Below are 54,636 nucleotides of genomic sequence, written 5' to 3' on the forward strand. Positions count from 1 at the left end.
AATCGTGCTGTTTTCGAAGCCCCGCCCGGTCCGGTCCATGGTGAAAACCGAAGGCTGGACCGCGCAGGCGATCGCGGACGAGCTGGTCCCGGCCTTCAAGTCCGACTTTGCGCGCGGCGACGAGGTCAGCGCCCACGTCTTCCCCTACGACCCCGTTTGAGGACCCAGCCATGAGCGACACGACCAATCCCGGCCCCAATCCCGGAATGGATGACGAAACCTTCGAACAGTTCCACGAACAGCTCGAACGCTATGTCCGCGAACGGCTGCTCCCGGCGGAAAAGGACGTCATCGAAAACGACGCCGTGCCGGAAGACATCCTTGCCGAGATGAAGGACATGGGCCTGTTCGGCCTCACCGTGCCGGAGGAATTCGGCGGCGCGGGCCTCAACGTCACCCAGTATGCGAAGACGGTAAAGACGATGGCCTATGCCGCGCCCGCCTTCCGCAGCATCTTTTCGATCAACGTCGGCATGTTCAACTCTGCCATCAAGAACGGCGGCACGGATGCACAGAAGGCCGAATGGTGGCCGCGCATCGCGGGCGGCGAGATCGCCTGCTTCGGCCTCACCGAACCCGGCAGCGGCAGCGACAGCGCCGCGATGCAGACCACCGCACGGCCCGACCCGGACGGGAACGGCTGGATCCTGAACGGTACGAAGCGCTACATCACCAACGCCCCGCACGCCGACGTCGGCCTGATCATGGCGCGCACCGAAAAGGATGCGCTGCCCAAGAACGCCCACGTCTCCGCCTTCATCGTGCCAATGGATACGCCCGGCGTTTCGACCGGCTCCCCCGACCACAAGATGGGCCAGGCGGGCAGCCATATCTCCGACGTGATGCTCGACGATGTGCACGTGCCGGGCGACGCGCTGCTGGGCGGGGAAACCGGACAGGGCTTCCGCTTCGCCATGATGAGCCTCGACAACGGGCGCATTTCGGTGGGTGCGGCCAGCACCGGCTACGCCCGCCGCGCGCTCGACAGCGCGACGAAGTACGCGACCGAGCGGCAGGCCTTCGGCGAACCCATCGCCAACTTCCAGCTGATCCAGCAGATGCTCGCCGAAAGCTGGACCGAAATCTACGCCGCCGAAAGCATGATGGCGGACGTCACTGCACGCGTCGACCGGGGCGAGGATACGGTGAAGCACGCCGCCGCCTTCAAGGTCTTCGCATCGGAGATGTGCGGCCGCGTGGTGGACCGGGTGGTGCAAATCTACGGCGGCGCGGGATACCTTGCCGAATACGACGCCGAACGCTTCTTCCGCGATGCGCGCATCTATCGCATCTACGAAGGCACGACGCAGATCCTGCAGCTACAGATCGCCAAGCGGATGCTGCGCGAACACGCGGCGGGGCTCTGACACGGCGCCCATGCACGACCTGCTTTCCGGCCTGTCGCTCGTCGAGGTTTCCAGCTTCGTCGCTTCGCCCACGGTGGGGCTGTATTGCGGGCAGATGGGCGCGGAGGTCATCCGCGTGGACCACGTCGCGGGCGGGCTGGATTACGACCGCTACCTGCTGACCGGCGAAGGCCGCAGCCTGGCGTGGGAAAACCTCAACCGCACGAAGAAATCGGTCGCGCTCGACTTGCGCAGCGGCGAAGGGCGCGAGCTGTGCGTGGCGCTTGCCGCAAAGGTCGGCCAGTGCGTGACCAACGTGCCGGAAACTAGCTTCCTGTCCCACTCTGCCATGGCAGCGAAGCGCGGTGACATGATCTCCTTGCGCATCATGGGCTGGCACGACGGGCGGCAGGCGATGGATTTCACCGTAAACGCCGCCAGCGGCTATCCGCTGATGACCGGGCCGGCGGACTGGGACCCCGGCCCCGATGGGCTTGGGGCCCCGCCGGTCAACCAGCTTATGCCCGCCTGGGATTTCCTGACCGGCGCCTATTCCGCCTTCGCGCTGCTCGCCGCCTTGCGTCGCCGCGATGCGAGCGGCGAAGGCGCGGAAATCCGCATCCCGCTGGGCGATGTCGCCATCGGCACTCTCGCCAATTCGGGCACGATGGCCGAAATGCTCTATCGCGGCGCCGATCGGGAACGGCTGGGCAATGCCATCTGGGGCGCGTTCGGCACCGATTTCCGCAGCCGGGACGGAACGCGCTTCATGGTCGCCGCCCTCACGGCGAAGCAGTGGGCGGGACTGGTCGAGGCATTCGACGTCGAAAGCGAGATCGCGACACTGGAAGCCGAGCTCGGCGTCCGCTTCACCGACGGCGATACGCCGCGCTTCGAGAACCGCGAGCGGCTGGCCGCGCTCTTCCAGTCCGTCGCCGGGAAGCTCGATTGGCCGGAACTGGAACGGCGCATGGGCGCGGCGGGCACTACCTTCGAACGCTATCGCACCCCGTACGAAGCCTCCACCGACCCGGTACTGGTGGGCGAAAACCCGCTGTTCGGCCCTTCCCCCAATAACCCCAGCGGCTTCGACTATCCCGCCGCCCGCAGCTTCGCCCATCTCGGCGGCGAGGAGCGCGGCGATCCGCTGCCCGCGCCGTACCTGGGGCAGCACAGCGAGGAAGTGCTGGCGGACAAGCTCGGCCTGTCGTCGGGTGCGATTGCCAGACTGATCGATGCGGGCACGGTCCGCACCAGCGACAAGGAAACCCAATGAGCACCATGCGCCGCGTAGCCATCGTCGACCCAGTCCGCACGCCGGTGGGCAAGTTCCTCGGCAGCCTCGCCCCGCTGGAGGCAGGGGCGCTCGGCGCGGTCATCATCAAGGCGCTGGTCGAGCGCACCGGCATCGATCCCTCGCGCGTCGACGACGTGGTCTTCAGCCAGGGCTACGGCAGCGGCGAGGCCCCGGCGATCGGGCGCTGGAGCTGGCTTGCGGCAGGCTATCCCATCGAGGTGCCCGGCTTCCAGCTGGACCGCCGCTGCGGCAGCGGACTGCAGGCGGTCGCGACCGCCGCGATGATGGTCCAGACGGGCGTTGCCGACTGCGTGCTGGCGGGCGGCGTCGAAAGCATGTCGAACGTGGAGCACTACACCACCAAGGCCCGGCACGGCGCGCGGATGGGCGACATGGTGCTGTGGGACCGGTTGACCCGCGGCCGGTTGATGAGCCAGCCGATCGAACGCTTCGGCATCATCACCGGCATGATCGAGACCGCGGAGAACCTTGCGAAGGATTACGCCATTTCGCGCGAGGCGTCGGACGAATTCGCCGTTCGCAGCCACCAAAACGCCGCTGCCGCCTGGGAGGCAGGCAAGTTCGACGCGCAGCTCGTCCCTGTCCCGATCCCGCAGCGCAAGGGCGACCCGGTGGTGTTCGCCAAGGACGAGGGGTTCCGCGAGGATGCGGACATGGCATCGCTTGGCGCGCTGCGCCCCATCGACGGCAAGCGCGATCCCGAAGCCATCGTCACCGCAGGCAACGCCAGCCAGCAGAACGATGCCGCTGCCGCTTGCCTCGTGGTGGCGGAGGACAGGCTGGAAGAGCTGGGCCTCACGCCCATGCTGTGGTTCGACGGGTGGAGTGCAGCGGGCTGCGACCCCAGCCGCATGGGCATCGGCCCGGTGCCTGCGGTCGAGAAGCTGTTCGCGCGCACCGGCAGGGGCTGGGACGACATCGGCCTGATCGAGCTCAACGAAGCCTTCGCGCCGCAAGCGCTCGCGGTGCTGAAGGGCTGGGGCTTTGCCGAGGACGACAGCCGCCGCGACATCGTCAACGTCAACGGATCGGGCATTTCGCTCGGCCACCCCATCGGCGCGACCGGTATCCGCATCCTCGCCGACATGGCGCATGAAATGCACCGGCGCGACGTGCGCTATGGCCTCGAAACCATGTGCATCGGCGGCGGCCAGGGCATGGCAGCGATTTTCGAGCGCGCCGTGTGAGCAACACCGACGAGAGGGACTGGAGCGACTGGATCGGGCGCGAACAGCGCCAGACCGACCGGCTGGACGAAGCGCTCGCCGCGCGCTGGTGCGCGACTTTCGACCGCGCGGTGCCCGCAGATGGCGTGATGCCGCAGGGCATCCACTTCTGCCTCTGCACACCCGAAGCGCCGACTGCGATGCTGGGCGAGGACGGCCATCCGCTACGCAGCGACGCGCCGGACAGCTTCCTGCCGCCCGTCCCCCTGCCCCGCCGCATGTGGGCCGGCAGCAGCATCGCCTTCCACGCCCCGCTTCCCATCGGCGCGCAAATCGAGCGGACGAGCCGCATCGAGAGCGTGACGCCCAAGAGCGGCAGCCGCGGGGAGATGGTGTTCGTCGAAGTGAGCCACGAGACCCGCGCCGATGGCGACCTCGCGGTGCGCGAAGTGCAATCGCTCGTCTATCTCGAGGCGCTCGCGCCGGATGCGCCGCTATCCCCGCCCCCGACCGGCGAAGCGCGCTTCGATTACCGCGCATGGGACACGGTCGAGGTGGCCGCGCCGTCCGAGGCACTGCTGTTCCGCTATTCCGCGCTGACGTTCAACACGCACCGGATTCACTACGACGCACCCTATGCGCGGGAGGTCGAGCGGTATCGCGGCCTCGTCGTCCATGGCCCGCTCACCGCCTCGCTGCTCCTGCAGATGCTGCCGCAGCCGGAAAGCCGGTTTATTTTTCGCGGGCTCAGCCCCGCCATCGCGGGCGAAACGCTCCACCTCGCGATGCGCGAAGGCGAAAGCGGGATCGAGCTGGGCGCATTCGCCGCAGACGGGCGGCACGTGACGAAGGCCGAAGCTAGCCTGCCGGATAATCCGCAATCGGCCTGAGCACCGAGTAGGTTTCGGCCGCAGGCTCCCGACCCAGCGGTTCCATCGCGATCGGCTCGGGCTCGCAATCGGTGTCCGGCAGCCGGTCCAGCAAGTCGCGCACCAGCGTCAGCCGCCCGCGCTTCTGGTCGTTGAAATCGACCAGCGTCCACGGCGCATATTCCGTATGCGTCGCCTCCAGCATCGCCCGACGCGCATCGGTATAGGCATCGTATTGCTCGCGCGCGGCCAAATCGATTGGCGACAGCTTCCAGCGCTTGAGCGGATCCTCCAGCCGCTCGCGCAGCCTTTCCTCCTGCTGTGCCTGGTCGGTAGTCAGCCAGTACTTGAACAGCAGGATGCCGTCATCGACCAGCATCTTCTCGAACGTCGGTGCCTGCCGCAGGAACTGCGCGACCTGATCGTCCGACGCGAAGCCCATCACCTTTTCCACCCCCGCGCGGTTGTACCAGCTGCGGTCGAACAGCACGATCTCGCCGGCGGTCGGCAGGTGCTTGACGTAGCGCTGGAAATACCATTGGCCGCGCTCTTCCTCGGTCGGCTTGCCGAGCGCGACGATGCGGCACTGGCGCGGGTTCAGCCGCTCGCTCACCGCACGGATCGCGCCGCCCTTGCCCGCCGTGTCGCGCCCTTCGAAGATCACCACGATCCGCTGCCCGGTCACGCGCGCCCAGCGGGCCATGCCGACCAGTTCCTCTTCCATCGGCTCGATCAGTTTCTCGTAGTCCCGGCGCTTCAGCTTGCCCATCGCGGCGCGTCTCCCCACATTTGTTCGGTAACCGTTGCAATGCTAAGGCAAATCCATGGCGACTGCACCCGAATTGAGCCGCGACTACAGCGCGATCCCCGAAATGCCGGACGACGTCTTCACCGCGCCGCTGAAGCGGCCGGAACATGTGGGCGAAGACTGGCTGGAGCCGAAGCAGACCGAGTACGACAGCGAGGACGACGCGATCTGGAACGACCTGTTCGCGCGCCAGATGGACATATTGCCGGGCCGCGCGGCGACCGCATTCCTCGAAGGCCTCGAAAAGCTCGATCTCGGCAAGGGGGGCGTGCCCGAATTCGGTGCGATGTCTGAAGAACTGGGCAAGCTGACGGGCTGGAGCGTGGTGCCCGTGCCGATGCTGATCCCGGACCACATCTTCTTCTGGCACCTTGCCAACCGGCGCTTCCCGGCGGGCAACTTCATCCGTACGCGCGAGACGTTCGACTACATCCAGGAACCTGACGTCTTCCATGACGTGTTCGGCCACGTGCCGATGCTGACCGACCCGACCTTTGCCGATTACATGCAGGAATACGGCAAGGCCGGCTGGCGGGCGATGGAATACAACCGGCTGAAGGCGCTCGGCTCGCTCTACTGGTACACGGTCGAATTCGGGCTGGTGCTGGAAGGCGGCAAGGATTTGCGCGCCTACGGGGCGGGCATCCTCTCCGGCCCGACCGAGGCGGTCTATGCGGTGGAGGCGGAAAGCCCGAACCGGATCATGCTGAATGTCGACCGCGTGATGCGCACGGATTACGTCATCAGCGACCTGCAGCCGACCTATTTCGTGATCGAGAATTTCGAGGACCTGTTCCGCCAGACGGTGGAGCGCGATTTCGACCGGCTCTATCGCAATCTCGGCCCCGGTTTCACCTATGCCAACACGGCGGTGATCGACGTGGACAACGTGCACACGCGCGGGACGCTGGAATATTCGCTGCGCGGCGGGCGCGGATCGGGCGCGAAGCCGGTCTGACGCCGGGCGCGCGGCGTCCTAGCGCACGCTGGCGCGTTCGATCAGCCGTACCGGCACCCGGGCGCTGAGCGCATCTTCCTGCGGATCGAGCCCCGCGTCGATCAGCAGCTTGGCCGCCGCGCCGAAATCGGGCTCGATCGTGGTGAGCGGCGGCTCGCACAAGGCGCCGCCGCCCAGCCCGTCGAAACCGATGATCCCGAAATCCTGCGGCAATGCCACCCCGCGCGCACGCAATTCCGCCACCGCGCCGAATGCCATCGCGTCGCAGGCCGCGAACACCGCATCGGGCGGATCGCCGCCGTCCAGCAGGTTCGCGATCGCCGCCCGCCCCTGGTCCTGCCGCGTCTCGCCCGACCCCGCGGCAGCGGCCAGCGGTTCGAGGCCGTTTTCACGCAAGGCCGCGCAATAACCGTCATAGCGTTCGGCGAACTGGCGCTGGGTGGACGTCGTGTCGCCGATAAAGGCGATGCGCCGGTATCCTGCGCCCAACAGCACATCGACCGCCAACCGGCCGCCGGCCATGTTGTCGGACCGGATCGCGGCGTGGTCGTCGAAGGGAGAGCCCCAGAACGCCATGTGCGGCTGGCCGTCGTTGGCGGCGCGGAAATAGTCCCACGCGGGCTGGTTGGTGGTGGTGCCGATCACGATGACCGCGTCGGCCTGTCCGCGTTCCACGAATTGGGAGAAGAAGCGCTCTTCTTCCGACTGGAACGAGACGAGCGAATGCAGGCCCCGGTCGGCTGCTTCCGCGCAGACGCTACCGAGAAGGGCGAAGTTGAACGGGTTGACCGAGCTCGGCGGCGCCCCCGCCTGGCCAATTACGACCACGGCGATGGTTTCGGTCCGCCCGCTGCGCAACCGTGCGGCGCGGTCGTCGACCTGGTAGCCGAGCTTGCGGGCGGCCTCCACCACGCGGGTGCGGGTCGCCTCGGTAATGGCGGCAGACCCGGCAAGCGCGCGCGAGACGGTGGACTGGCTGACCCCGGCAAGCTCCGCGACATCGTAGGAGCGGACGCGCAGCGGCGTCTTGCGCTGCGAAGTGGCCTGTGTCTCGTCGCTCATCGCCGTCTCCCCTCGCGCGGTCGATAGCACAACGCGGCAAGGGGAAAAGGGCCTTCGGGCCGCTTATTCCGCAGCGATGGGCGGCGCCGACGTGGCCGGCTCTGCCGTGGGTGGCGCGGGCACTGGGGACGGGTCCTCGTCCAGCCGGTCGGACGCCTGCTGCAAGGCATCGAGTTCGGCCTCGCTCTGACCGGTCGCCACGTCGAGCGCCTCGCTGGAAGGGGTGATATCGCCGATCGCTTCCGCCTCGGCTGCCGCTTTCGTGTCGGTCACTTCCGCACCGATCTCGGCGTCGCCGCTATCGCTGCATGCGGCCAGCGCCAGCACAAGGGCGGCTGCCGGAATGAAATTGCGTGTCACGTGCGATCCTCCCGTCGAAATACGGATGGCGTTGTGAACGCGATTTCGCGGAATGTGAAGTGGGCCCTGCGGCTCAGGCGAGCGTGCGGTTCTTCGCAAAGCGCAAGGCGAATACAGCGAGGACCGAGCCTATGGTCGCCGCGGCGAGTGCCCCCAGACCGACGATGCCGGCAAAGACATTGCTGGTGCCGAAAACGGCGTGCGTCAGGATCGGAAAGACCAGCGCGCCCGCGGCGGCCGCCCCGGCGTACAAGCCGATGCCTTCGGTCCGGTCGACCGCAAACCCGATGGACATCGCCCACCCGATCGCGGCACCCAGCAATATGAGGACGGCTATGCCCATGACACCTTTCTTGCGTTACGTGATTCCATAACGTCGAATGGTGACAATGGGTTCCGCGCGGCGGTGTTCCCGGACGGGCTTGTTAACGAAGCGCCAGCCACGCGACGGCGGCGGCGCCGATCACGATCCGGTACCACGCAAACGGCGCGAAACCGTGCTTGGAGACATAGGCGACGAAGGCCCGGATCACGACCAGCGCGACCACGAAACTGACCGCGAAACCGATGGCGATTTCGTACCAGCCTACGGTCATCGTGCCGGCAGTCAGCTCGTCGCCCTTCTGGATCAGTTCCAGGGTGGTTGCCCCGATCATCGTCGGCACCGCGAGGAAGAAGGAAAACTCCGCCGCAGTCTTGCGATTGATGCCCATCGCAAGCGCGCCCATAATCGTCGCGCCGCTGCGGCTGACGCCCGGCACCATGGCAAGGCACTGGGCAAGGCCCACGCCGATCACCTGCTTCATGGGGAGGTCGGCCACCTTGGTGTCGCCGCGCGGGTTGGCGACTTTCTCGATGCCCAGGATGGCGATGCCGCCGATGATCAACGCCCACGCCACGATCGACGGGCTGCCGAGCATGATGTCGATATAATCCTTCAGCGCAAGGCCGAGGATGGCCGACGGCACGAAGGCGAGGATGATGTTACGGGCGAAGCGCAGCCCTTCGCTTTCCAGCTTCAGCACCCCCATCCCGGCGTTCCAGAAGGTGGGCCAGTACTGGTAGACCACCGCCAGGATCGCGCCCAGCTGGATGACCACGTTGAACATGGCCCACTGCGCGGCGTCGTAGCCGAACAGTTCGGAGGCCAGGATCAGGTGCCCGGTCGAGGAAACGGGCACGAATTCGGTCAGGCCCTCGACAATGCCGAGGAGGATTGCGGTCAGCGTGGTGTTCATGGGCGCACCCCCTCAAAGCGAAGCGGGCCCGAGTCAAGCGACCCGGGCCCGCAAACGGCGATTAATCGGAAAAGCGAAGGCTTACCAGATCTTCACGCGCTCTTCCGGCGGCAAGTACAGTTCATCGTCCGGGGTGACACCGAAGGCATCGTACCAGGCGTCGATGTTCCGGACCACGCCGTTCACGCGGTACTCTTCCGGGCTGTGCGGATCGACCTGCAGGCGCTGCCGGCCGATTTCCTCGCGCTGCATGGAACGCCACACCTGCGCCCAGGCGAGGAAGAAGCGCTGGTCGCCGGTCAGGCCGTCGATCACCGGTGCCTCTTCCCCGTTCAGCGACAGCTTGTAGGCGCGGTAGGCAAGGCTGAGCCCGCCGACGTCGCCGATGTTCTCGCCCAGCGTGAAGCGGCCGTTCACGCAGGTCTCGCCGTCGTCATAGGGGCAATAGGCATCGTACTGGGCGGCCAGCGCATCGCCGAGCTCGGTGAAGCGGGCCTTGTCTTCCGGCTGCCACCAGTCGCGCAGCGTGCCGGTGGCATCGTATTTCGCGCCCTGGTCGTCGAAACCGTGGCCGATTTCGTGGCCGATCACGCCGCCGATGGCGCCATAGTTCACGGCCGGGTCGGCGCTGGCGCCGAAGAACGGCTGCTGCAGGATGGCGGCCGGGAACACGATCTCGTTGAAGACCGGGTTGTAATAGGCGTTCACCGTCTGCGGCAGCATGAACCATTCGGTCTTGTCGACTTCGGTGCCGAGCTTGGAAAGGTTGTCCTTCATGCCCCATTCGGCCGCCGCCATGCGGTTGGCCAGCGGGTCGGACGTGATCGTCAGCCCGTCATAGGTTTCGAAGCTGTCGGGGTAGCCGATCTTGGGATTGAACGAATTCAGCTTGGCGAGGGCCTGCGCCTTCGTTTCCGCCGTCATCCAGTCGTTTTCCTCGATGCTGTCCGCCATGGCGAGCCGCAGGTTGGCGACCAGTTCGTCCATCGCTTCCTTGCTGGCAGCGGGGAAGTACCGCTCGACATAGACCTTGCCCAGCTGTTCGCCGAGCATGCCCTGCGTCGCCGCGATCGCACGCTTCCAGCGCGGCTGCTGTTCCTGCGCGCCCGACAGCGTCTTGCCGAAGAAGGCGAAGTTCGCCTCGTCGATGTCGCTCGGCAGGACCGAGGCGTTGTTGCTGATGAAGGTCTTGGCGAGATAGGCCTGCAGCACCGGCAGGTCGGTGCTTGCGATCAGCTTCGCCATTGCCGGCAGGCCGCCGCCCATCTTGGCGAGGTCTTCTGCCGTGAGTCCGAGCGTCTCGATCTCTTCGGCGGTCGGCGGCATCTGGCTGACGTCGAAGGCATCGACGTCGCCCAGGTCCATCGCATTGAGCATGGTGGCGAGCGGGAAGCCTTCCGTCGCCGCGTCCAGTTCCGCGCGGGTCAGCTTGTTATAGGTGAGATCCGCGTTGCGCAGCATGGTGCGGTCCCATTCCAGCACGGCGACCTGCTTTTCGAAGGCATAAACTGCCTGCGCAGTGGTCGCCGCATCGGCGTAACCGGCCTTGTCCAGCAGGAAGGTGAGGTAATCCATGTAGGCGGTACGGATCGCGGTGTTACGCTCGTTATCGACGAGGTAGTAGTCGCGGTCCGGCAGGCCCATGCCGTCGAAGCCGACGCCCACGATGTAGGTGTCCGGGTCCTTGCTATCCACGGTCACGCCGCCGCCGATGAGGGAAGGCATGCCGGGCTTCGCCATCACGGCAGCCAGCTCGGTCAGGTTCGAAGCGCCGTAGATTTCGCCGAGATACGGATAGGCCGGTGCCATGCCGGCGGCATCGATCGCGTCGGTGTCGAGGTAGGACTTGTAGGCGGTGGCGATGCGGGCCTCGGTGCTGCCGGCGGCGAAATCGCCGTCTTCCAGCTCGTCGACCAGCGCCTTCACATCGTCGCGCGACTTCTCGCCGAGCAGGGTGAAGGCACCGAAGCGCGAATATTCGGACGGGATCGGGTTCGCGTCGATCCACTTGCCGTTGACGTAGTCGAAGAAGTCGTCGCCCGGATCGACCGACTGGTCGAGCAGTTCGGGCTGCACGCCCCAGCTACCGAAATCCATTTCCGGCGTGGTGCTTTCGCCGTCCTGGGCGAGCGCGGGTGCGGCCATGGCCAGCGCGGCGAGCGAGGCGCCCGCGGCGAGCATTGTACGAAGCATAGAAATATCCTTGTCCCTAAAGATTCTCGCGCCGGACCCCCGCCGGCGCGCATGCGCGCGAGAATAGCGGCAAACTGCCGTATTCTCTAACGCTTCGTCGATGAACCGGTGCTGTTCGTCGAAGCGGCTCGAACTCGGGGGCTCAGGCGGCGTCCTGGAATTGCAGCGAGGCGAGGCGCGCATAGAGACCGCCTGCCGCATTGAGCTCCGCATGGGTGCCCTGCTCCACGATCCGGCCTTCGTCCATCACCACGATCCGGTCGGCGGCGCGAACTGTGGCGAGGCGGTGGGCGATGACCAGCGTGGTGCGGTCCAGCATCAGCGTGTCGAGCGCCGCCTGCACCGCGCGTTCGCTTTCCGCATCGAGCGCGCTGGTCGCCTCGTCCAGCAGCAGGATCGGCGCATCGCGCAGCAACGCCCGAGCGATGGCGATGCGCTGGCGCTGCCCGCCGGAGAGGCGCGCGCCGCCTTCGCCCAGCTGCGAATCCAGCCCTTCCGGCAGGTCGCGCAGGAAGCGGCTGGCATGCGCTGCCTCCGACGCTTCCCAGATCATCGCGTCGCTCGCGTCCCAGTTGCCATAGCGCAAGTTGTCGCGCGCGCTGGCCGCGAACAGGCGGCCATCCTGCGGCACCAATGCGAAACGGCGACGGATGTCGGCGGGATCTGCGGCGGTGAGCGGAATTCCGTCGAGCCTGACGGTGCCCGCCTGCGGATCGTAGAACCGCTCGGCCAGCTGGAACACGGTCGACTTGCCCGCCCCCGACGGGCCCACCAGCGCCACGGTTTCGCCAGGCTCCACCGTCAGGCTGAAATCGGCCAGCGCGGGCGTGTCGGGCCGCGTGGGATAGCGGAAAGTAACGTTGCGGAAGGACAATGACCCGCGCGGCGGCTGCGGCAGGGCCTGCGGGCGCGCAGGCGCCTTGATCGCCGGTTCTTCCTTCATCAGTTCGTTGAGGCGGCTGGCCGCGCCGGCCCCGCGCAGCAGCTCGCCATAGACCTCGGTCAGCGCGCCGAATGCCCCCGCCACCAGCCCGCCGGTCAGCACGAAGGCGGCGATGGTGCCGCCGCTGATCGTGCCTTCGGCCACGCCGATCGCGCCGCGCCACATCAACAGGGTGATCGCCCCGAAAATGAACAGGATGATGATCGCGGTCATCGCGCTGCGTAGCAGGATACGCCGCCGGGCCGTGTCGAAGGTGCGCTCCACCGCGCCGGCGAAGCGGGCCTGTTCGCGCGCTTCCTGGTTGAAGCCCTGGACGATCTTCATCGCGCCGAGCGTTTCCGCCACCATCGAGCCGACATCGGCGATCCGGTCCTGGCTCGACCGCGAGACGGAGCGGATGCGCCGCCCGAACCACGCGATGGGCAGCACGATCAGCGGGATACCGATGACGAGGCCGAGGGTGAGCTGCGGCGCCAGCGTGAACAGGTAGATCGTCCCGCCGATGCCCATGATGATGTTGCGCAGCGCGACCGACACGGTGGTGCCCACGACCTGCTCGATCAGCGCGGTATCGGCGGTCAGGCGGCTGGCGATCTCGCTCGGCGAATTTTCCTCGAAGAAGCCGGGCGATAGGCGCAGCAGGTTCTTCTGCACGTCGGTGCGGATGTCGGCGACCACGCGCTCGCCCAGCCAGCTCACGAAATAGAAGCGCAATGCCGTGCCGATGGCCAGCACCACCACGATCAGCAGCAAATATTCGAACCAGCGCCCGATATCGGCGGGATCGCCGCCCTCGGCAAAGCCGCGGTCGATAATCAGCTTGAAGCCCGCCGGTATCGCCAGCGTGGCAGAGGCCGTCACCAGCAGCGCCGCGCCCGCCAGCGCCAGCTTGGAGGGATAGGCCAGCGCCGCCTTCCATACCATCGCCAGCGGCCCGATCGAGCGCGCAGGCTTGGCCGCAGCGGCATCGATGGCGCCGGCGTCCGGCTCTGGCTGGTCTTGGGTTTCGGGCATTACGGGCGCCTTACATCAGCGGTTGGCCGCTGCAAAGCTGGGGCCTTGCGCCGCCGATACAAGCCACATTCGCCGGAGCAAATCGGGCGCTGCTGCATTGCACAATGAAACGCAAAGCGCCACATAGCGGGTACGAACCGCCCGCGAGCGCCAGTTCGCGCGGCCAGCAGGGGATTACAGTGCTTTACAACGCTTACGAGATGCAGCGGCAGTTCCTGTCCGGCGCCAGCGCCTGGGCGGCTGTCAGCGCGCAGTGGCTGACTAATCCGCGCAACCCGCTCGGGTACCTCGGTTTCACGCCGATGATGGCGAGCGCGCTCGACGTGTTTTCCCATGCATCGGCAAGCTACGGCAAGCCCGCCTTCGGTATCGAGACCGTCCCCGTGGACGGGAAGGATATGGCAGTGACCGAAACCGTGGTCGAGCGCCGCGCGTTCGGCGACCTCAGGCATTTCAAGCGCGACGGCCTGCCCGAAGATGCGCCCCGCTTGCTGATCGTCGCCCCGATGAGCGGGCATTACGCCACGCTGCTGCGCGGCACGGTCGCGCGGATGGTGGAAAGCGCGGAAGTCTGGGTCACCGACTGGGCCGATGCGCGCAGCGTCAATATCGACAAGGGCAGTTTCGACCTCGACGATTACATCGATTACCTGATCGACTTCCTCGGCGTGATCGGGCCGGATGCGCACATGCTCGCCGTGTGCCAGCCCAGCGTCCCCGCGCTGGCGGCAACGGCGGTGATGGCCAAGGCGGGCGATCCCAACCGCCCCGCGACGCTGACCATGATGGGCGGGCCCATCGACACGCGCCAGTCGCCCACCACCGTCAACGACCTTGCCATGCAGCGCCCGCTCGCGTGGTTTCGCACGCAGGTGATCGCCACAGTGCCGCTGCAATACGAAGGCGCGGGACGGCGCGTCTATCCGGGCTTCCTGCAGCTGGCCGGGTTCATGACCATGAACCTGGGCGAGCACATGATGAGCCATTACGAGATGTTCAAACACCTGCGCGCCGGCGACGACGAGAGCGCGGAGAAGACCAAGGATTTCTACGAGGAATACCGCAGCGTCTGCGACATGACGGCGGAATTCTACCTCCAGACGGTGGAGGAGGTGTTCCAGAAGCACTCGCTGCCGAAGGGCGAATTTATGCACCGCGGCGAACTGGTGGACCTCGGCGCCATCACCGACACCGCGATCCTGGCTATCGAGGGCGAGCGTGACGATATTTCCGGCATCGGCCAGACGCGCGCCGCGCTCGACATCACGCCCGGCCTGTCGATCAAGCAGAAGAAATACCACCTCGCCCTCGGCGCGGGCCATTACGGCATTTTCAACGGCAGCAAGTGGCGCGAACAGATCGCGCCCGTGGTTGAGGAATGGATGGCGGCGAACAGCCGGGACTAGGCGTCCGCCGCCATCGGGCTACCCTCAGTCGAGCTGAGCTTCTTCGCTCAGTTGGGATACGCCCAGGTAGGATTGTACAGCGTGTAGTTCATTTCGGTGCCATCACGGAGATTAGCGGAATATTCGTCCATTCGGCTTCGTGCGAAATCGAAATACTCCTCGTCATAGGTCGAGCAAAGCAGGTAATCCGGCGTGACCCCCTTGGCTTCACGCAGATATTCGCGCCATTTGACTTCGGCACCTTCCTGGAAATGGAGACCGGTTTCGCGCATGTCGCGGTAAGACACTTCGACCAGTCCGATACTGGACACCCAGCTCTGACCGGCACGTTGCACCGTCACTCCACCCCGCGCCTGACACCACACCCATTTCTTGATCGTTCGATCCAGCCCATCATCCGATGTCGACGGCGAACTGAGGCGCGCCGTTCCGCCCGACCTGCTGGCACTGCTTGTCGAGCTCGACGAAGAAGTGGACGTATCGCTGGAATCGCTATCGCTATAGCCGCCAGGCGGCAGGTAGCGGGCCGCTTCCTCCGCTTCCATGTTGCGCTGGGCATCGGCCATGCCTTGGGCCAGCTCGCCGGGCGTCAATGCGCCGTTACCCATGGCAGCGCCGAGCGACATGCCGGCAACCGCCCACACTAGCGTCATCAGCCCATCGCCGGAGTCCATCGAATCGCCCAGCGCTGCACCGCCGGCAAGCGCGCCAAGATATCCGCCTGCCCCCATGTTGGCGCAGCCCGAAACGGCCAGCGCCGCGCTTGCCGTGCACGCCACCATGGCGTGCCTCGCACGTGTCTTGAATGTCATCGTCGAAACCCCCTGTTATCGAGGGCCGCCAAGTAATAGGCACGATTGCGCCCGCACAATCACCCTCAAGGGGGATGCGGACGAAAAAATTTGACCGTTCAGCCTGTTGGCGGAGGCTGCTGCGGCTTGCCGAAGCCGAAGATGTGGCGGATGACGCGGCGCGCGGCGATCAGTAGCCAGATTACCAGCGCGAGGAGGATCAGTGCGATGACCCCGGCCGCGACCGGGTATTCGTAGGCGAGGTACAGCAGGCCCGCCGTCGCCACGTCCTCCATGGCCGAGACCGCGACATTGCTGACCGGCTCAGGGCTGGTGTTGACGACTGCCCGCGCGCTCGCCTTGCCGCCGTGGGCCAGCAAGGCGCCGCCTCCGCCGAGCAGAAAGGCGATAACCTGCATCGCGGGGTCTGCGGGATCGACGATGGCCAGCGCCAGCAGCGCGCCGCCCACCGGCCGCACCAGCGTGTGGACCGTGTCCCACACGCTGTCGAGCCACATGACCTTATCGGCGAAGAACTCCGCCAGCGCGCCGATGGCAACGATGCCCATCACCCACGGATTGGCCAGCACGTCGAGCGAGGCGAGATGGTCGGGCAGCGGGATCGCCCCCAGCCGCATGGCGAGGCCGGTGGCGAACACGCAAAGGTAGAGCCGCCACCCGGCGAGCAGGCTGACGCTTCCGGCCAGCCCGATGATTTCCATGATGCCCATGGCGCGGCACGATGCGCCGCCGCCGCGGTGCTGACAAGCCCGATGCGCGTGCCTAGAGTGCGTCCTCGCCGACAAGCTGCGGTTCGGCGCCGGTGCAATCGAAACCGGCAGCGATCCTATCGGCCAGTTCGCGCGCCCGGCGATTGGCCTTTTCCGCGCTGCCCGCGACCTGTCCGATCGTGCAGCCGGCCTGCTCCACCGTCCCGATGCGTTCGACCATCAGCACCGTGCGGCCCTGCCCCTGTTCGGTAGCATCCGCGAGGCGGTAGATAATGGCGAACGGCGCGCCGTCTTCCAGCCGCCATTCGATCGTTTCAGGTGGATTGTTGAAGGCCCCGATGGTCTGGAAGCCTTCTCCGCGCACGCCGGCATCGATGTCGAACCGACCGTCGCCGTCATCGACGAAAATTGGGATCCCGCGATAGCCGGGGCAGGTCCGCTCGGCCCATTGGCCCTCTTCGCTTTCGGAAGCCGTCACATTGCACGCGTCGAGATCCAAGATGGTGTAGGCGGACGAATTGCGGCCCATCGGCGCCGAAGCGGGCACGCGCCCGGAAATCGGCGCACCGGTCGCATTCGCCTGTTCCGTATCGGCATCCGGAACGTTTCTCGTGTCGCACCCCGCCGCCGCCATCAGGGCGAGCGAGGCTGCCACGGAAATCATCCGAGCGCGCGGGTTCGTTTTTGCCATATGTTATATACGAACCGGGCGGCATCCGGTTTCCCGGATGCCGCCCGATTATGTAGAAATACTGGCGCCTTAGAGGACTTCGAACAGTCCCGCTGCGCCCATGCCGCCGCCGACGCACATGGTCACGACGACGTATTTCGCGCCGCGACGCTTGCCTTCGATCAGCGCGTGGCCGGTGCAGCGCGCCCCGGTCATGCCGTAGGGGTGGCCGATGGAGATCGAGCCGCCGTTGACGTTGAGCAGGTCGTTGTCGATGCCCAGTTTGTCGCGGCAGTAAAGCACCTGCACCGCGAAGGCTTCGTTCAGCTCCCACAGGCCGATGTCGTCGACCTTGAGGTCGAAGCGTTCGAGCAGCTTGGGAATGGCGAAGATCGGGCCGATGCCCATTTCGTCCGGCTCCGTCCCGGCGACCGCCATGCCGACGTAGCGGCCGAGCGGCGTCAGGCCGCGCTTTTCGGCAACCTTGGCTTCCATCAGCACGCTGGCGCTGGAGCCGTCGGACAGCTGGCTTGCGTTGCCCGCAGTGATGGTCATGCCTTCGCCCATGACGGGCTTCAGGTTCGACAGGCCTTCCAGCGTGGTTTCGGGACGGTTGCCCTCGTCCTTGTCGATGGTGACTTCGACATCGCTGACTTCGCCGGTTTCGCGGTCCTTAACTTTGTGCGTGGTGGTGACGGGGACGATCTCGTCATCGAACTTGCCCGCGGCCTGCGCGGCGGCGGTGCGCTGCTGGCTCTGCAGCGCGTATTCGTCCTGCGCCTCGCGGCTGATGCCATAGCGCTTGGCCACGGTTTCCGCGGTGTTGAGCATCGGCATGTAGATCGCGCCGTGCATCGCCATCAGTTCGGGGTCGGGCATGACGCGCATTTCCGGCGTCTGCACCAGACTGATCGATTCCTGGCCGCCGGCGGCGACGATGTCCATCCGGTCGGTAATGATCTGCTTGGCCGCGGTAGCGATGCTCATCAGGCCGCTGGAGCACTGGCGGTCGATGGTCATGCCGGACACGCCGATGGGGCAGCCCGCCCGCAGCGCGACCTGGCGGCCGAGATTGCCGGCCTGCGCGCCCTGCTGCAACGCGGCGCCCCACAGCACGTCGTCCACCTCGCCCGGATCGATCCCGGCGCGTTCCATCGCGGGTTTCAGCGAATAGGCGCCGAGCGTGGCGCCCTTCGTGTCGTTGAAGCCGCCCTTGTAGGCGCGGCCGATGGCGGTGCGGGCGGTGGAGACGATGACTGCGTCACGTGACATGGGGGTATTCCTTTATGGTTCTGGGATGTTCGCGGCTCGCGGCGATCAAACGAAGTACATCGTCATCCATTCGGTGATCAGGGCGGGCTTTTCCTCGCCTTCGATCTCGATGGTGATCTCGCATGCCTGCTGCCACTGGCCGGGGCGCTTCTCGGTCATTTCGGTCAGCTTCCAGTGGCCGCGGATCTTCTTGCCGCTGCGCACTGGGTTGATGAAGCGCGTCTTGTTGCCGCCGTAGTTGACGGCCATCTTGATGCCGTCTGGCCGGGGAACGTCGCTTTCCGCGGTCAGGTACGGGATCATCGACAGGGTCAGGAAGCCATGGGCGATGGTGCCGCCGAAAGGCGTCATCTTGGCCGCTTCCTCGTTCACGTGGATGAACTGGTGGTCGCCGGTCGCCTCCGCAAACTGGTTGATGCGTTCCTGGCTCATTTCGACCCATTCGCTGGTGCCGATGTTTTCGCCGAGCTTGGCTGCGATGTCCTGGGGGCTCATGCCTCTCTCCTTTTCCTGCCGATCTTGCGCTGAGTCGCGCGGGATTGCGCGCTTCATGGCCCAGCACGCCCGCCCACGCAAATGCGTTTGCGGCGACGTTACGGCATGCTGGCGCGCCCCATCGGGCGTCTGGCGGCGCTTCTATCGATGAATCAATTCGGCAGGCGGGCGGGCGTTCCGCCGAACAGGCGCGGGCGGCGCGCGTTCATCCAGCGCTGGGCGGGCTTCTCGAACAGGTGGAAGGCCGCCGCCGACACCGCCAGCACCAGCACGAGGAACAGCGCGAGCGCGCTCGCGGTCAGCTGGCCGCCATCATCGACAAAGGCGATCTTGAACAGGATGAACAGGAAGAAATGCGTGAGGTAGGTCGCGTACGATACGTCGCCCAGCCAGCGCAGCGGCGCGCTGCCGAGCAGCCGGCTGGCGGTGCCGCGATCCATTGCCAGCGCCAGCAGGACGCACGCGAAGGCGGCAGGGGCGAAGGCGGTCTCCGGCAAGCCGAGACCGAACCCAGCCGCCAGTGCCGCAATTGCGGCCAGGGCGGGGATCAAGGGACCGCTGCCGCGCGCCGACAAGGCCTGCCAGACAAGCGCCAAGACCATCCCGGCGGCGAAGCCCAGCAGGCAGCGCCACAGGCCGAGCCCGGCGATGTCCTGCCCCAGCCGGTCGTGGCCATTCGCCGCGAACACGGCCCATAGAGCAGCGAGCAGCAGGGCCAGCAACGCACTCAGCGCGCCGGGTCGCAGCCGCTCCCACCGCGCGGCGAGCACGAGTGCGGGGAATACGATGTAGGCAGCGAGTTCCGTGCTGATCGACCATGCCGGGTGGTTCCAGCTGAGTTCGTGCGTGAAACCCCAGTTCTGCAGCAATAGGATGTGCAGCGGCAGTTCCGCGATCGGGTATCCTTCTGTCGGCCTGCCGGTTGCAACCAGCACCGCGACGAAGGCTATCATCCCGGCGAGAACCGCCATGTGCAGCGGCCAGATGCGCGCGATCCGTTTCCACCAGAAGGCCGGCGCGCCGCCCCAGCCCTCGCTGCGCAGCCTCGCGCCGTAATTGAGCCACATGACGAAGCCCGACAGCATGAAGAAAAGGTCCACGGCGAGGTAGCCGCGGGCGAACACCGCGATAACGTCGCCCGGAAACAGGTCCAGGCTTGCCAGCCGGATGTGGTAGAACACCACGAACCACGCCGCGATACCGCGCAGCCCCGTCAGCTGGTGCAACTGCGGGATCGCGGTCCGCCCGCCCTGCGGCAGGGGCGGCGCGATCACGCGGGCGCTCCGCCGGGAACCTGCCCGGGCATTTTGCGCGCCCGGTGCTGCGCCAGCCGTGCCTTGCGCTCCTCCTCAGCCAGCCGGGCATCGTCGCTGCGGATCGTATGTGCCAGCGCGATCTGCATCGACAGGACGATCAGGATGAAGGGCTGGTAGGCGATGCCCACGAACAGCGAACCGAACAGGAAGACGATCTGCACCTGTTGCAGCGCATTTGCGAGCGCGGCCCAGCGCGCCATCGCCGGATCGCCCGACTTGCGCAGCCTGCGCCTCAATCGCTCCATGCCGACAAGCCCGGTCAGGTGGAGCAGCGCCCACAGGCCGAAGCCGACGAAGCCCTGCTCGCCCAGGACCTCGAAATAGGCGGAATGGAAGGCGCGGCCTTCGTCGGTCACTTCCTGCCGCTGCATCTCGACCACGCCGCCGCCGACGTCGACTTTCTCCACCGTCTCGTAAGTGAAGCTGTTGCCGAGGAAGGCGTCGAACCCGCCGCCGAGTGGCTTATCGCTCACGAAATCGAGCGTCCATTTCCACACCTGCACGCGGGTGGAGGCGCTTTCGTCGGCTTGGTAGCTCGTAATCGTGCCCATCCGCTCCTGGAAGCTGCTCGGCAGGAAGGGCAGCGACACCAGCCCCAGCGCCGCCGCCGCGCCGATATAGAGGAAGCGGTGCTTGACCGTGCGCAGCAGCAGCAGGCCGAGAACCGCGATGCACAGCAGGCCCGTGCGGGTGGAGGTGCCCACCGGGATCAGCAGGCAGGCAAAGGTCATGCCCGCGGCATAGAGCATGGTGAGCCGGTGGCGGGCGGGCAGCAGGGTGGTGTGGCGCGCCACCCACCAGATCAGCGGGATCACCGCGATGGCCGCCGTCGACAGCGTACTGCCTTCGTAAATGCCCGAATTGTCCTGCGTCAGCGTAACGAGGACGCCGTAACCGCCGCCGCCGAAGATCGTCTTGATGCCGCCGGAAATCACGATCGCGCTCATCGACAGGACGAGCACGGTCACCGCCGCCTCCAGCCGCAGCTTGGTCCGGAGAGCCAAGGGCAGGAACAGCGCGAACAGCATCGACTTCCACACCCACGACCATTTTTCCGCCGCCGCTTCAGGGAAATCCGCAAAGCTCGTCGTAAAAGCGCACCACGCCAGCAGCGCGAACATCAGCCCCATGCGCACCGACAGGCGGCTGCCGTGCTTGTTGTCGAACAACAGCCAGCCGCCGAACGCCAGCACGAAGGTGACCAGCGAGATTTTGAGCGAGGGCATCAGCGTCCAGCCGATCTTCTGCGGCGCGACGATGTCGACGTAGAGATAGGCGAGCACCCAGATGAAGGGGCGCCGCAAGCCCAGCGCTATCAGGCCGAGCACGAAGAGGACGAGAGCGAGGTCAAGCATCGCCGCCGTCCTTCCCGTCCGCCGTATCGCGTTCCGCCATCGCCGCCCTGTGGCGGGCCCCGGCGCTCATCCTCGCAGACATTTCCCCCGCGGCTTCGGGCGGCACGACGGTGCCATCGTCCAGGTCGTCGCGCAGCAGCAGCCGCCAGCAGACGTAAAGAATGAGCGCATGGCTCACACCGATGGCGAGATAGTCGATCACCCGGGCGGCCTACCACCGGGCGGTTGACGGCGCGTTAAGCAAACTGTGGCAGATCGCATCGGGTCATGACCCGCATCCTCCCTCGCATCCTCCATGTCCTCGACCACTCGCTGCCCGTCCATTCGGGCTACACGTTCCGCACGCGGGCGATCATGCACGCGCAGGCGGCGAGCGGACTGGACGTGGCGGGGATCACCGGCCTGCGCCATCCGGAGCCCGGCCCGCGCGAGGAGGAGGTCGACGGCCTCGCCTTCCATCGCACGAACGGCGTCGCCAAGGGCCCGCCGGGCTTGCGCGAATGGCGCGAGATCGGCGCGCTTGCCCGCGCGATCGAGCGCGTCGCCCGCGACTTGAAGCCCGACGTGCTGCACGCCCATTCCCCGGCGCTCAACGGTCTCGCCGCGATCCGCGCCGGCCGGTCGCTGGGGATCCCGGTCGTCTACGAAATCCGCGCCTTCTGGGAAGACGCCGCGGTGGAGAACGGGACGGGGCGCGACCAATCGCTCAAGTATCGCCTTACGCGGGAGCTGGAGAACCGCGCCGTCGCCGGGGTCGATGCGGTCTTCACCATCTGCAAGGGCCTGCGCGAAGACCTCGTCGCGCGCGGGCACAACGGCGGCAAGATCGGCATCATGCCCAACGGGGTCGACCTTGCGCTGTTCGGCGAAGCGGCGCCGCGTGACGATGCGCTGGCACAGGAGCTGGGCCTTGGCGAAGGTCCGGTCATCGCTTTCATCGGCAGTTTCTATCCCTACGAAGGGATAGACGACCTGATCGCTGCCATGCCCGCGCTGGTGAATGCCCATCCCGAAGCGAAGCTGCTGCTGGTCGGCGGGGGGCAGGAAGAGGCGGCGCTGAAGGCGCAGGCCGCCGCCTCCACCGCCTCGGACAGCATCGTCTTCACCGGCCGCGTGCCGCATGGGGAAGTTCCGCGCTATTACGCGCTCGCCGACATCATGGCCTATCCGCGCAAGGCCAGCCGCCTGACGGAACTGGTCACGCCGCTGAAGCCGCTGGAGGCGATGGCGCAGGACAAGCTGGTCGCAGCCTCTGACATCGGCGGGCACCGCGAATTGATGACGGACGGCGAGACCGGCGTGCTGTTCGCGCCCGACGATCCCGCCGCACTCGCCGCAAGCCTTGCCGCCCTGATCGACCGCAAGGACAGCTGGCCCGCCATTCGCGCCGCGGCAAAACGCCATGTCGCCGAACGCCACGATTGGGCCCGCAACAGTCAGCGTTATCAGGATGTTTACCAAGCCTTGCTAGCTCCAGGGCCGAATTCCGGGGTCGCAAGCGCTGCCGCATAGGCCGCGCACCTGGACGAAAGGCTGATTTGGTGGGCAAGACTGCGAAGAACGGAGCGGAGCGCAAGGCGGCAAGGCCGTCGGTTGCCACGCATCCCGCATTTCCTGCGATCGTTGCACTGTGGTTCGCCGCCCTGCTCGGCATCGGGTTCCTCGTGCTTCCCGCAGCGTTGCTCGAACGAGTAATCGCCGCGACCGGCCTGCCGGCCATCGTGCCCGCAGCCGCGCCGCCGCTGGGGCTGACGGCCCGGATGCTGCTGGGCGGGACCGCCGCACTGCTCGGCGCGATCCTCGGCTTCCTGCTGGCCCGCAAGGTCGCCGGCATGCAGTCCGCGCCGAAAGCGCCCAAGGTCCGCCGCGTGGCCGAGACCCGCGGCCTCGCAGTGCCGCAGCCGCTCAATGTCGACGAGATCGAGGCGGACCGCATCGAATCGCCCGCGCCGGCCGACGACGAACCCGCCGAACGCACCGATCCCAAGGAATTCGGCCGTGCGACCCTGCCCGGTCGCCGCCGGGCCCTAGCGGTAACAGACGAGAGCAGCACGCCGAGCGAATTCCTCTACACCGTCCCCGTCCCCGGCGGCGAATTCGACGAGAGCGCGGAAGCGCAGGTCGATTTCGGCGAGGATGCGACCGGTCCTGTCGGACCGCAGTACATCCTCGAAGCCACGGTATCTTCCGACCCGGAACCTGTCGCGCCGGTCGCTATCGCCGACCCGGTCGGCGCCTTCGCCCGCTCCCAGCCGGCACCCGCACTTCCCGTCGGCATGAGCGCTGCGGCGGACGAGCCTTTCGAACTCGAAGTGCACGAGGACGATTACGAGGACGATGCGCTGGAACTCGGCGCCTTCGCGCCCCCGCAGGAATTCGAAAGCGAGCCCCAGGCCATGACCGAACCCACGCCCGAACCTACGCCTGAACAGACTCACGACGAGGACCCGATGGCCGCTTTCCGCAACGAGACACCGGCGGCAGCAGCGCCTGCCGAACCCATCCAGGACTTCGCCGTCATGTCCGCGCAAGAAGACCCCGCCGAGGAAGCCGTGCAAGACACCCGGCAGGTTTTCGGCGCAGCGGACAGCGAGCCGCCGTCCGATTTCGCCGCGCCGGCATCCGCGCCCTTCACACCGCCCGCCGATGATGCAAGCGCCCCCTTCGCCGAGCCGCCTGCGCAGGATTTTGCCGCGCCGCCCCCCTCGATGCTCGCCGATCCTCTGTCCGCAGTGATCGATCAGGGTGACGAGGGCGACGACGAGGACCACGCCGAAGACGCACCCCTCGCCTTTGCCGCCCCGTCGCTCGCCGCGCAGCGCGAAGCCGCTGCGGCGGAGGCCCGTGCGCGCGAGGAGGCCGAAGCCGCCGCTCGCGAGGAGGCCGAACGCCTCGCCCGTGAAGAACGCGAGGCCGAGGAGGCCGCTCGCGCAGAAGAAGCACAGGCGGCGGCCGAAGAACGGTTGGACGAAACCCGCGAGACACTCGCCGACGCGCCGCTGGGCGACCTGGTCGAGCGTCTCGGCGCCGCCCTGCGCGACCGGCCCTCGCCCCGTGCCGAGGTGGCAAGCGAGCCTGCCACTACCGCGCCGGTGCCGGACAGCATGAATGCCGATAATTTCGAGGAGGAGGGCGATATCGACCTCTCCGCACTCGATTTCTCGCTGCCGCTGCACGCCGTTGAAGCCGCGCATCTTTCCCCGCGTCTCGACTTCAAGACCGACGAGCCGCAGCCCGCCGAAGCAACCGCAGGCGAGCGACCGCAAGCAGGCGTCACCAAATTGCCCGCCGCCATGATCCCGGTGAACTTCGGGGATGCGTTCGACGCCGAGGATTTCGACGACGAGGAATATGCCGAGGACGAGGAAGACGGTGGCTACAGCTCGCTGCTGGCGATGCGCAATCCGTTCGCGGACGCCAAGGCCGAGCCGATCCGTATCGACCTGCCGGAAGAAGATGAAGACGATCAGCCGATGGTCGTATTCCCGGGACAGGGCGATTTCGCTGCGGCCCCGGCTCCTATCGCGGAAGAAACGTTCGAGCCGCAGGACGAGACGCCCGACAACACGGTGCCCTTCGCCCGCCAGCCCACCGAAACGGCGCAGCCGGCACGTCCGAAAATGGACTTCGAGGAAAGCGAACGCGCCCTGCGTGAAGCCCTCGCCAACCTGCAGCGCAATCAGGGCGGTCGCGGCTGAACGGCCATTCGGGCTGCTGCCATCGGCGGTTAAGCACGTTTCGGGCCAATCAGCGCCGGCAAGGCTTTTCAGCGCCGCCGAGCATGCTAAGGCGCTTCGCATGAGTGCTCTCGACGACGCCCCGTCCGCCGGTGCCAGCCCGGCCATGGCCGACATCCCGGCCAGCGCCGCCCCGCCCATTCCGCAGGGCGGGCTGGAAGTCGTCTCCATCGCCAAGAGCTACGACAAGAAGCAGGTCCTTACCGATATCTCGCTCACCGTGGGCAAGGGCGAGGTGCTCGGCCTGCTCGGCCCCAACGGCGCGGGCAAGACGACCTGTTTCTATTCCATCATGGGCCTGGTGCGCCCCGATGCCGGACGCATCCTGATGGACGGCGTCGATGTGACGAAGTTGCCGATGTATCGCCGCGCGATCCTGGGCCTCGGCTACCTGCCGCAGGAAACCAGCATCTTTCGCGGCATGACGGTGGAACAGAACATCGCCAGCGTCCTTGAAATGGTCGAGCCCGACCGCGAATTCCGCGAGAAGGAGCTGGAGCGCCTGCTCGACGAATTCGGCCTCACACGCCTGCGCGAGAGTGCCGCGATGGCGCTTTCGGGCGGCGAGCGGCGGCGCTGCGAAATCGCGCGCGCGCTGGCGGCCAAGCCTTCGATCATGCTGCTGGACGAACCTTTCGCCGGGATCGACCCGCTGTCGATCAGCGACATCCGCGACCTGGTGGTTGACCTCAAGACGCGCGGGATCGGCGTGCTTATCACCGACCACAACGTGCGCGAAACGCTCGAGATCGTCGACCGCGCCTGCATCATCTATGGCGGCGAAGTTCTGTTTGCAGGCACGCCGCACGAGCTTGTCGCCGACGAGAACGTGCGCCGCCTCTACCTCGGCGAAGAGTTCACGCTGTGAGCCTGCCAACGGGGCGCTGATCATGGCACTGGGCCCACGGCTCGACCTGCGCCAGTCGCAATCGCTGGTGATGACGCCGCAGCTGCAGCAGGCGATCAAGCTGCTGGCGCTGTCGAACCTCGAAATCGAGAGCTTCATTTCGGACGCGCTGGAAAGCAATCCGCTGCTCGAAGCGGGCGAAGTCCGGCGCGAAGATGGGGTCGACGACGCGCCTCCGGCAGAAGAGACCGCCGCCGACAATTCGATGGAGGGCGACAGCGCGCTCGACATCGATCCCGACAGTCTCGACCGCGACCGCGATACGGGCGACTTCGGCGCAGCGAGTGCATCCTATGGCGAGGAAGGGCCCGACATCGCCGAACAGGGCGACGGCGGGCCGACGCTGGCCGAACACTTGCACGCGCAAGTGGGCGCGGCGTCGCCTGATGCGCGCACCGCCTTCATCGCCGCGCACATGATCGGGCTGCTCGACGAGGCGGGCTATCTTGCCACCCCGCTGCGGCACATCGTCGGCGAACTGGGCGCGCAGGAGCACGAGGTGGAGGCGGCGCTGGAAGTGCTGCAATCGCTCGATCCCACGGGCGTCGGCGCGCGCAGCCTTGCCGAATGCCTCGCCCTGCAAGCGAAGGAGGCCGACCGCTTCGACCCGTGCATGGAAGCGCTGCTCGAAAACCTCGACCTGATCGCCCGGGGCGATATCGCCAGGCTGAAGCGCTTCTGCGGCGTCGACGACGAGGATTTCGCCGACATGATCGCCGAAATCCGCGGATACGACCCGAAACCGGGCCTGAAGTTCGGCGACAACACCGCAGGCGCGGTGGTGCCCGACGTGCTGATTTCCGCGCAGGATGCGGGCTGGCGTATTCGCCTGAACGCCGCGACGCTGCCCCGGCTGGTGGTCAACCGCGACTATTATCTCGACCTCAAGAACGGCGCGAGCGACAAGGAAAGCCGCGCCTGGCTGGGCGAGAAGCTGGCCGATGCGAACTGGCTCATCAAGGCGCTCGACCAGCGGCAGAAGACCATCCTGAAAGTGAGTGAGGAAATCGTGAAGCTGCAGGAAGGCTTCTTCCGCAAGGGCGTGTCGCAGCTGCGCCCCCTCACCTTGCGCGAAGTGGCCGAGGCGATCGACATGCACGAAAGCACGGTCAGCCGCGTGACCAGCAACAAGTACCTGCATTGCGACCGCGGCACGTTCGAGCTGAAGTATTTCTTCAGCAGCGGCGTCTCCAGCTCGGACGGCGAAGGTGCCAGTGCGGAAGCGGTGAAGGCGCGCATCCAGGCGCTGACCGATGCGGAAGATCCGAAAAAGATCCTGTCGGACGACAAGCTGGTCGAACTGCTCAAGGCCGAAGGCTTCGACATCGCCAGGCGCACAGTGGCCAAGTATCGTGAGGCGGCCGGCATCGGCAGCAGCGTGCAACGCCGCCGCGCCAAGAAGCTGGGTTAAGGAAGCACGTCGCTACCCCTAGCGGCGCAAAGGCGCCACCAAAGGCCAAGCGGCCGCCCGCAGGTGCCCCGCAGCCGGAACGAAGTCCCGGCGAAGGGAACTGCGCCGAGGAAATCCGAAACAAGGGTGTGACCCGAAAGACTCAGCATAAAAACTCAGCCTCCGGTTACCCGTTGTTAACCTTTTTCTTTCACACCTTGTGTGGTTAACAAGCGGCAAGACTGTTTGCCATGGGGTTACCGGCACGGTTGCCGGGGAGAATTAGGGGACCGGATATGAGGGTGCTGCTGATCGAGGACGAGCCGACGACCGCGAAAGCGATCGAGCTCATGCTCACGACGGAAGGCTTCAATGTCTACACCACCGATCTTGGCGAGGAAGGCCTCGATCTGGGCAAGCTGTATGATTACGATATCATCCTGCTCGACCTGAACCTGCCCGACATGCACGGCTATGACGTGCTGAAGAAACTGCGCGTCGCCAAGGTGCAGACGCCGGTCCTGATCCTGTCGGGCATTTCCGAGATGGATTCCAAGATCCGCAGCTTCGGCTTCGGTGCCGACGATTACGTGACCAAGCCCTTCCACCGCGAAGAACTGGTCGCCCGTATCCACGCCGTGGTGCGCCGTTCGAAGGGCCACAGCCAGTCGGTCATCCGCACCGGCAAGCTCGCCGTGAACCTCGATGCGAAAACCGTCGAAGTCGACGGCGCCCGCGTCCACCTGACCGGCAAGGAATATGCGATGCTGGAGCTGCTCTCGCTTCGCAAGGGCACCACGCTGACCAAGGAAATGTTCCTCAACCACCTGTACGGCGGCATGGACGAACCCGAACTCAAGATCATCGACGTCTTCATCTGCAAGCTGCGCAAGAAATTGAGCCACGCGTGCGGCGGCGACAATTACATCGAAACCGTGTGGGGCCGCGGCTACGTGCTGCGCGACCCGGACGAGCAGGCCGAAGCGGCTTGATTTCGTTCGCGGCAGTGGCCGCGGCGAGCGGTCGCTCGCTGGGATCGCAAGCGATCCGGGAGATGGAATTTTCTGACGGGAGTGCGCCCGGGGCTTTGTGCCTCGGGCGCTTTTCGTTGCGGTTGGTCGGGTGCAGACGATTCCGCTTTGAGCTTACGCGAATCGGGCGTAAATCATTCATATGAAAACCCATCTTGCGCGATGGGCACGCCAACGTGCCGCTGCCGCGCTCGCCGTCCTGCTGCTGGCCTTCGCAAGCCACGCCTCCGCGCAGGATCCCGTCATCGCACCAGAGCACGAGGCGGATCTCGCCTTCGTCCTCGACGTTCTCGAAAAAGACTATGCGGGCTGGCCGACCAAGATCGAGGGTCGCGAAGAAGAGTTCGCCCGCGAAGTCGATCTGGCACGAGAGCGGATCGCCGAGAACCCTGCGGCTCGCCTGTGGGCGATCGGCATGATGCTCGAATGGTTCGAAGACGATCACCTCGGCACCCGGTCGAAAATCGTCTCCCCTGCCAATCCGTGGGCCGATCAGGCACGGCCTGGCCGCACCTTCACCTACACGCCCGCTCTCAGCAATGAATTCGCCGTCACACGCCTTTCGCCCGATACGATCATGGTGCGGATGCCGAACTTCTACAACGAGAACACCGATGCGATCGCCGCGCTGCTGGCCGAGCACCACGATGCGATCACCAGCACGCCCAATCTGCTGATCGACCTGCGCGGCAACAATGGCGGCCGGGATGGCGCATACGAGCCGTTGATGGCGTATCTCTACACCCGCCCGATATACTCCATCGCCCCTGCCATCCGCGCGACGCCGCGCAACATGGCGACGCTGCAGGCCAATGTCGATGCAGGCGAGTATCCGGCGGAAGTCCATGCATGGGTGAAATCCATCCTCGACCGGGCGGCAGCGAGCGGGGAGGAATGGGTTCCCATGCTGGAAGAGGGTTTCCAGATCGAAACCTTCCCGCAGGTCTACGGATTTCCCAAGCGCGTCGGCATCCTGACCGAAGGTGCCGCTTCCTCCGGCGACCAGTTCGTGATGGATGCGCGCTTCAGCCGCAAGGTGACGCTGCTCGGCGCGCCCACCGCCGGCGTCATCGATTATTCCAACATGATCGAAAAACTCGCGCCCTCGGGCGATTTCGAGCTTTACTGGCCGATGACCCGCTCCATGCGATTGCCGGAAGAGCCTTTCGACAATGTCGGCGTGCCGGTCGACGTGGCTTATCCCGAAGGCGTGACCGACCAGATCGAATGGGCGAAAGCCTGGCTGGAAAGCCGCCCCGACTGACTGGACATAGCCGGGCCGCGGGCCTAGCGCGCAGCGCCATGAGCGCACACAAGGAAGGCGATCCGACGACCATCGGCAGGCTGTACGGCCGCAGCCAGGGCAAGCCGCTGCGCAAGGCCCAGCAGGAGCTCGTCGACCGACTGCTCCCGCAGATCGCGGTGCCCGACGATGGCGAGATTACCGCGCGCCGCCTGTTCGGGGAGGATTGCCCGCTCCATTTCGAGATCGGCTTCGGCGCCGGCGAGCACTTGGCCTATCGCGCGGACTTGCTCCCCAATCACGGCTTCATCGGCGCCGAGCCGTTCCTTAACGGCGTGGCAGGCGCACTCGGCCATGTCCGCGACATGGGGCTCGCCAACGTACGGCTGCAGCACGGCGACGCGCTGGAAGTGCTGGAGCGCATCCCCGACGGATCGCTCAGCTTCGTCTACCTCCTCCATCCCGATCCCTGGCCCAAGGCGCGCCATGCCAAGCGCCGGATGATGAACGACGGGCCGGTGCGGATGATCGCCGACAAGCTGAGGCCCGGTGGCGAATTCCGCTTCGGCACCGATCACGACATCTACCTGCGCCACGCGCTGATGGTGATGCAGCGCTTCACCGGTGAATTCGAATGGCTGGCGGAGGACCGCGCGAGCTGGGAAAACCGGCCCGGCGGCTGGTGCGAAACGCGCTACGAACACAAGGCGCGCACCGTGTTCGGGCACGAGGTCTGGTACTTCCGCTACCGCCGCCGCTGACAGGCGCCGGATGGGCCGGAACCGCAGCGCGCGCCATCCGCTGTTCCTTTGCAAGAAAGGATCACGCCATGGGTCGCACCGCCAAGGACTATTATCTCGACCAGCTCGAAGAGCTGTTGTCAGCCGACCGCGCGTCGCGCGATGCGACAGCCCGGATGGCAGAGCTCACCGACGGCGAACTGAAGACCGCGCTCGATAACGGCGTATGCGGCATTCGCGAAGGCATCGGGATCGTCGAGGACGTGCTATCGGACCATCACCGCCCACTGGACGGCCGACGCAATGCCGGAATGGACGGCCTGGTCGCCGATACCGAGCGTGACGTGATTTCCGGCCGGTTCGAGACGGACGATGCGCGCGACGATGCCATCGTGATGCAGTTCCAGCGCTTCACCCACTTCGGCCTCGCCAGCTATGCCGCGTTGGTGGCGCAGGCCACGCGGATGGGCCTCGGCAAGGATGCCGGGCGCCTGCAGACCTGCCTCGACAACGCGCGCGATGGCAGGGACGAAATGCAAAAGCTGCTGGACAAGCGCGCCGGCTGACAATTCCTGGAGACTTTAATGGCAGACAAATCGGTATTCATCCTCGGCGCCTCGCGCGGCATCGGGCTCGGCCTAGTGCGCGAATTCATGGAGCGCGGCTGGCACGTCACCGCGAGCGAGCGCGACCGCAGCGACGAGCTGCACGCGCTGGAGGGCGAGAGCCTGCGCATCGTGACGGCGGACGTGACGGATACAGGGAGCTACGCCGACCTCGGCTTCGATGACGCCAGCCTCGATGCCATCATCATCAACGCCGGGATTACCGGGGCCCAGCACCAGTCTGCCGAGCAGGCGACGCGTGACGAGGTGGCCGACGTGATGATGACCAACGCCTACGGTCCGGCCGCCGCCGCCAAGGCGCTGCTGCCCGCGATGAAGGACGGCGGCACGCTGTCGGTCATGTCTTCGCTGATGGGGTCGATCGCCGACAGTTCCGGCGGGTACGAGCTTTACCGCACCAGCAAGACCGCGCTCAACATGCTGGCAAAGGGCATCGCCGAACAGGACGCGGGACCCCGCAATATCGAGGTACTCGCGCTCCATCCCGGCTGGGTGCAGACCGACATGGGCGGACCAAACGCCAAGCTGACCGTGGAAGAAAGCGTCAGCGGCCTTGTCGACGTGGTCGAACAGGCCGGCGGCGGGGGCTTCCGCTTCGTCGAATACAGCGGGAAGGAATTGCCCTTCTAGCCCTCAGCCGACCACCCCGGCACTCGCGAGCACGGCCAGCGTCAGCAGGTCGGGCGCGATGGCGGTCATCGGCGCGATCTGGACCGGCTTTTCCATGCCGACCAGCATCGGCCCGATCGTGGCGTTGCCGCCCAACTCGCGCAGGATCTTGGCCGACAAATTGGCCGATTGCAGCCCCGGCATGATCAGGACGTTGGCCGGCGCAGACAGGCGGCTGAATGGGTAGAGCTCCATCACTTTCTGATTGAGCGCGGCGTCGGGCGCCATTTCGCCTTCGTATTCGAAATCCACCCCGTCGCGGTCGAGGATGTGGACCGCCTCGCGGATATTCTCCAGCCACTTGCCGCTGGGATTGCCGAAGGTGGAGTAGGACAGGAAAGCGACGCGCGGTTCGTGCCCCAGCCGCCGGGCCACGGCAGCGGTTTCCCGCGCGATATAGGCCAGCTCCTCGCTCGACGGGCGTTCGTTGATTGTCGTGTCGGCCATGAAGGTCGTGTGGCTCTTGCCGATCATCAGGTGGATGCCGAAAGGCAGCGCGTCGGGCTTCGGATCGAGCACCAGGTTCACCTCGCGCGCGGTTTGCGCAAAGGTGCGGGTGAGGCCGGAAATCAGCCCGTCGCCCTCGCCCAGCGCGACCAGCAGGGCGGCAAAGACATTGCGTTCCTGGTTGACCATCCGGCGCACGTCACGCTCGGTATAGCCGCGCCGCTGCAGCCGCTTGTAGAGGAAGTCGACCATCTGCGGCACGCTGTCGTGCACGGCGGAATTGGCGATTTCGAAACTGTCGATGTCGTCCACCGCCAGTTCCTTCAGCTTGGCCTGCACCTTTTCCGTCCGGCCGACGAGGATGGGCGTGCCGTAACCGAAATCGCGGAACTGGATCGCGGCGCGCAGCACCACGTCTTCCTCGGCTTCCGCAAACACCATCCGCTTGGGGTTTGCCTTCGCATTCTCGTAAACCCGGGTGAGGACCGACGTCGTCGGGTTGAGCCGCGACCGGAGCGCAAGGCGATAGGCGTCGAAATCCTCGATCGCGCTTTGCGCCACGCCCGAATCCATCGCCGCCTTGGCCACCGCGCTGGAGACGACCTCCATCAGCCGCGGATCGAACGGTGCGGGAATGATGTAGTCGGTGCCGAACTGGTGGTCGATGCCATAGGCCGCGGCAACCTCTTCCGGCACGCGCTGGCGGGCCAGCTCCGCAATCGCCTGCGCCGCGGCGATCTTCATTTCCTCGTTGATCGCGGTCGCCCGCACGTCGAGCGCGCCGCGGAAGATGAAGGGGAAGCCCAGCACGTTGTTGACCTGGTTGGGATAGTCGCTGCGCCCGGTGGCGATAATCGCATCGGGGCGCACGCGCTTCGCCTCGTCCGGCATGATTTCGGGCACGGGATTGGCCATCGCGAAGATGATCGGACGGTCGGCCATCTCTTCGACCCAATCGGGCTTCAGGGCACCCGCCGCGCTGAGGCCGAGGAAGATGTCCGCACCCTTCAATGCCTCGTGCAGGTCCTTCGCCTCGGTCTCCACCGCATGCGCGCTTTTCCACTGGTCCACGTTGTCGCGGCCCGGCGTGATCGGCCCGCTGCGGTCGCACACGATCACGTTTTCGTGCTGGATGCCCATCGCCTTCAGCAGCGCGGTGCAAGCCAGCGCGGAGGCGCCGGCACCGTTTACCACCATCTTCACGTCTTCCAGCTTGCGGTCCGTCAGGTGGCAGGCGTTGATCAGGCCCGCCGCCGCGATGATCGCGGTGCCGTGCTGGTCGTCATGCATGATCGGGATATTCATCCGCTCGCGCAGGGCCTGCTCGATGATGAAGCATTCGGGCGCGGCGATGTCTTCCAGGTTGATGCCGCCGAAACTCGGCTCCATCAGCGCCACTGCTTCGATGAACTTGTCCGGGTCTTCGGTGTCGAGTTCGATATCGATGGAATCGACATCGGCGAACCGCTTGAACAGCACCGCCTTGCCTTCCATCACCGGCTTGGAAGCCAGCGCGCCCAAATTGCCGAGGCCAAGGATCGCGGTGCCGTTGGAAATCACCGCCACCAGGTTGGAGCGCGCGGTATAGCGCGCGGCATTCGCCGGGTCTTCCGCGATCGCTTCCACCGGGGCGGCCACGCCGGGCGAATAGGCCAGGCTGAGGTCGCGCTGCGTCGCCATCGGCTTCGATGCCACGATCTCGATCTTACCGGGGCGGATCGTCTCGTGGTAGAACAGCGCCTCGCGCGTGGTGAACCGGTTGGTATCGTCTTCGGACAAGGGGGCGCCTTTCTCAGTCTGCACCTTCGCCCTAACAGCGGGGCAGCGCGGGGGAAAGCCGCAAGGGGCCGCTTCCCAAATCGCCTCGCGCCCCGCTACGCATCCCGCCATGGCCGGATCCGCCACCCCGATGATGCAGCAATACCAGGCGCTGAAACGCGAGGCCGGGGAATGCCTGCTGTTCTACCGGATGGGCGATTTCTTCGAGCTGTTCTTCGATGACGCGCGCGACGCGGCGCAGGTTCTCGACATCGCTCTCACCACCCGCGGGGAACACGGCGGGGAGCCGGTGCCGATGTGCGGCGTGCCGGTGCATTCGGCGGAAAGCTATCTCGCCCGCCTGATCCGCGCCGGACGCCGGGTCGCGATTGCCGAACAGGTCGAAACCCCGGCCGAGGCGAAGGAACGCGCCAAGCGCGAAGGCACGCCTGTGTCGAAGGCACTGGTGGCGCGCGACATCGTGCGTTTCGTGACCGCAGGCACGCTGACCGAAGAGGCCTTGCTGGAACCGCGCCGCGCCAACGTGCTCGCCGCGGTTTGCGAAGTGCGCGATCGGATCGGGCTGGCAAGCGTCGACATCTCCACCGGACGCATGGTGCTGGAAGATGGCGAGCCTGCCGCCCTTTCCGCCATGCTCGCGCGGATCGGGGCGAGCGAGGTCGTGGTTCCCGAAGGCTGGGGCGCGGCTCCCGACGACGCGATCGAACGCGGCAAGTCCGACTTCGGCAGCGACGGTGGGGCGGAGCGGCTGCGCAAGGTCCACGGCGTCGCGACGCTCGACGGATTCGGCGATTTCAGCCGCGCGATGCTGGCGGCCGCCGGCGGCCTGATCGCCTATCTCGACCATGTCGGGCGCGGCACGCTGCCCCTGTTGCTGCCGCCGGTCGCCGCGAGCGGGTCCGCGCGCCTCGCCATGGACGAAGCAACGCTGGCCAGTCTCGAAGTGTTGCAATCGCAGCAGGGAACGCGGGCCGGGAGCCTGCTGGCCGCCGTCGATCGCTGCACGACCGGTGCCGGGGCGCGCCAACTGGCGGAAGACCTCGCCGCGCCGCTGACGGACCGCGAGGCTATCCTGGCGCGGCAGGGCCTCGTGAGCTTCTTCCACGACGACCCGATCCTGCGCGCGGACGTGCGCAGCGTGCTGAAGGCGCTGCCGGACATCGGCCGTGCGCTGGGCCGCGTGGTCGCAGGTCGCGGCAGCCCGCGCGATCTTGGCCAGGTGCGCGACGGGCTGAACGAAGCGCGGCGCCTGCGTGATCACCTTGCGGGCGCACCCGACCGACCCGGATTGCTCGAAAGCCTGCTGCCGAACCTTGGCGGGCACGGCGCGCTGACCGACCCGCTCGACCGCGCATTGGTGCCCGCCCCGCCCACCGAGCGGGCCAAGGGTGGCTTCATCGCAGAAGGCTACGACGCCTCTCTAGACGGATTACGCGCGACCTCCGGCAACGCGCGCCGCGCGATCGCCGCGATGGAAGCCCGCTACCGGCAGGAAACCGGTATCGACCGGCTGAAGATCAAGCACAACGGCGTGCTCGGCTATTTCATCGAGGTTCCGGCGAAGCACGCCGATGCATTGATGGCTCCGGACAGCGGTTTCACCCACCGCCAGACCATGGCCGGCGCGGTGCGCTTCAACTCAGTCAGCCTGCACGAGGAAGCGACCCGCATTGCCGAGGCGGGCGGCCATGCGCTGGCCGCGGAGGAAGCGCATTTCGAGGAGCTGTGCGAAGCCGTGGCCGCGCGGCGCGAAGCCATCGCCGCGACCGCGGCGGCGCTGGCGCGGATCGATGTCGCGGCGGGCCAGGCGGAGCGGGCGGCGGAAGGCGGCTGGTCCCGGCCGGAGCTGCTCGACGAACCGTGCCTCGAAATCACCGCCGGTCGCCATCCGGTGGTCGAGGCCGCACTCGAAGCGGCGGGCGAGCGCTTCGTCGCCAACGATTGCACGCTGTCGCGGCAGGACCGGCTGTGGCTGATCGGCGGGCCGAACATGGGCGGCAAGTCGACGTTCCTGCGCCAGAACGCGCTGATCGTCCTGCTCGCGCAGGCAGGCGGCTACGTGCCTGCCGACGCTGCGCGGATCGGACTGGTCGACCGGCTGTTCAGCCGCGTCGGCGCGGCGGACAACCTGGCGCGCGGGCGCTCCACCTTCATGGTCGAGATGGTCGAGACTGCCGCCATCCTCGCCCAGGCGACGCAGCGGAGTTTCGTGATCCTCGACGAGGTCGGGCGCGGCACATCGACTTATGACGGCCTCGCGCTGGCATGGGCGGTGGCCGAGGCGATCCATGAGACCAATCGCAGCCGCTGCCTGTTCGCGACCCATTACCACGAGCTTTCCCGCCTTGCCGACAGCTGCGACGCGCTGAGCCTGCACCATGTCCGCGCGAAAGAGTGGAAAGGCGATCTCGTGCTGCTGCACGAGCTGGCGGAAGGCGCGGCGGACCGCAGCTACGGGCTCGCCGTCGCCAAGCTGGCCGGCGTGCCGCCCAAAGTCGTCGCGCGGGCGAAATCGGTGCTCGGCAAGCTGGAGAAAGGCCGCGCGGAAACCGGCGGGCTTGCCGCGGGCCTCGGCGACCTGCCGCTGTTCAGTGCCGCGATGGAAGCGCAGGAAGAGGAATGCGACCAGCTGCGCGAAACGCTCGCAGCGCTCGACATCGATGCGCTCTCCCCGCGTGAGGCGCTGGAGAAGCTCTATGAATTGAAGCGCGAGGCCGGCGAAGGCTGATTTGCCTTTTCGCCGCGAGGCTTTAGCGTCGCCGCATGGCTATTGATGGACCCGGCGACGACGAAGAGGTCGATCGCAGCACGAAATGGGCGGAGAACCGGACCGACTGGGCCGAGGACCGCACGCTGATGGCGCTCGAGCGCACCTTTGCCGGCTGGATGCGCACCGCCTTTGCCGCCATCGCCATCGGGATCGGTTTCCGCGCGCTGTTCGGCGAATTCGACCCGCCGTGGCTGGCGAAGGCGATCGCGACGATGTTCATCGCGCTCGCCATCGTCTTCGCGCTGGGGGCGGAACGGCGCGCCTGCCGCGCGTTCGACCGCCTGTCATCACATTCGGTGGACGCGCCGAAACTGCCCAACATCAAGCTGATCGCCTATTCGATCTCCGCCGGGGCCGCGTTGCTGATCGTCGCCCTATGGGTGCTCAGCAACGATACGCTGGCACCGGGTTAGGTGCCGTCGCCGCGCAGGTCGTCCACCTTGGACGGCTTGCCGTATTTGTCGACATTGTCGTCGTGGTTCGGCTCGCCCTTGTAGGCGGACATGTCGATTTCGCCCGAGCGGTCCATCTGCTTCATGTGGTCGACCGTGTCCTGCGCATCCGGCTCCCCGGCGGCGCTCTTCACGTGGTCGCTGTCGGCGCCCAGCACGCTGGTCGCGCGGTCCATCGCCTGGTCGGCGACGTTGTGCGCCTGCGCATAGGCGTCGACCTGTTCCGCGTTCTCGTTTTCGGGCGCGAGCTCGTCGGTCTGCTTGCGCTCGCCGTCGAAATCGCTGGGGCGTTTATCGTTGTTGTTATCGCTCATGGGAAACTCCTTTCCCCATGAACGACACAGGCACCGCGCGCGTTCCCTAGCGCGTGGCGACAGGCTCCTCGCCCGAATAATCGTAGAAGCCCTTGCCGGTCTTGCGGCCCAGCCATCCCGCCTCGACATATTTCACCAGAAGCGGCGCGGGCCGGTACTTGGTGTCGCGCGTGGTCTTGTAGAGCACGTTGATGATGTCGAGACAGGTGTCGAGCCCGACGAAATCGGCGAGCTCGAGCGGGCCCATCGGGTGGTTGAGGCCGAGGCGGCAGCCCTTGTCGATATCGACGATGTTTGCCGTACCCTGCCCCAGCACGAAGACCGCTTCGTTGATCATCGGCAGCAGGATGCGATTGACGACGAAGCCGGGCTCGTCCTCCGCCATCACCACCTGCTTGCCGAGGTGCTCGGCAAAGGCGCGGGTCCGCTTCACCGTGTCCTTCGCGGTGGCGAGGCCGGGGATGACTTCGATCAGGCCCATGATCGGCACCGGATTGAAGAAGTGCAGGCCGATGAAGCGCGCCGGATCGGGCGAATGGTTCGCCATGCGGGTGATGGGGATGGAGCTGGTGTTGCTGGCGAGGATGGCATCGGGGCCGAGCACCTTGCCGGCGCTTTCGAAGATGCGGTTCTTGATTTCCTCCCGCTCGGTCGCGGCTTCGATGATGAGGTCGGCCTCGGCCATCGGCGCATAGTCGGCGACCGGGGTGATCCGGGCGAGCGCGGCCTCGGCTGCATCGGGATCGATCTTGCCGCGCCCGACCAGCTTGCCGAGCGACTTTTCGATGCCCTGCTTGGCCTTTTCGGCCACGGCGAGGTCGATATCGGAAAGCAGCACGTCGATGCCGTGCTGGCCTACCACCTGCGCGATGCCCGAACCCATCTGGCCCGCGCCGATTACCGCCACTTTTTTCATGTGTCTCTGCCCTGAAAGACCGGAATGTCCGGCGGCGGACTAGCCGCTCTTCGCAGTTGCAGCAATACAGCCTAGCGATTGGCCCCCGGCGTCCACAGCGGGTCGTCGCCCCCGTTCACCGCTCGCGCGAGCGTGAACAGATAATCCGACAGGCGGTTGATATAGGCGAGCGCCGCGGGGTTGACCGCTTCCGCACCGGCCAGCGCCGCAACGTCACGCTCCGCCCGGCGGACGGTTGCGCGCGCGACATGGAGCCGGGCCGCCGCCTCGCTCCCGCCAGGCAGGATGAAGCTGGTGAGCGGCTCGAGCGTTTCGTTGAGCGTGTCGATAGCATCTTCGAGCCAGGTCACTTGCGCCGGCACGATGCGTAGCACCATCTCGGACGGCGCGAAGTCCTCGCCTTCGCCCGCGGGCGTCGCAAGGTCGGCACCGAGATCGAACAAATCGTTCTGGATACGGGTCAGCGCGCCGGAATGGTCGCTCGCGGCGATCAGCGCATGGCCGATCGCGGAATTCGCCTCGTCTACCGAGCCGATGGCGGCGATGCGCGCGCCGTGCTTCTCGGTGCGGCTGCCGTCGACCAGTCCGGTCGAACCGTCGTCGCCGGTGCGGGTATAGATCTTGTTGAGCTTGACCATCGCCGCCCCCTGTCGGCCCGACCGGGCCGGAGTCTTCAGCTGTTGAGCATCAGCAGGACGGCGACGACCGCAACGGCGGCGGCCTGCCACTTGATGCGGCTGAACATCGCCTGGTTCTGGCGCATCTGCATCATCTTGACCCGGCTGTCGTCGTTCGCCTCCAGGTCCAGCTTGGTCGTCTGCAGGAAGGCGATGATGCCTTTCACCAGCGAGAAGACGACAAACCCGCAGGCAATGACGAGGAGGATGATGAGGATCGTGTTCATGCTTCACCAGATAGGAACGGCGACAGGGTAATTCCAGCGGGAAAGCGCGCTTGCCGCAAGTCGTCGGCCAGTGCGCGCCCGTCCTCCCCCGCCAGCCGGCGGTCGGCGAGCGAGGGGGAGCCGCGCCGCTTGGCCAGCTTGCGCCCATCATCGCCCAGCAACAGCGGATGGTGGTGCCACCGCGGCACCGGCAGGCCGAACACCCCCTGCAGCAGCCGGTGGACATGGGTTGCATTGAACAGGTCGGCCCCCCGCGTGACGAGGGTTACCCCGTCCGCCGCATCGTCGAGCGTGGCGGCAAGGTGGTAGCTCGCCGGCAGGTCCTTGCGCACCAGCATCACGTCGCCGAGCAGCTGCGGGCGCGCCGGCTGGTCGCCGTGGAGCGTGTCGGTCCATTCGAGCGGTCCGGTTTCGGCGAGCGCCCCGGCCACGTCCAGCCGCCACGCGGCAGGTTCCGTTTCCGGGATTGCTGCGGCCTTGCAGGTGCCGGGATAGAACGGTCCGTCGGGGCCGGTTTCGGTGGCATTCGCGGCGATATCCGCGCGGGTGCAGCGGCAGCGGTAGAGAAGCCCGCGATCCTGCAAGGCCTGTGCCGCCTCCGCATAACGGCCAAGCCGCGCGGACTGCGGCGCGACCTCGGTCCACTCCAACCCCAGCCATTCGAGATCGCGGCGGAATTCATCCGCCAGTTCGGGCCGGGAGCGCGGCCCGTCGATATCCTCGATCCGCAGCAGGAACCGCCCGCCGTCGGCCTTCGCGAGGTCGTGCGCGACGATGGCGGAAAAGGCGTGGCCCAGGTGCAGCGGGCCATTGGGGCTCGGGGCGAAGCGGGTGACAGTCACGCGCCTGTTCCTAGCCGCGCCCCGCCATAATGCGAAGCGTCGCTCTCCCTCCCTAGGGCCCAATCGGTCACCCTGTGGACGACACTGTGGAAACCCGCGTCATAAACTTGACGCTTAACCATGCTCATGATCCCATGTGTCAATCGGGGAGAACGGGATTGTTCAAGGCCGAATTGCTGGAGCGCGCGGCGAATTTCCGCAGCGCCACGGAGGATCCGGACCGGCGGCTGGAAAGCTGCCCTGCGCTGGTGCTGAACGCGGATTATACGCCGCTGTCCTATTACCCCCTCAGCCTGTGGCCGTGGCAGACGGCGATCAAGGCGGTGTTCCTGGAGCGGGTCGATATCGTCGAAACCTACGACCGGGCGGTGCATTCGCAATCGCTCGACATGCAGGTGCCGTCCGTGATCGCGCTGCGGCAATATGTGAAACCGAGCCAGTTTCCCGCCTTCACGCGCTTCAACGTGTTCCTGCGCGATCGCTTCGCCTGCCAGTATTGCGGCAGCCCGCAGAACCTGACCTTCGACCACGTCGTACCGCGCCGGCTGGGCGGCAAAACGACGTGGGAGAACATCGTTGCCGCCTGCGCGCCGTGCAACATGAAGAAGGGCGGGCGCACGCCGAAACAGGCGGCAATGCCGGTGCTGAACGAACCGATCCGCCCGACCAGCTGGCAATTGCAGAAGCAAGGCCGCGGCTTCCCGCCCGGCTACCTCCACGAAACCTGGCGCGACTGGCTCTACTGGGACATCGAGCTGGAGGAGTAGCTTATTCGCAACTTCCCTGCGTCATGACGAAGGGAATCAGGTCACCGCCGCGCGCTGCCTGAACTCGTCGCGGTCCCATGCGCCGGTGTCGAGGATTTCGCGCAGGGCGGCGGCGGCTCGGGCGATGTCTTCGAAAGTCAGGTACGCTGGCGCAAAACCGAGGCGTAGGATGTCGGGCGCGCGGAAATCGCCGATGATGCCGCGGGCAATGAGCGTTTGGCTGAGCGCATAGGCCTCTTCGTGCCGGTAGCTCAGCTGGCTGCCCCGCGCGTCCGCGTCCGTGGGAGAAACAAGCTCCAACTCGGTCTTTCCCAGGCATTCGCGGAAGAATTCCGACAGCGCGCGCGACTTTGCCCACAGACGCTCGACGCCCATTTCGGCGACGAGGTCCACGCCCACTTCCAGCGCGGTCATCTGGATCACCGGGGGCGTGCCGCAGAGCAGGCGGTCCACCCCGGGCGCAGGCCGATACGCGTCGTCGAAAGCGAAGGGTTGCGCATGGCCCATCCACCCGCTCAGCGGCTGGCGCAGCGCGTCGTGATGCCGCTCCGCCACGAACGCATAGGCCGGCGCGCCCGGCCCGCCGTTCAAATACTTGTAGCCGCACCCGACCGCGAAATCGGCTCCGCAGCTGCGCAGGTCGACCGGCAGCGCGCCGCCCGAATGCGACAGGTCCCACAGCACCAGCGCACCCGCATCGTGCGCCGCTTTCGTCAGCGCGGCCATGTCGAACACCGCGCCGGTCTTGTAATGGGCGTGGGTGAGCAGGAGCAGCGCCACGCAGTCGTCCAATGCGCCCGCCAGCGATTCCCTGTCCGCCAGCCGCTGCTCGGCCCGGCTGCCTTCGATCATGTAGAGATCGGTCGGGAAATTGCCGGGCTCGCTCAGCACCACATTGCGCCCCGGACGCAATTCAAGGGCAGCGGAAATCAGCTTGAACAGGTTCACGCTCACGCTGTCGCAGGCGATGACTTCGTGCGGGGCGGCGCCGATCAGCGGGGCGATCTTGCCGCCCACGCGCTGCGGCAGGCCGATCCAGTCGGCGGAGTTCCAGCTGCGGATCAGGCCGTGGCCCCACTCGGTGCCGACAACCTCGGCAATCCGCTTCGGCGTGGCCCTGGGCAGCGCGCCGAGTGAATTTCCGTCGAGATAGATCACCTCGTCGGGCAGCAGGAAACGGTCGCGATAATCGGCGAGCGGATCCGCCTCGTCCAATTCGCGAGCCCGGAGGAGCATGGCGTCAGGCATCGGGCAGGTCCCTCAGGATGGCGCGGCACAGGCCGGCATCGCCGCCCGCGATCTTCAGCGGCAGGGCAATCAGTTCATAGCGGCCTTCCTCGACCCCATCGAGGACCAGCCCTTCGAGGATGCGCATGTCGTGTTTCAGCACGGCCTTGTGCGCGTCCATCGTCTTGGAATCCTGCGGGTCGACGCTGGGCGCATCGGTGCCGATAAGCCGCACACCCTGCAGGGCGAGCCACTCGATGGCGTCCGCCGCGATGGCGGTGAACCCTTCGTCCCACGCATCGTGCGGGAAGCTGTCGAAAGTGCGGAAGAGCACCCGGTCCGCGCTTTCGAGATGCGGCAGGTCGCCGACATCGATCTGGCGCCCCTTCACCTCGCGCGCATCGACCACCAGGCATTCGCCAATATAGGGGTCGAGCGAAACGCTCGCGATATCCGCACCGTCGGCGGCGTAGTGGAGCGGCGCATCGCCGTGGGTACCCGAATGGGTGCTCATTGTCATCCGGCCGACGTTGACGGGGCTGCCGTCCTCCATCTTCCAGCTGCGCTCGAACGCGAAGGCCGTGTCGCCCGGCCAGACGGGCAGACCGGGTCGTAGCGTCTGGCTGATATCGCGGATGGTTGCGCGTCTGGTCATAGGGCGGTTCTCACGGACAGAAGCTCCGGGAAGAAACCCTGTTCCAGAACCTTGGCGAGATAGGGCACGCCGGGCGTGCCGCCGGTGCCGGTCTTGAAGCCGATGATCCGCTCCACCGTCTTGAGGTGGCCGAACCGCCAGCGCTGGAAATGGTATTCGAGATCGACCAGCTTTTCGGCGAGCTCGTAGAGGTCCCAGTGCTCCTCCGAGTTGCGGTAGATTTCCGCCCATGCCGCCTCGACCGCCGGGTCGTGCGCATAGGCCCCGTCGAGCTTGCGGTTCAGCACCGCGTCGGGGATGTCGAACCCGCGCCGCCGCAGCAAGGCGAGCGAGACGTCGTAAAGGCTCGGCCGGGTCAGTTCCTCGCGCAACTTCGCCGCCACCTGCGGCGTCGCCTCGTGCATCGTGACATGGTCCGGATTGCGCCCGCCCAGCATGAATTCCATCAAGCGGTACTGCGCCGACTGGAAGCCGGAGGAGCTGCCGAGATGCGGGCGCAGCTTGGTGTAATCGGCGGGCGTCATCGTGGCGAGCACGTCCCAGCTGGAAATCAGCTGGCCCTGCGCGCGGGCCACGCGGCTCAGCATCTTGAACGCGGGCCGCAACCGGTCCTTGCCGATCTCCTCGCGCGCGCCGCCGATTTCGGCAAGGCACAGCTTCAGCCACAATTCGCTGACCTGGTGGATGAGGATGAACAACAGCTCGTCATGCGCGTCCGATGCGGGATGCTGCGCATTCAGGATCCGCTCGAGATCGAGATAGCTGGAATAGGTTACATCGTCTGCGGGTTCTGCCATGGGCGCGCTATAGGCGCGGACACGGTCAGCCGTCTATCGTGCGGTCCGCCGGATGGTGCCGGTCGAGGTGCTTCTTGACGATCTTGAGGTTCTTTGTGTTCGACCGGTAGAAGAAGTCGAACGCGTCCCCCACGACGGGCACGGCGCCGAGCAGGCTGTCGAAGCCGACATTGCCCGCCATGCGGAGCAGCTTCCACTTCGGCATGCCGAGGTTCTTCGCTTCCCACACGATATAGGCGCCCATCGCCATCGTCACGAAGTCGCCGACCACCGGGATCAGGCCCGCGACCGCGTCGAGGCCGACCGGGCGGTTCCAGCCGGGGAAGACGAAGCTGCGCTCCAGCAAGGCTTCCATCGCCTCGATCCGGCGACGGATGGAGGCCGGGTCGCTGCCGACCGGCAGGTCGAGGCCCATCGGGCGCGCACGGCCGCTTTCGAAGCCGTCGCGGCGATCGTCGTCGGGGATCGGGGTCAGCGGGTTGCTCATGTGTATCAGTTGGGGACGACACCCAGCGGTGGCAAGGGATGGAAGCCCGCGGCGTTGGGCGCGAAACCCGTCACGGCGGCGCGCGCCAGCGACCAGCGCAGCGGCTGGCCGAGGTTGATGAACACCTCCGCTGCGGTCAGCTCGGCTTCCGCCTCCCGCAGCAGGCGCTCGTATTCCGCGTCGGTTTCGGCGGCCAGCGCCTCGTCCACCAGCGAATCGGCATAGCCGGAGCACGCCCCCTGCCCCGCGCCGCACGCCAGCTGGTTGAGGTACCACCGCGCCGCCGGATAGCGTGCCACCCGGTCGACCAGCACAAGGTCGGCGGTCTGCCCTTCCGCCGCACGGCGCAGCGGCACGCCGATGGCAGCGAAATCGCCCGCCAGCGCGTTGAAGATCTGCTCCGCCCCCGGCCCGCGCGGCATGGCAATGGTGAAGGCGATCGTGCTTTCCCCGTTGGCAGAGCGCCACTGGGCCAGGCGCCGCCAGGCCACTTCGCGCCGCTGGTCCAGCGTCAGCGCGATCCAGCCGGGCTGCTGGCTGGCATCGAGCCGCGAAAGATCGGCCGGGACCGGGATGGCGCGCGGCGTCCAGCCGGACAGGTTGAACCCTTCGATCAGCCCGTCGCGGTCGATCGTCATCGACAGCGCCTCGCGTCCCTGCGGCAACGCCAGGAAGCCGGTCGGGCGCAGCACGCGGATGCCGAACAGGCCCTGCGCCGCATCGAGGCGCACGGTGCCGCGCGATAGCGTGCCCGACGGCGCGAGCGGATAAGTCGCGATCGTGCCGCCCAGCAGCACGTCGAGCGCACCGTCGGAAAACATCTCCACCCCGCGCGCGGCGTCGACCGGCACCAGCCGCACCGGGCGCACCATGTCCTCCCACCGGCGCGGCAGAGGCATGCCGAGGAGCTGCGGGTCGGTCGCCGCCAGCATCGCCTCCCCGCCGCTGCGTTCCGCCGTCATCGCGCCGCGCGGCGAGTCGCCGTCGGAAATGGCAAGCTCCGGCTGGGCCAGCAGGACGAGGAATTGCGGCATCGGCGCCTTCAGCCGGATTTCGACGACCCTGCCGGCCATCGCGCGCACCTCGTCCACGATGGCGAGATCGCGTCCGAGCGAGGTGCCGGACAGCGCCATGATCCGCCGCTCCAGCGCGCCGGCAACAGCGCGCGCCGTCACCGGCTCGCCATCACCGAACTGGCCGTTGCGCAGGCGGAAGATATAGCTGCGCCCGTCGTCCGTGACGATCCAGCTCTCGGCGAGCGCCGGCACAGCGCTGGCGTTCTCGTCGAGCCCGACCAGCCCGTCGGCCACTGCGGCGCGATAGGTTTGCGCGGCGGGCGACAGGCGGATGCCGTCGGCAAACACGCTGGCGGGCGTTCCGACGATACCGACCGCGATTTCCTCGTCCGCGCTGCCCGAACATGCGGCCAGCGCCAGCAGCGCCATCGCTGCGGCGATCGCTTTCGGCGTTCGGGTTCGGGAAGGGCGGCGGATCATCGCAGCCCTGCTAGCAAGCGCGGGCGAGCCGGTCAGCCGGAAACTGGGCCGGCCGGTGCAGGCTAGATCTTGCGGAGCGTGGACGGGTCGCGCGCGCCGTCCAGCACGGAGCGGGTGAAGCGCGGCGATGCGAGGTCGCTATTCCCGACCGGGGCGCGGACCAGCTTGGGGTCGATGTTATCGGTAAAGGCGATGCCGAAGCGGTTGCCCTGCAGCCATGCGACGACCCCGTCGACCTTGCCGACATTGCGCAATTCGACGCTGACTTTTTCGCCGCGCTGCACCGGGGCGGCGCCTTCGGCCATCATCCCGCCTTCGGAAAGGTTGCGGACCTTCACGCGGTGCACGTCGCTGCTGCCGGCCACAGTTAGGTCGCTGAGGACAAACAGGCTGTCACGGGACAGGTTGCGGGTGCCGACGTTGCTCATGGATCTCCGGTCCTGGCGTTGACTCCGCCGGCTGTCCGGCAAAGCGGTTCACTTCGCGGATTTACGCCGCCAGAATCGAATAAAGGGTTAACCGGGCGGTATTCTTCGCGCGATTTCAATCGTCGCGGGAAATGCGTTCGCGCCGCTCGTGCGCTTCCTGCGCTTCGACGGTCATCGTGGCGATGGGGCGCGCGATCAGGCGGCCGAGGCCGATGGGATCGCCGGTTACCTCGCAATAGCCGTATTCGCCTTCGTCGATGCGGCGCAGCGCGGAATCGATCTTGGAAATCAGCTTGCGCTGGCGATCCCGGGTTCTGAGCTCGATCGACCAGTCGGTTTCGCTTGAAGCGCGGTCGTTGGGATCGGGTTCGCGCAAGGGGCCGGACTGGAGCGATTGCAACGTGCCTTCGGCGGCGGACAGGATCGATTTCTTCCAGTCGGTCAGCAGGCCGCGAAAATATTCGAGCTGCCGCTCGGACATGTATTCCTCGCTTTCGCTGGGTACGTAGTCTTCGGCAACGGCTTGTTTTCCTGCCACTTCGATCCTTTCGCCCGCGCGGGCGGCCTGTCCCGTTTCATCCCCGTACCGGCCACGTGGGCCGGTGAATCGCTATCCGTTCTCCCCCGGATGGCGCGCCTATAGGCATTGCGCCAAGGCCGCACAAGGCGGATGCTCGCAGCGGGTGCGGACAGCGGCAAAACCCCAAGCCGAACCTGCGTTAACCATTTATTGACCATAAGTTCCCACTGTCGATCCACCGGCCCGCAAGGGCGCACATGAACCGGGGGGAACAGGGGCATGAAAATCGCATTCGAGCAGGACTTCGCATCTGCTTACGACACGCAAAGCAAGATCGCCGCCGACGCATTGGACGCCAGCTGCCTGGCAGCCGCAGGGGACGGCGATCCGGGCGCCTATTACGATCTCGGCATCGCCTTTTCGACCGGCAGCCACGGCGCACCGTGCGACCTTGTCGAAGCGCACAAGTGGTTCAACCTCGCCGCGGTCGACGGGCATGAAGAGGCCGCGCAATGCCGTGCCGACATCTCCGACGAGATGACCGCCCGCGAGATTGCCGAAGCCCAGCGCCGCGCCCGCGAATGGCTGTCCGCCAGCCGCCGCGCGGCCTGACTACCCGCCTTTCCTGAACGGCGTCCGTTCGCCAAGGAACATCCGGTCGGTTTTCACACCGGCGCGCTCGCGCTCGAGGAAATCGGCCACGGCGCTGCGAAAGCCTGGATCGGGCATCCAGTGCGCCGACACGGTTTCGACCGGTTCATAGCCGCGGGCAAGCTTGTGCCCGCCCTGTGCGCCCGCCTCCACCCTCGAGAGGCCGCGCGCGATGGCGACGTCGATCGCCTGGTAATAGCATAGCTCGAAATGCAGGAAGGGCCGGTCTTCGGTGCAGCCCCAATAGCGCCCGTATAGCGCATCCTCGCCGATGAAATTGAGCGCCCCTGCTACCGGCACGCCCTCTGCCAGCGCCAGCATCAGGACGAGATCCTCCCCCAACCGCTCGCCGAACAGGTCGAACGCCGCGCGCGTCAGGTAGGGCGTGCCCCATTTTCGCGCGCCGGTATCCTGGTAGAACACCCAGAAGGCGTCCCAATGCCCCACCTTTATCTCGTCGCCGATGAGGTGGACGATCTCCAATCCCTCGACGGCGCGGGCGCGTTCCTTGCGGATCGCCTTGCGCTTGCGGCTGGCGAGGTCGGCGAGGAACCCGTCGAAATCGGCATAGTCGCGGTTGTGCCAGTGGAACTGGATGTCACTGCGCAAAAGCCAGCCGGCATCTTCGAACAGGGCTTGCTGCGCCGGTTCGATGAAAGTCGCATGCGCGCTCGACCAGTCGTGCCGCGCGACCACTTGCCGGGCGGCGGCGAACAGTGCCGGGGCAAGGTCGGTGTCGCCAAGGATGCGCGGACCCGTGGCGGGGGTGAACGGCACGCTGATCTGCAGCTTGGGATAGTAATCGCCCCCTGCCCGCTCCCACGCATCGGCCCAGGCGTGATCGAACACGTATTCGCCCTGGCTGTGCCCCTTGGCATAGGCCGGCAGCGCGGCGCGCGGCGCGCCGTTTTCGTCGCGCACCACCAGCGGCATGGCCTGCCAGCCGGTCCCGGGGCCGACGCTGCCCGAATCCTCGAGCGCGGAAAGGAAACCATGCTTCACGAAAGGATTTGCGGTGCCCGCCATCGCGTCCCATTCGGCCGCCGTGAAAGCCGACACGCCAGGCGCCAGTTCGACGGTCCATTCGCGGTCCGCCATGATGGTCAGAAGCCTTGCGCTTCGGCGATCGGCGTTGCGCCCGCGTCCAGCGCTGCGCGGCGCAACTCGGGCGTCTTCACGGTCCAGCTGAGCAGCGGCAGCCCGCGCCGCCACTGGCTTTCGGCAAAGCGGCTGGGCAGGTCGCGCACGTCGTAGGCGAGAAAATCGGGCCGCGCGTGCCACAGGGCGAGATGGCGGCGCAGGCGACCCATGAGCGTGCGGTGGCCTTCTTCCGTCACCACCAGCCCGCGCACGATGTGGGGGGCATGCGCCGCAAACCAGCGGCACACGCGCGGATCGAAGCTCATCACCGCCGCCTTGCCGCGATAACCCTCCAGCGCGCGGCGCACAGCCATGCAGGGGGTAACGACCCGGCGGTCGTCCTTGGACTTGATCTCGACGAGCACGGGCACTTGCCCCGCGACCTGGTCGAGGAAAGCAGCGAGCGTCTGGATCGTGTCGTTGCTGCCTTTCAGCGGCATGGCGGCGAGCACTTTCGCGCTGTATTTCGCGGTTTCGCCCGCCGCGCCGGTCAGCCGTTCCAGCGTCCAGTCATGGAAGACCACGACTTCGCGGTCCGCCGTGCGCTGGACGTCGCATTCGATGCCGAGCCCGCGTTCGATCGCGGCGGCGAAGGCGCTGCGCGAATTCTCGATCCGCCCGTCGTCGTGCAATCCCCGGTGGGCGTATTCCTGCTGCGCCAGCCACGCGACCCGCGATGGCTTGGGCGCCGGGGCAAGCAGGCGATCAAGCAGGCTTGACGGCAACGATCGCGTCCACTTCCACAGCGGCGCCGAGCGGTAGGGCGGGCACGCCCACGGCGCTGCGGGCGTGCTGTCCGGCCTCGCCGAAAATATCCGCCATCAGGTCGCTCGCCCCGTTCACCACCTTGGGCTGGTCGGTGAAATGCGGGTCGCTGGCGACGAAGCCGCCGAGCTTGAGCACCTGTTCCACCCGGTCGAGCGAACCCAGCGCCTCTTTCAGCTGGGCGAGGATCATCAGGCCGCAGGCGCGCGCGGCCTCCACACCCCGGTCGAGCCCGACATCGTTGCCCAGCGTGCCGGTGACGAGCTGGTCGTTCACGAACGGCAGCTGGCCCGAAACATAAGCGATCCCGCCGTGAATCATCACCGGACGATAGCTGGCGACCGGGGCCGCGGCCTTCGGCAGCACGATGCCGCGCGCGGCCAGTGTGTCTTCGATGCTCATGCGGCAGCCTCCCTGTTCTTCACCACCCGCTCCAGCAGCCACGGCAGCGCTTCCGCCCAGCTGTCGAGCCGCGCGTCGGCGTGGCCCGCCTCGTGCGCGCAATCGATATGCGGCGCCAGCTCCGGCTCCCCGCACAGGTGCAGCGTCGTGACGTGCGGCACGGTCTCGCGCGCGGATTTATGGTGCTGCGGCAGGTCGTCGATGAAATAGACCTCGCTCGGCGCATGCTCTTCCACGATGGCCGCCAAAGCGGGCCCCTTGGGCCCCTGGTTGGTGTAGACCTTCGCCTCGATCCCGTGGGCGGCCAGCTGCTGCGCCCGCATCTCGCGGTGGTTGTCCGTCAGGTTGGTCAGGATCACGATGTCGGCGTGTTCGCTCAGCGTATTGAGGGCCTCCACCGCGCCGGGGATCGGCGTCTGGCGCCCCATCTCCGTATCGAAGAACGCGCGCAGCAGGCGCCAGATGTCCTTTTCCCCGACCGGCTCGCCGCTGTCCCGCCAGCGCATCGCCTCGGCGAAATTGTTGCTGCCGACGGTGAAGTCGACGCCCTGCGTCTCGTCCAGCCAGTCGCGGAACGGGCCGACCATGAACAGCAGGACTTCGTCGCAATCGGAAACGATAAGGGGCCTGTTCTGGGAAGGATTCATGCGGAAAGCTCCTGTTTCGCGGCGACGATCGCCTGCGGCTCGACGCCCAGCGCATCGGCGCAGGCGACGAGGTCGGGTTCGTGGTTCGACAGGAATTCCAGCACGGAGCCGAGCACGGCAGGATCGCCCAGCCCGGCACGCAAATCGGCAGCGTCCAGCCCGGTCAGCGCGAGCAGCCGGTGGGCGCGGTCATCGTCCCCCAGCACCCAGCCGAGCACGGCGAGGGCCAGCGCATGCGGGTCGGCAGCAGTCGGTGAAGATCGGTCGCGAAGAATTGTCAGCTCCTGTCTCGGGGGCTAGGTGGTGAGGCCCATCACCGGAGGCAACCCACGAGTGACGAAGCGTATCCTGCTTGTCGAGGACAACGATCTCAACCGCAAGCTGTTCGGCGACGTGCTGAAGGCGGGCGGGCACGACGTCATGCCCATCGCCGACGGCAGCCAGGCGCTGGAGGCGATGCGCCGCTTCGGCCCCGATCTCGTCATTATGGACATCCAGCTGCCCAATATCTCCGGCCTCGACCTGATTGCGCAAATCCGCCGCGATCCGGCGCTGAAGGCCGTGCCGGTGCTGGCGGTAACCGCCTATGCCGGGAAGGGCGACGAGGAAAAGATCCGCGATGCCGGGGCGGACAATTACCTCGCCAAGCCGGTCAGCATCGGGCCGTTCATGCAGGCGGTGAACGCGCTGCTGGCACCGGCGCCCAGCGCCACCCCCAGCGCGGCCCCGGCCTGACGGATTCCTTGACTTGCGCCGCCGGCGGGGCTTTGGCGCGAGGTCAGACAGTTTCAGGAGCATCCTCCCCATGGACAGAGCCGAAGTCGACGCCAAGATCCGCTCATTGGTGGAGCCCTTCAACAAGAAGGGCATCGCGATCACCGAAGACACCACTTTCCAGAACGACCTCGAATTCGACAGCCTGACGGTGATGGATTTCGTCGCCGCGATCGAGGACGAATTCGACATCCTCATCTCGATGAACCAGCAGGCCGAAATCGAAACCTGGGGCCAGCTGGTCGACGCCGTCACCAAGCTGCAGGCGGACTGACGCCATGAGCGAGGGCGTTTCGCAGGCCGACCAGCCGCAGGAGCTGGAGGGCGGGGACAAGGACCTGTTCTCCAAGTTCGACCCGATCATCGCACAGCGCAGGGCGCTGCTCGATTCCGGGCTGGAAGATCCCTTCTCCCTCGTGATGGAAAAGGTTCTCAGCCCCACCCGGGCGATCTGCAACGGGCGCGACACGATCCTGCTCGGCACCTATAATTACATGGGCATGACCTTCGATCCGCAAGTGATCGAGGCGGGCGAACAGGCGCTGCGCGATTTCGGCAGCGGCACCACCGGCAGCCGCGTCCTCAACGGCACTTACCAGGGCCACAAGGAGTGCGAGGACGCGCTGCGCGAATTCTACGGCATGGACCATGCCATGGTCTTCTCGACCGGGTACCAGGCCAATCTCGGCATCATCTCCACCATCGCCGGCAAGGGCGACTACATCGTCCTCGACATCGACAGCCACGCCTCGATCTACGACGGCTGCAAGCTGGGCGATGCGGAGATCGTGCCGTTCAAGCACAACGACATCGAGGCGCTGGAAAAGCGCCTCAAGCGCATTCCCGAAGGCGCCGGCAAGCTGGTGATCCTGGAAGGCGTCTATTCGATGCTGGGCGACGTCGCCCCGCTGAAGGACATGGTCCGCATCGCCAAGGAAAACGGCGCAATGGTGCTGGTGGACGAGGCGCATTCGATGGGCTTCATCGGCGAAAACGGCCGCGGCGTCTGCGAAGAGCAGGGCGTGATGGACGATTGCGACTTCATCATCGGCACGTTTTCGAAAAGCGTCGGCACGGTGGGCGGCTTCTGCGTGTCCAACCACCCGAAGTTCGAAATCATGCGGCTGGTCTGCCGCCCCTACGTCTTCACCGCCAGCCTGCCGCCCGCGGTGGTCGCCACCGCAGCCACCAGCATCCGCAAGCTGATGCACGGCAGCAACAAGCGCGCGCATTTGTGGGAAAATTCGCGCAGCCTGCATGCCGGGCTGAAGGAACTCGGCTTCCAGCTGGGCACCGAGGAACCGCAAAGCGCGATCATCGCGGTCATCATGCCCGACCTGCAGCAGGGCGCCATGATGTGGGAGGCGCTGCTGAAGGAAGGCCTCTACGTCAATCTCGCCCGCCCGCCCGCAACGCCCGCGAACATGACCCTGCTACGCTGTTCGCTGTGCGCCGAACATTCCGAGGAGGAAGTCACGACGATCCTCGGCATGTTCGAACGCGCCGGCAAGGCGGTGGGGATTATCTGATCGGCTGGTCCGCCTAGGCGCTGACCGGCAAGAAGCGCCTCAGGATCGAGACGGCTTCGGGCATGCGGCGGCAGCCGAGCTTGGCCAGCGCGGCGCGGTACTGGGTGCGGACCGTCTGGTAGGTCGAGCCGCGATGCGCCGCGACCTGGGCCAGGTTGGCTCCGCCGGCCAGCGCCGCGATCACGTCGGCCTCGGCCGGCGACAAGGCGAAGGCGCGCTGGAGGTGCGCCAAGGTGGCCGGGGTGATGAATTGCGGCAATTCGCCCAGCATCAGCAGCCGCGCGCCGTGGGCCGATGCGATCCGCAGCAGCTGGAAGCGCAGGACCGCGCCGGCCTTGTCGGTGATGGTGATGGTGCCCGTGCCCGCTCCCGTCGCGGCCAGCAATCCGGTGATCGCCGCGGCAAGGAGAGGCGCCTCGTCGGGGTCGCTCGCCGCGAGGCGGCCTGCATCGAGCAACAGGCCGTCCGCATCGGCGAGGCGCGTCTCCGCCGGCCGGTTAGCCTGGATGACGCGCCCGTCGGCGGCAATCACCAGCACTTCGCCGGCGAAACTGTCCGCCACCTTTTCCCACGTATCCGCATGCGCCGCGCCGATGGCGACAGTGGCGCGGATCGCCACCAGCCGGGCCAGCATCGCCTCGTCAGGCCGGATCGCCGCCAGTACGGCATCGGTGAAATCGCCCGCCGCTCGCCCGCGATAGAACGTCAGCCCGCCAAACCCGCCCGCAAGCCGTGTCTTCAGGCCGAGCGCATGGAAGGAATCGTCGCCATTCGGCTCGAGCAATTCGGTCCACAGGGGCGATGCCGCGTAGACCGCCGGCGCAACCAGCTCGCTCATGCGGATGAAGCTATCGAAGCGGGGATCGACCAGCATGGCGTGGGTCCACACGTCGCGGGCGGCGTATTCGGCGTGGTAGCGAGCGACCATTTCGGGCGTCCACGCATTCTCGTAGACAAACATCGCCTCCACCGCGGGCCCTGTCGCCCAGCCCGATGCAAAGCCGTGCGCACCGACCATATCGGCGTATTCCCGCACGAGCTTGCGATAGGCCGCGTCGCTCAAGGCTGCGTCGAGGATCGCCTCCACCGACGCGGTAGTTTTCGTTGCCATGTCTTGCCCCGTCCCCCGAACGAACAATTAGGTTGCAAGGGCCAGAAAAGGAACAGGAATGTTGCGGGAAGGAATTGGGCGCCGCGCCGAGATCGAAATAATAGCGGCGACCGGTACGAATCCTGGACCGCACCGTTTACCTTCGCGTGCGCAGGCCCGATAAGGGGCGCTTGGCACAGCGGGCGAACATTGTGGGAGTGATCCGGTGAGGGCGGTGCTCGCGTGGCTGGGGCGGACCGGCTTGCTCTACCTGTTGCTGTTCGCCGGCATCGCATTCTTCGTGTTCGCGTGGCCCGCGGTGCGCGGGGGGCTGTCGGGCGAGAGCCTGCGGCACGACGCGATGAGCGTGGAGGCGGTGCGCGAACAGCTGGCCGAAGACCGGCAGGCGGCGCAGGCCGGGCTGGAAGCGCGGGTTGCCGAGGCCGGCACTCTCGGCAGCGAAGGGCTGGCCGAGCGGCGCGGCGCCCTGGTGCAGGAGCGCGCGGCCATCGACGGCGAGCTTGCCGAAGGTGGCGGCTGGCTCGATTCCATTCGCCCCTCGCGCATCCTCGCGCGCAAACGGCTCCAATTGCGCCGCGCGGCGGTGGAAGCGGAACTTGCCGCTATCGACCTGGCGCGGGAAAAGGATGCGCGGCAGGCGGCGGTCACAAGGGCGACAAGCGCGCTCGAGGAATACCGCCGCATCCCGACCGAACGGGCCATCGCGATCTCGCGCGGGCTGTGCCGCGATGCCACCGCCGAACTGGAAGCTTTCGACGAGCGGGAGGCGCTGGACCGCGCCGCACGGCAGATCTTCCTGCTCCAGCGCGCGCGCCTCGACAGCGAACGCCGACGCACATGCGATCTTGCGGAAAGCCGGGCCGCGACCCGGGAACGCGGGCTGGCGGCACGCGACGCGGTGATCGAGGCGCGGGCCCGGCTGGCGGAGGCGCAGGACATCCTCGCCGCGCCTCTGCCCGATCCCGCCGCCGGTGTTTCCGACACGACCCTGCGCGACATCGCCTTGCGCGCCTTGCTGGCGCTGCTTGCCGTGCTGCTCATCCCGTTCACGATCAGGGTGCTGTTCTACTATGTGTTCGCCCCCATCGTCGCGCGCGGGGCGCCGATCCGCCTTGCCGTGCCGAGCGGGCTCGGCATCGTGCCGCAGGCCGAGGGCGGATCG

General features: G+C 66.6%; 58 protein-coding genes (2 of these 58 running past the window's edge). 24 read left to right on the forward strand and 34 right to left on the reverse strand.

Annotation, left to right across the window (positions count from 1 at the left end; all coding sequences use genetic code 11):
* The 5 genes in view from VCJ71_RS08645 to VCJ71_RS08665 are tightly spaced (at most 10 nt apart) and all read left to right on the forward strand, a layout consistent with a single transcriptional unit that may run on beyond the window.
* Positions 1 to 160: the end of an SDR family NAD(P)-dependent oxidoreductase gene (locus VCJ71_RS08645; RefSeq protein ID WP_324640527.1), read on the forward strand. It extends 755 nt beyond the left edge of the window; the window shows 160 of its 915 coding nt (coding positions 756-915); its start codon lies beyond the left edge, outside the window; the stop codon is at positions 158 to 160.
* A gap of 10 nt (positions 161 to 170) precedes the next feature.
* Positions 171 to 1,367: an acyl-CoA dehydrogenase family protein gene (locus tag VCJ71_RS08650; RefSeq protein ID WP_324640529.1), complete on the forward strand. Its 1,197-nt coding sequence runs from the start codon at positions 171 to 173 to the stop codon at positions 1,365 to 1,367.
* Between the two features lie 10 nt (positions 1,368 to 1,377).
* The gene (locus tag VCJ71_RS08655; protein WP_324640531.1) at positions 1,378 to 2,622 is read left to right on the forward strand and encodes a CoA transferase; all 1,245 of its coding nucleotides are present in this window, start codon (positions 1,378 to 1,380) and stop codon (positions 2,620 to 2,622) included.
* Positions 2,619 to 3,851 carry an acetyl-CoA C-acetyltransferase gene (locus tag VCJ71_RS08660; protein WP_324640532.1) on the forward strand — a complete coding sequence of 411 codons (1,233 nt, stop codon included), beginning with the start codon at positions 2,619 to 2,621 and terminating at the stop codon, positions 3,849 to 3,851. The genes VCJ71_RS08655 and VCJ71_RS08660 overlap by 4 nt, the downstream gene beginning before the upstream one ends.
* A complete protein-coding gene (locus VCJ71_RS08665) occupies positions 3,848 to 4,720 on the forward strand; it encodes an HTD2 family dehydratase (RefSeq protein ID WP_324640534.1) in 873 nt (290 codons plus the stop codon). Before VCJ71_RS08660 ends, VCJ71_RS08665 begins: the two co-directional genes overlap by 4 nt.
* Here VCJ71_RS08665 and ppk2 read toward each other — a convergent pair.
* Positions 4,689 to 5,468: a polyphosphate kinase 2 gene (gene ppk2, locus VCJ71_RS08670; protein ID WP_324640912.1), complete on the reverse strand. Its 780-nt coding sequence runs from the start codon at positions 5,466 to 5,468 to the stop codon at positions 4,689 to 4,691. The genes VCJ71_RS08665 and ppk2 overlap by 32 nt on opposite strands.
* A 103-nt stretch (positions 5,469 to 5,571) precedes the next feature.
* Between ppk2 and phhA the strand changes: the two genes are divergently transcribed.
* On the forward strand, positions 5,572 to 6,465 hold the full coding sequence (gene phhA / locus VCJ71_RS08675) for a phenylalanine 4-monooxygenase (RefSeq protein WP_416379162.1): 894 nt from the start codon (positions 5,572 to 5,574) through the stop codon (positions 6,463 to 6,465).
* Positions 6,466 to 6,483: 18 nt separating this feature from the next.
* Here phhA and VCJ71_RS08680 read toward each other — a convergent pair whose 3' ends face one another.
* The 6 genes from VCJ71_RS08680 to VCJ71_RS08705 all read right to left on the reverse strand — a co-directional run bounded on the left by VCJ71_RS08680 (position 6,484) and on the right by VCJ71_RS08705 (position 13,275).
* A complete protein-coding gene (locus VCJ71_RS08680; protein WP_324640537.1) occupies positions 6,484 to 7,527 on the reverse strand; it encodes a LacI family DNA-binding transcriptional regulator in 1,044 nt (347 codons plus the stop codon).
* Between the two features lie 63 nt (positions 7,528 to 7,590).
* Positions 7,591 to 7,887, reverse strand: a complete 297-nt coding sequence (locus VCJ71_RS08685; protein WP_324640539.1) for a hypothetical protein — start codon at positions 7,885 to 7,887, stop codon at positions 7,591 to 7,593.
* Between the two features lie 73 nt (positions 7,888 to 7,960).
* The gene (locus VCJ71_RS08690; RefSeq protein ID WP_324640541.1) at positions 7,961 to 8,230 is read right to left on the reverse strand and encodes a hypothetical protein; all 270 of its coding nucleotides are present in this window, start codon (positions 8,228 to 8,230) and stop codon (positions 7,961 to 7,963) included.
* Between the two features lie 82 nt (positions 8,231 to 8,312).
* On the reverse strand, positions 8,313 to 9,125 hold the full coding sequence (locus tag VCJ71_RS08695) for an undecaprenyl-diphosphate phosphatase (protein ID WP_324640543.1): 813 nt from the start codon (positions 9,123 to 9,125) through the stop codon (positions 8,313 to 8,315).
* Between the two features lie 81 nt (positions 9,126 to 9,206).
* On the reverse strand, positions 9,207 to 11,318 hold the full coding sequence (locus VCJ71_RS08700; RefSeq protein WP_324640545.1) for a M13 family metallopeptidase: 2,112 nt from the start codon (positions 11,316 to 11,318) through the stop codon (positions 9,207 to 9,209).
* A gap of 142 nt (positions 11,319 to 11,460) precedes the next feature.
* Complete coding sequence (locus VCJ71_RS08705; RefSeq protein ID WP_324640547.1) at positions 11,461 to 13,275, reverse strand: ABC transporter transmembrane domain-containing protein; 1,815 nt, start codon at positions 13,273 to 13,275, stop codon at positions 11,461 to 11,463.
* 179 nt (positions 13,276 to 13,454) lie between these two features.
* Here VCJ71_RS08705 and VCJ71_RS08710 point away from each other — a divergent pair, with 179 nt between their 5' ends.
* Positions 13,455 to 14,681, forward strand: a complete 1,227-nt coding sequence (locus tag VCJ71_RS08710; protein WP_324640913.1) for a polyhydroxyalkanoate depolymerase — start codon at positions 13,455 to 13,457, stop codon at positions 14,679 to 14,681.
* A 47-nt stretch (positions 14,682 to 14,728) separates the two neighbouring features.
* Here VCJ71_RS08710 and VCJ71_RS08715 read toward each other — a convergent pair whose 3' ends face one another.
* The 8 genes from VCJ71_RS08715 to VCJ71_RS08750 all read right to left on the reverse strand — a co-directional run bounded on the left by VCJ71_RS08715 (position 14,729) and on the right by VCJ71_RS08750 (position 21,513).
* Entirely contained in the window at positions 14,729 to 15,493 is a 765-nt protein-coding gene (locus tag VCJ71_RS08715; RefSeq protein WP_324640549.1) for a hypothetical protein, read from the reverse strand.
* Between the two features lie 98 nt (positions 15,494 to 15,591).
* Positions 15,592 to 16,203, reverse strand: coding sequence for a DUF4126 domain-containing protein (locus VCJ71_RS08720; protein ID WP_324640550.1), 612 nt, complete (start codon positions 16,201 to 16,203; stop codon positions 15,592 to 15,594).
* 52 nt (positions 16,204 to 16,255) lie between these two features.
* Complete coding sequence (locus tag VCJ71_RS08725; protein ID WP_324640551.1) at positions 16,256 to 16,858, reverse strand: hypothetical protein; 603 nt, start codon at positions 16,856 to 16,858, stop codon at positions 16,256 to 16,258.
* A 105-nt stretch (positions 16,859 to 16,963) separates the two neighbouring features.
* Positions 16,964 to 18,145 carry an acetyl-CoA C-acyltransferase gene (locus VCJ71_RS08730; RefSeq protein ID WP_324640554.1) on the reverse strand — a complete coding sequence of 394 codons (1,182 nt, stop codon included), beginning with the start codon at positions 18,143 to 18,145 and terminating at the stop codon, positions 16,964 to 16,966.
* A 45-nt stretch (positions 18,146 to 18,190) separates the two neighbouring features.
* Positions 18,191 to 18,640 (reverse strand): MaoC family dehydratase, encoded by a 450-nt coding sequence (locus VCJ71_RS08735; protein WP_324640555.1) that lies wholly within the window; start codon positions 18,638 to 18,640, stop codon positions 18,191 to 18,193.
* A 152-nt stretch (positions 18,641 to 18,792) separates the two neighbouring features.
* On the reverse strand, positions 18,793 to 19,914 hold the full coding sequence (locus VCJ71_RS08740; protein WP_324640557.1) for an acyltransferase family protein: 1,122 nt from the start codon (positions 19,912 to 19,914) through the stop codon (positions 18,793 to 18,795).
* On the reverse strand, positions 19,911 to 21,311 hold the full coding sequence (locus VCJ71_RS08745) for a putative O-glycosylation ligase, exosortase A system-associated (protein ID WP_324640559.1): 1,401 nt from the start codon (positions 21,309 to 21,311) through the stop codon (positions 19,911 to 19,913). The genes VCJ71_RS08740 and VCJ71_RS08745 overlap by 4 nt, the downstream gene beginning before the upstream one ends.
* Positions 21,304 to 21,513, reverse strand: coding sequence for a hypothetical protein (locus VCJ71_RS08750; protein WP_324640560.1), 210 nt, complete (start codon positions 21,511 to 21,513; stop codon positions 21,304 to 21,306). Before VCJ71_RS08750 ends, VCJ71_RS08745 begins: the two co-directional genes overlap by 8 nt.
* Before the next feature lie 65 nt (positions 21,514 to 21,578).
* Here VCJ71_RS08750 and VCJ71_RS08755 point away from each other — a divergent pair, with 65 nt between their 5' ends.
* The 9 genes from VCJ71_RS08755 to VCJ71_RS08795 all read left to right on the forward strand — a co-directional run bounded on the left by VCJ71_RS08755 (position 21,579) and on the right by VCJ71_RS08795 (position 31,615).
* Positions 21,579 to 22,823, forward strand: coding sequence for a TIGR04063 family PEP-CTERM/XrtA system glycosyltransferase (locus tag VCJ71_RS08755; RefSeq protein ID WP_324640562.1), 1,245 nt, complete (start codon positions 21,579 to 21,581; stop codon positions 22,821 to 22,823).
* Between the two features lie 29 nt (positions 22,824 to 22,852).
* Complete coding sequence (locus VCJ71_RS08760; protein WP_324640563.1) at positions 22,853 to 25,009, forward strand: hypothetical protein; 2,157 nt, start codon at positions 22,853 to 22,855, stop codon at positions 25,007 to 25,009.
* Positions 25,010 to 25,154: 145 nt separating this feature from the next.
* Positions 25,155 to 25,916, forward strand: coding sequence for an LPS export ABC transporter ATP-binding protein (gene lptB, locus VCJ71_RS08765; protein ID WP_416379163.1), 762 nt, complete (start codon positions 25,155 to 25,157; stop codon positions 25,914 to 25,916).
* Positions 25,917 to 25,938: 22 nt separating this feature from the next.
* Positions 25,939 to 27,366: an RNA polymerase factor sigma-54 gene (gene rpoN, locus VCJ71_RS08770; RefSeq protein WP_324640567.1), complete on the forward strand. Its 1,428-nt coding sequence runs from the start codon at positions 25,939 to 25,941 to the stop codon at positions 27,364 to 27,366.
* A gap of 275 nt (positions 27,367 to 27,641) precedes the next feature.
* Positions 27,642 to 28,337, forward strand: coding sequence for a response regulator transcription factor CtrA (gene ctrA / locus VCJ71_RS08775; RefSeq protein WP_324640568.1), 696 nt, complete (start codon positions 27,642 to 27,644; stop codon positions 28,335 to 28,337).
* A 181-nt stretch (positions 28,338 to 28,518) separates the two neighbouring features.
* Positions 28,519 to 29,640, forward strand: coding sequence for a S41 family peptidase (locus VCJ71_RS08780; RefSeq protein ID WP_324640570.1), 1,122 nt, complete (start codon positions 28,519 to 28,521; stop codon positions 29,638 to 29,640).
* 38 nt (positions 29,641 to 29,678) lie between these two features.
* Positions 29,679 to 30,380, forward strand: a complete 702-nt coding sequence (trmB, locus tag VCJ71_RS08785; RefSeq protein ID WP_324640571.1) for a tRNA (guanine(46)-N(7))-methyltransferase TrmB — start codon at positions 29,679 to 29,681, stop codon at positions 30,378 to 30,380.
* A gap of 68 nt (positions 30,381 to 30,448) precedes the next feature.
* On the forward strand, positions 30,449 to 30,925 hold the full coding sequence (locus tag VCJ71_RS08790; protein ID WP_324640572.1) for a YciE/YciF ferroxidase family protein: 477 nt from the start codon (positions 30,449 to 30,451) through the stop codon (positions 30,923 to 30,925).
* A gap of 18 nt (positions 30,926 to 30,943) precedes the next feature.
* A complete protein-coding gene (locus VCJ71_RS08795) occupies positions 30,944 to 31,615 on the forward strand; it encodes an SDR family NAD(P)-dependent oxidoreductase (protein WP_324640574.1) in 672 nt (223 codons plus the stop codon).
* Between the two features lie 3 nt (positions 31,616 to 31,618).
* Here VCJ71_RS08795 and VCJ71_RS08800 read toward each other — a convergent pair whose 3' ends face one another.
* On the reverse strand, positions 31,619 to 33,880 hold the full coding sequence (locus tag VCJ71_RS08800; protein ID WP_324640576.1) for an NADP-dependent malic enzyme: 2,262 nt from the start codon (positions 33,878 to 33,880) through the stop codon (positions 31,619 to 31,621).
* 109 nt (positions 33,881 to 33,989) lie between these two features.
* Here VCJ71_RS08800 and mutS point away from each other — a divergent pair, with 109 nt between their 5' ends.
* Positions 33,990 to 36,608, forward strand: coding sequence for a DNA mismatch repair protein MutS (gene mutS, locus VCJ71_RS08805; protein WP_324640578.1), 2,619 nt, complete (start codon positions 33,990 to 33,992; stop codon positions 36,606 to 36,608).
* A 35-nt stretch (positions 36,609 to 36,643) separates the two neighbouring features.
* Complete coding sequence (locus tag VCJ71_RS08810) at positions 36,644 to 37,063, forward strand: YidH family protein (protein ID WP_324640579.1); 420 nt, start codon at positions 36,644 to 36,646, stop codon at positions 37,061 to 37,063.
* Here the strand turns inward: VCJ71_RS08810 and VCJ71_RS08815 are convergent.
* The 5 genes from VCJ71_RS08815 to gluQRS all read right to left on the reverse strand — a co-directional run bounded on the left by VCJ71_RS08815 (position 37,060) and on the right by gluQRS (position 40,078).
* Positions 37,060 to 37,416, reverse strand: coding sequence for a hypothetical protein (locus VCJ71_RS08815; RefSeq protein ID WP_324640580.1), 357 nt, complete (start codon positions 37,414 to 37,416; stop codon positions 37,060 to 37,062). The genes VCJ71_RS08810 and VCJ71_RS08815 overlap by 4 nt on opposite strands.
* 46 nt (positions 37,417 to 37,462) lie before the next feature.
* Complete coding sequence (locus tag VCJ71_RS08820; protein WP_324640582.1) at positions 37,463 to 38,332, reverse strand: 3-hydroxyacyl-CoA dehydrogenase NAD-binding domain-containing protein; 870 nt, start codon at positions 38,330 to 38,332, stop codon at positions 37,463 to 37,465.
* A gap of 71 nt (positions 38,333 to 38,403) precedes the next feature.
* Positions 38,404 to 38,970 (reverse strand): cob(I)yrinic acid a,c-diamide adenosyltransferase, encoded by a 567-nt coding sequence (locus VCJ71_RS08825; RefSeq protein WP_324640584.1) that lies wholly within the window; start codon positions 38,968 to 38,970, stop codon positions 38,404 to 38,406.
* Positions 38,971 to 39,005: 35 nt separating this feature from the next.
* Positions 39,006 to 39,236 carry a hypothetical protein gene (locus VCJ71_RS08830; protein ID WP_324640586.1) on the reverse strand — a complete coding sequence of 77 codons (231 nt, stop codon included), beginning with the start codon at positions 39,234 to 39,236 and terminating at the stop codon, positions 39,006 to 39,008.
* Positions 39,233 to 40,078, reverse strand: coding sequence for a tRNA glutamyl-Q(34) synthetase GluQRS (gene gluQRS, locus VCJ71_RS08835; RefSeq protein WP_324640587.1), 846 nt, complete (start codon positions 40,076 to 40,078; stop codon positions 39,233 to 39,235). The genes VCJ71_RS08830 and gluQRS overlap by 4 nt, the downstream gene beginning before the upstream one ends.
* A gap of 158 nt (positions 40,079 to 40,236) precedes the next feature.
* Between gluQRS and VCJ71_RS08840 the strand changes: the two genes are divergently transcribed.
* A complete protein-coding gene (locus VCJ71_RS08840; protein ID WP_290136280.1) occupies positions 40,237 to 40,845 on the forward strand; it encodes an HNH endonuclease in 609 nt (202 codons plus the stop codon).
* A 36-nt stretch (positions 40,846 to 40,881) separates the two neighbouring features.
* Here the strand turns inward: VCJ71_RS08840 and kynU are convergent, their stop codons facing one another.
* From kynU to dksA, 7 genes are all read right to left on the reverse strand, one after another.
* Complete coding sequence (gene kynU, locus VCJ71_RS08845; protein ID WP_324640914.1) at positions 40,882 to 42,081, reverse strand: kynureninase; 1,200 nt, start codon at positions 42,079 to 42,081, stop codon at positions 40,882 to 40,884.
* 4 nt (positions 42,082 to 42,085) lie between these two features.
* Positions 42,086 to 42,727 carry an arylformamidase gene (gene kynB / locus VCJ71_RS08850; protein ID WP_324640591.1) on the reverse strand — a complete coding sequence of 214 codons (642 nt, stop codon included), beginning with the start codon at positions 42,725 to 42,727 and terminating at the stop codon, positions 42,086 to 42,088.
* Entirely contained in the window at positions 42,724 to 43,524 is an 801-nt protein-coding gene (locus VCJ71_RS08855; RefSeq protein WP_324640593.1) for a tryptophan 2,3-dioxygenase, read from the reverse strand. The genes kynB and VCJ71_RS08855 overlap by 4 nt, the downstream gene beginning before the upstream one ends.
* A 25-nt stretch (positions 43,525 to 43,549) precedes the next feature.
* Positions 43,550 to 43,939, reverse strand: a complete 390-nt coding sequence (locus tag VCJ71_RS08860; protein WP_324640916.1) for a DUF4112 domain-containing protein — start codon at positions 43,937 to 43,939, stop codon at positions 43,550 to 43,552.
* A 77-nt stretch (positions 43,940 to 44,016) separates the two neighbouring features.
* Positions 44,017 to 45,456, reverse strand: coding sequence for an ABC transporter substrate-binding protein (locus VCJ71_RS08865; protein WP_324640595.1), 1,440 nt, complete (start codon positions 45,454 to 45,456; stop codon positions 44,017 to 44,019).
* 113 nt (positions 45,457 to 45,569) lie between these two features.
* On the reverse strand, positions 45,570 to 45,935 hold the full coding sequence (locus VCJ71_RS08870) for a PilZ domain-containing protein (RefSeq protein WP_324640597.1): 366 nt from the start codon (positions 45,933 to 45,935) through the stop codon (positions 45,570 to 45,572).
* 115 nt (positions 45,936 to 46,050) lie between these two features.
* Complete coding sequence (gene dksA / locus VCJ71_RS08875) at positions 46,051 to 46,416, reverse strand: RNA polymerase-binding protein DksA (protein ID WP_324640917.1); 366 nt, start codon at positions 46,414 to 46,416, stop codon at positions 46,051 to 46,053.
* Positions 46,417 to 46,734: 318 nt separating this feature from the next.
* On the opposite strand from dksA, the gene VCJ71_RS08880 reads away from it, so the two are divergent.
* A complete protein-coding gene (locus VCJ71_RS08880) occupies positions 46,735 to 47,067 on the forward strand; it encodes an SEL1-like repeat protein (protein ID WP_324640599.1) in 333 nt (110 codons plus the stop codon).
* Here the strand turns inward: VCJ71_RS08880 and VCJ71_RS08885 are convergent, their stop codons facing one another.
* The 5 genes from VCJ71_RS08885 to VCJ71_RS08905 are packed head-to-tail and all read right to left on the reverse strand — an operon-like array spanning position 47,068 to position 50,341.
* The gene (locus VCJ71_RS08885; RefSeq protein WP_324640601.1) at positions 47,068 to 48,204 is read right to left on the reverse strand and encodes a GNAT family N-acetyltransferase; all 1,137 of its coding nucleotides are present in this window, start codon (positions 48,202 to 48,204) and stop codon (positions 47,068 to 47,070) included. It abuts the gene before it with no gap.
* A 5-nt stretch (positions 48,205 to 48,209) separates the two neighbouring features.
* Positions 48,210 to 48,971 carry a glycerophosphodiester phosphodiesterase family protein gene (locus tag VCJ71_RS08890; protein ID WP_324640603.1) on the reverse strand — a complete coding sequence of 254 codons (762 nt, stop codon included), beginning with the start codon at positions 48,969 to 48,971 and terminating at the stop codon, positions 48,210 to 48,212.
* Complete coding sequence (locus tag VCJ71_RS08895; protein ID WP_324640605.1) at positions 48,952 to 49,413, reverse strand: RidA family protein; 462 nt, start codon at positions 49,411 to 49,413, stop codon at positions 48,952 to 48,954. The genes VCJ71_RS08890 and VCJ71_RS08895 overlap by 20 nt, the downstream gene beginning before the upstream one ends.
* Entirely contained in the window at positions 49,410 to 50,060 is a 651-nt protein-coding gene (locus tag VCJ71_RS08900; protein ID WP_324640607.1) for an HAD family hydrolase, read from the reverse strand. Before VCJ71_RS08900 ends, VCJ71_RS08895 begins: the two co-directional genes overlap by 4 nt.
* Positions 50,057 to 50,341 carry a DUF3572 domain-containing protein gene (locus tag VCJ71_RS08905; RefSeq protein WP_324640918.1) on the reverse strand — a complete coding sequence of 95 codons (285 nt, stop codon included), beginning with the start codon at positions 50,339 to 50,341 and terminating at the stop codon, positions 50,057 to 50,059. Before VCJ71_RS08905 ends, VCJ71_RS08900 begins: the two co-directional genes overlap by 4 nt.
* A gap of 52 nt (positions 50,342 to 50,393) precedes the next feature.
* Between VCJ71_RS08905 and VCJ71_RS08910 the strand changes: the two genes are divergently transcribed.
* From VCJ71_RS08910 to spt, 3 genes are all read left to right on the forward strand, one after another.
* Positions 50,394 to 50,795, forward strand: a complete 402-nt coding sequence (locus VCJ71_RS08910; RefSeq protein ID WP_324640608.1) for a response regulator — start codon at positions 50,394 to 50,396, stop codon at positions 50,793 to 50,795.
* Between the two features lie 70 nt (positions 50,796 to 50,865).
* Positions 50,866 to 51,108 (forward strand): acyl carrier protein, encoded by a 243-nt coding sequence (locus VCJ71_RS08915; protein WP_324640610.1) that lies wholly within the window; start codon positions 50,866 to 50,868, stop codon positions 51,106 to 51,108.
* A gap of 4 nt (positions 51,109 to 51,112) precedes the next feature.
* Entirely contained in the window at positions 51,113 to 52,363 is a 1,251-nt protein-coding gene (gene spt, locus VCJ71_RS08920; protein ID WP_324640611.1) for a serine palmitoyltransferase, read from the forward strand.
* Positions 52,364 to 52,376: 13 nt separating this feature from the next.
* On the opposite strand, the gene VCJ71_RS08925 is transcribed toward spt, so the two are convergent.
* Complete coding sequence (locus tag VCJ71_RS08925; protein WP_324640612.1) at positions 52,377 to 53,474, reverse strand: helix-turn-helix transcriptional regulator; 1,098 nt, start codon at positions 53,472 to 53,474, stop codon at positions 52,377 to 52,379.
* Positions 53,475 to 53,679: 205 nt separating this feature from the next.
* Between VCJ71_RS08925 and VCJ71_RS08930 the strand changes: the two genes are divergently transcribed.
* A protein-coding gene (locus VCJ71_RS08930) for an AIM24 family protein (protein WP_324640614.1) crosses the window boundary here: on the forward strand, positions 53,680 to 54,636 show its 5' portion. It continues 696 nt past the right edge of the window; the window shows 957 of its 1,653 coding nt (coding positions 1-957); the start codon lies at positions 53,680 to 53,682; the stop codon falls past the right edge of the window.

The sequence above is a fragment of the Pseudoblastomonas aquimaris genome (assembly GCF_035481675.1).
Classification (GTDB): domain Bacteria; phylum Pseudomonadota; class Alphaproteobacteria; order Sphingomonadales; family Sphingomonadaceae; genus Alteriqipengyuania_B.

Bases quoted from the DNA above. Each gene is read 5' to 3' on its own strand.
- rpoN (WP_324640567.1), top strand. From the start codon at position 25,939: ATGGCACTGGGCCCACGGCTCGACCTGCGCCAGTCGCAATCGCTGGTG.
- VCJ71_RS08735 (WP_324640555.1), bottom strand. From the start codon at position 18,640: ATGAGCCCCCAGGACATCGCAGCCAAGCTCGGCGAAAACATCGGCACC.
- VCJ71_RS08690 (WP_324640541.1), bottom strand. From the start codon at position 8,230: ATGGGCATAGCCGTCCTCATATTGCTGGGTGCCGCGATCGGGTGGGCG.
- VCJ71_RS08720 (WP_324640550.1), bottom strand. From the start codon at position 16,203: ATGGGCATCATGGAAATCATCGGGCTGGCCGGAAGCGTCAGCCTGCTC.
- spt (WP_324640611.1), top strand. From the start codon at position 51,113: ATGAGCGAGGGCGTTTCGCAGGCCGACCAGCCGCAGGAGCTGGAGGGC.
- VCJ71_RS08855 (WP_324640593.1), bottom strand. From the start codon at position 43,524: ATGGCAGAACCCGCAGACGATGTAACCTATTCCAGCTATCTCGATCTC.
- VCJ71_RS08885 (WP_324640601.1), bottom strand. From the start codon at position 48,204: ATGGCGGACCGCGAATGGACCGTCGAACTGGCGCCTGGCGTGTCGGCT.
- VCJ71_RS08650 (WP_324640529.1), top strand. From the start codon at position 171: ATGAGCGACACGACCAATCCCGGCCCCAATCCCGGAATGGATGACGAA.
- VCJ71_RS08925 (WP_324640612.1), bottom strand. From the start codon at position 53,474: ATGGCAACGAAAACTACCGCGTCGGTGGAGGCGATCCTCGACGCAGCC.
- VCJ71_RS08810 (WP_324640579.1), top strand. From the start codon at position 36,644: ATGGCTATTGATGGACCCGGCGACGACGAAGAGGTCGATCGCAGCACG.
- VCJ71_RS08895 (WP_324640605.1), bottom strand. From the start codon at position 49,413: ATGAGCATCGAAGACACACTGGCCGCGCGCGGCATCGTGCTGCCGAAG.
- lptB (WP_416379163.1), top strand. From the start codon at position 25,155: ATGGCCGACATCCCGGCCAGCGCCGCCCCGCCCATTCCGCAGGGCGGG.
- VCJ71_RS08700 (WP_324640545.1), bottom strand. From the start codon at position 11,318: ATGCTTCGTACAATGCTCGCCGCGGGCGCCTCGCTCGCCGCGCTGGCC.
- trmB (WP_324640571.1), top strand. From the start codon at position 29,679: ATGAGCGCACACAAGGAAGGCGATCCGACGACCATCGGCAGGCTGTAC.
- VCJ71_RS08655 (WP_324640531.1), top strand. From the start codon at position 1,378: ATGCACGACCTGCTTTCCGGCCTGTCGCTCGTCGAGGTTTCCAGCTTC.
- VCJ71_RS08705 (WP_324640547.1), bottom strand. From the start codon at position 13,275: ATGCCCGAAACCCAAGACCAGCCAGAGCCGGACGCCGGCGCCATCGAT.
- phhA (WP_416379162.1), top strand. From the start codon at position 5,572: ATGCCGGACGACGTCTTCACCGCGCCGCTGAAGCGGCCGGAACATGTG.
- VCJ71_RS08795 (WP_324640574.1), top strand. From the start codon at position 30,944: ATGGCAGACAAATCGGTATTCATCCTCGGCGCCTCGCGCGGCATCGGG.
- VCJ71_RS08730 (WP_324640554.1), bottom strand. From the start codon at position 18,145: ATGTCACGTGACGCAGTCATCGTCTCCACCGCCCGCACCGCCATCGGC.
- ppk2 (WP_324640912.1), bottom strand. From the start codon at position 5,468: ATGGGCAAGCTGAAGCGCCGGGACTACGAGAAACTGATCGAGCCGATG.
- VCJ71_RS08825 (WP_324640584.1), bottom strand. From the start codon at position 38,970: ATGGTCAAGCTCAACAAGATCTATACCCGCACCGGCGACGACGGTTCG.
- VCJ71_RS08865 (WP_324640595.1), bottom strand. From the start codon at position 45,456: ATGGCGCTGCTGGCGCTGGCCGCATGTTCGGGCAGCGCGGACGAGGAA.
- VCJ71_RS08820 (WP_324640582.1), bottom strand. From the start codon at position 38,332: ATGAAAAAAGTGGCGGTAATCGGCGCGGGCCAGATGGGTTCGGGCATC.
- VCJ71_RS08860 (WP_324640916.1), bottom strand. From the start codon at position 43,939: ATGGGCCTCGACCTGCCGGTCGGCAGCGACCCGGCCTCCATCCGTCGC.
- VCJ71_RS08780 (WP_324640570.1), top strand. From the start codon at position 28,519: ATGAAAACCCATCTTGCGCGATGGGCACGCCAACGTGCCGCTGCCGCG.
- VCJ71_RS08870 (WP_324640597.1), bottom strand. From the start codon at position 45,935: ATGAGCAACGTCGGCACCCGCAACCTGTCCCGTGACAGCCTGTTTGTC.
- kynB (WP_324640591.1), bottom strand. From the start codon at position 42,727: ATGACCAGACGCGCAACCATCCGCGATATCAGCCAGACGCTACGACCC.
- VCJ71_RS08715 (WP_324640549.1), bottom strand. From the start codon at position 15,493: ATGACATTCAAGACACGTGCGAGGCACGCCATGGTGGCGTGCACGGCA.
- VCJ71_RS08815 (WP_324640580.1), bottom strand. From the start codon at position 37,416: ATGAGCGATAACAACAACGATAAACGCCCCAGCGATTTCGACGGCGAG.
- VCJ71_RS08745 (WP_324640559.1), bottom strand. From the start codon at position 21,311: ATGCTTGACCTCGCTCTCGTCCTCTTCGTGCTCGGCCTGATAGCGCTG.
- dksA (WP_324640917.1), bottom strand. From the start codon at position 46,416: ATGTCCGAGCGGCAGCTCGAATATTTTCGCGGCCTGCTGACCGACTGG.
- VCJ71_RS08695 (WP_324640543.1), bottom strand. From the start codon at position 9,125: ATGAACACCACGCTGACCGCAATCCTCCTCGGCATTGTCGAGGGCCTG.
- VCJ71_RS08830 (WP_324640586.1), bottom strand. From the start codon at position 39,236: ATGAACACGATCCTCATCATCCTCCTCGTCATTGCCTGCGGGTTTGTC.
- ctrA (WP_324640568.1), top strand. From the start codon at position 27,642: ATGAGGGTGCTGCTGATCGAGGACGAGCCGACGACCGCGAAAGCGATC.
- VCJ71_RS08755 (WP_324640562.1), top strand. From the start codon at position 21,579: ATGACCCGCATCCTCCCTCGCATCCTCCATGTCCTCGACCACTCGCTG.
- VCJ71_RS08790 (WP_324640572.1), top strand. From the start codon at position 30,449: ATGGGTCGCACCGCCAAGGACTATTATCTCGACCAGCTCGAAGAGCTG.
- VCJ71_RS08900 (WP_324640607.1), bottom strand. From the start codon at position 50,060: ATGAATCCTTCCCAGAACAGGCCCCTTATCGTTTCCGATTGCGACGAA.
- VCJ71_RS08680 (WP_324640537.1), bottom strand. From the start codon at position 7,527: ATGAGCGACGAGACACAGGCCACTTCGCAGCGCAAGACGCCGCTGCGC.
- mutS (WP_324640578.1), top strand. From the start codon at position 33,990: ATGGCCGGATCCGCCACCCCGATGATGCAGCAATACCAGGCGCTGAAA.
- VCJ71_RS08660 (WP_324640532.1), top strand. From the start codon at position 2,619: ATGAGCACCATGCGCCGCGTAGCCATCGTCGACCCAGTCCGCACGCCG.
- VCJ71_RS08880 (WP_324640599.1), top strand. From the start codon at position 46,735: ATGAAAATCGCATTCGAGCAGGACTTCGCATCTGCTTACGACACGCAA.
- kynU (WP_324640914.1), bottom strand. From the start codon at position 42,081: ATGCTCCTCCGGGCTCGCGAATTGGACGAGGCGGATCCGCTCGCCGAT.
- VCJ71_RS08915 (WP_324640610.1), top strand. From the start codon at position 50,866: ATGGACAGAGCCGAAGTCGACGCCAAGATCCGCTCATTGGTGGAGCCC.